This is a genomic window from Paenibacillus sp. FSL R5-0407 (assembly GCF_038009185.1).
GTDB lineage: Bacteria > Bacillota > Bacilli > Paenibacillales > Paenibacillaceae > Fontibacillus > Fontibacillus vini.
In genome coordinates, this window is record NZ_JBBPAX010000001.1 from 2,220,717 (window position 1) to 2,278,387 (window position 57,671).

At 49.0% G+C, this 57,671-nt stretch carries 52 protein-coding genes (2 of these 52 cut by a window edge); 7 read left to right on the forward strand and 45 right to left on the reverse strand.

Annotated features, from left to right (window positions below):
* The 14 genes from NYE70_RS10545 to cymR all read right to left on the reverse strand — a co-directional run.
* Positions 1-944: the 5' portion of a methyl-accepting chemotaxis protein gene (locus tag NYE70_RS10545; RefSeq protein WP_213656469.1), read on the reverse strand. 1,231 nt of this gene lie to the left of the window's left edge; the window shows 944 of its 2,175 coding nt (coding positions 1-944); its start codon is at positions 942-944; the stop codon falls past the left edge of the window.
* A gap of 402 nt (positions 945-1,346) precedes the next feature.
* Positions 1,347-2,681: a peptidase U32 family protein gene (locus NYE70_RS10550; protein WP_213656468.1), complete on the reverse strand. Its 1,335-nt coding sequence runs from the start codon at positions 2,679-2,681 to the stop codon at positions 1,347-1,349.
* A gap of 175 nt (positions 2,682-2,856) precedes the next feature.
* A complete protein-coding gene (locus NYE70_RS10555; protein WP_341045936.1) occupies positions 2,857-3,789 on the reverse strand; it encodes a peptidase U32 family protein in 933 nt (310 codons plus the stop codon).
* Between the two features lie 14 nt (positions 3,790-3,803).
* A complete protein-coding gene (mltG, locus tag NYE70_RS10560; RefSeq protein ID WP_213656467.1) occupies positions 3,804-4,856 on the reverse strand; it encodes an endolytic transglycosylase MltG in 1,053 nt (350 codons plus the stop codon).
* Positions 4,857-5,024: 168 nt separating this feature from the next.
* On the reverse strand, positions 5,025-5,333 hold the full coding sequence (locus NYE70_RS10565) for a DUF1292 domain-containing protein (RefSeq protein WP_247681511.1): 309 nt from the start codon (positions 5,331-5,333) through the stop codon (positions 5,025-5,027).
* Complete coding sequence (locus NYE70_RS10570) at positions 5,320-5,637, reverse strand: DUF1292 domain-containing protein (protein WP_211020099.1); 318 nt, start codon at positions 5,635-5,637, stop codon at positions 5,320-5,322. The genes NYE70_RS10565 and NYE70_RS10570 overlap by 14 nt, the downstream gene beginning before the upstream one ends.
* 12 nt (positions 5,638-5,649) lie before the next feature.
* Positions 5,650-6,066, reverse strand: coding sequence for a Holliday junction resolvase RuvX (ruvX, locus tag NYE70_RS10575; protein ID WP_211020100.1), 417 nt, complete (start codon positions 6,064-6,066; stop codon positions 5,650-5,652).
* An 8-nt stretch (positions 6,067-6,074) separates the two neighbouring features.
* A complete protein-coding gene (locus NYE70_RS10580) occupies positions 6,075-6,335 on the reverse strand; it encodes an IreB family regulatory phosphoprotein (protein WP_211020266.1) in 261 nt (86 codons plus the stop codon).
* A 372-nt stretch (positions 6,336-6,707) separates the two neighbouring features.
* On the reverse strand, positions 6,708-9,332 hold the full coding sequence (gene alaS, locus NYE70_RS10585) for an alanine--tRNA ligase (protein WP_341045938.1): 2,625 nt from the start codon (positions 9,330-9,332) through the stop codon (positions 6,708-6,710).
* Positions 9,333-9,762: 430 nt separating this feature from the next.
* Positions 9,763-10,830, reverse strand: a complete 1,068-nt coding sequence (locus NYE70_RS10590; protein WP_211020102.1) for an AI-2E family transporter — start codon at positions 10,828-10,830, stop codon at positions 9,763-9,765.
* Positions 10,831-11,015: 185 nt separating this feature from the next.
* Positions 11,016-11,222, reverse strand: coding sequence for a hypothetical protein (locus tag NYE70_RS10595; protein WP_114495707.1), 207 nt, complete (start codon positions 11,220-11,222; stop codon positions 11,016-11,018).
* A gap of 14 nt (positions 11,223-11,236) precedes the next feature.
* On the reverse strand, positions 11,237-11,758 hold the full coding sequence (locus NYE70_RS10600; protein ID WP_211020103.1) for a PRC-barrel domain-containing protein: 522 nt from the start codon (positions 11,756-11,758) through the stop codon (positions 11,237-11,239).
* 85 nt (positions 11,759-11,843) lie between these two features.
* The gene (locus NYE70_RS10605; RefSeq protein ID WP_341045939.1) at positions 11,844-12,995 is read right to left on the reverse strand and encodes a cysteine desulfurase family protein; all 1,152 of its coding nucleotides are present in this window, start codon (positions 12,993-12,995) and stop codon (positions 11,844-11,846) included.
* Positions 12,996-13,280: 285 nt separating this feature from the next.
* Positions 13,281-13,700: a cysteine metabolism transcriptional regulator CymR gene (gene cymR / locus NYE70_RS10610; protein WP_213656463.1), complete on the reverse strand. Its 420-nt coding sequence runs from the start codon at positions 13,698-13,700 to the stop codon at positions 13,281-13,283.
* Between the two features lie 288 nt (positions 13,701-13,988).
* Here cymR and mnmA point away from each other — a divergent pair, with 288 nt between their 5' ends.
* The gene (gene mnmA / locus NYE70_RS10615) at positions 13,989-15,122 is read left to right on the forward strand and encodes a tRNA 2-thiouridine(34) synthase MnmA (protein WP_341045940.1); all 1,134 of its coding nucleotides are present in this window, start codon (positions 13,989-13,991) and stop codon (positions 15,120-15,122) included.
* Positions 15,123-16,025: 903 nt separating this feature from the next.
* On the opposite strand, the gene NYE70_RS10620 is transcribed toward mnmA, so the two are convergent.
* The 3 genes from NYE70_RS10620 to NYE70_RS10630 all read right to left on the reverse strand — a co-directional run bounded on the left by NYE70_RS10620 (position 16,026) and on the right by NYE70_RS10630 (position 18,911).
* Positions 16,026-16,883: an IS3 family transposase gene (locus tag NYE70_RS10620; protein WP_341047575.1), complete on the reverse strand. Its 858-nt coding sequence runs from the start codon at positions 16,881-16,883 to the stop codon at positions 16,026-16,028.
* 11 nt (positions 16,884-16,894) lie between these two features.
* Positions 16,895-17,191 (reverse strand): transposase, encoded by a 297-nt coding sequence (locus tag NYE70_RS10625; protein ID WP_211022752.1) that lies wholly within the window; start codon positions 17,189-17,191, stop codon positions 16,895-16,897.
* 409 nt (positions 17,192-17,600) lie between these two features.
* Positions 17,601-18,911, reverse strand: a complete 1,311-nt coding sequence (locus NYE70_RS10630; RefSeq protein WP_341045942.1) for a replication-associated recombination protein A — start codon at positions 18,909-18,911, stop codon at positions 17,601-17,603.
* A gap of 361 nt (positions 18,912-19,272) precedes the next feature.
* On the opposite strand from NYE70_RS10630, the gene NYE70_RS10635 reads away from it, so the two are divergent.
* Together NYE70_RS10635 and NYE70_RS10640 are read left to right on the forward strand one after the other, a co-directional pair.
* Positions 19,273-19,572 carry a CD3324 family protein gene (locus NYE70_RS10635; RefSeq protein ID WP_211020108.1) on the forward strand — a complete coding sequence of 100 codons (300 nt, stop codon included), beginning with the start codon at positions 19,273-19,275 and terminating at the stop codon, positions 19,570-19,572.
* A gap of 183 nt (positions 19,573-19,755) precedes the next feature.
* Complete coding sequence (locus NYE70_RS10640) at positions 19,756-20,460, forward strand: HNH endonuclease (RefSeq protein WP_341045944.1); 705 nt, start codon at positions 19,756-19,758, stop codon at positions 20,458-20,460.
* Positions 20,461-20,473: 13 nt separating this feature from the next.
* Here the strand turns inward: NYE70_RS10640 and NYE70_RS10645 are convergent, their stop codons facing one another.
* The 16 genes from NYE70_RS10645 to NYE70_RS10720 all read right to left on the reverse strand — a co-directional run bounded on the left by NYE70_RS10645 (position 20,474) and on the right by NYE70_RS10720 (position 41,198).
* Entirely contained in the window at positions 20,474-22,636 is a 2,163-nt protein-coding gene (locus NYE70_RS10645; RefSeq protein ID WP_341045946.1) for a HelD family protein, read from the reverse strand.
* A gap of 199 nt (positions 22,637-22,835) precedes the next feature.
* Positions 22,836-23,588, reverse strand: a complete 753-nt coding sequence (locus tag NYE70_RS10650) for a tRNA threonylcarbamoyladenosine dehydratase (protein ID WP_213656460.1) — start codon at positions 23,586-23,588, stop codon at positions 22,836-22,838.
* Positions 23,589-23,605: 17 nt separating this feature from the next.
* The gene (locus tag NYE70_RS10655) at positions 23,606-26,041 is read right to left on the reverse strand and encodes a glycoside hydrolase family 31 protein (protein WP_341045947.1); all 2,436 of its coding nucleotides are present in this window, start codon (positions 26,039-26,041) and stop codon (positions 23,606-23,608) included.
* 51 nt (positions 26,042-26,092) lie between these two features.
* Entirely contained in the window at positions 26,093-27,853 is a 1,761-nt protein-coding gene (locus NYE70_RS10660; RefSeq protein ID WP_290406060.1) for an alpha-glycosidase, read from the reverse strand.
* A 33-nt stretch (positions 27,854-27,886) separates the two neighbouring features.
* Positions 27,887-28,723: a sugar ABC transporter permease gene (locus NYE70_RS10665; RefSeq protein ID WP_290406061.1), complete on the reverse strand. Its 837-nt coding sequence runs from the start codon at positions 28,721-28,723 to the stop codon at positions 27,887-27,889.
* Positions 28,720-30,030 (reverse strand): carbohydrate ABC transporter permease, encoded by a 1,311-nt coding sequence (locus tag NYE70_RS10670; RefSeq protein WP_290406062.1) that lies wholly within the window; start codon positions 30,028-30,030, stop codon positions 28,720-28,722. The genes NYE70_RS10665 and NYE70_RS10670 overlap by 4 nt, the downstream gene beginning before the upstream one ends.
* Positions 30,031-30,132: 102 nt before the next feature.
* The gene (locus tag NYE70_RS10675) at positions 30,133-31,464 is read right to left on the reverse strand and encodes a sugar ABC transporter substrate-binding protein (RefSeq protein WP_290406063.1); all 1,332 of its coding nucleotides are present in this window, start codon (positions 31,462-31,464) and stop codon (positions 30,133-30,135) included.
* A 190-nt stretch (positions 31,465-31,654) separates the two neighbouring features.
* Entirely contained in the window at positions 31,655-32,683 is a 1,029-nt protein-coding gene (locus tag NYE70_RS10680; protein WP_211020120.1) for a LacI family DNA-binding transcriptional regulator, read from the reverse strand.
* Positions 32,684-32,829: 146 nt separating this feature from the next.
* A complete protein-coding gene (gene aspS, locus NYE70_RS10685; protein WP_213656454.1) occupies positions 32,830-34,608 on the reverse strand; it encodes an aspartate--tRNA ligase in 1,779 nt (592 codons plus the stop codon).
* Positions 34,609-34,662: 54 nt separating this feature from the next.
* Entirely contained in the window at positions 34,663-35,907 is a 1,245-nt protein-coding gene (gene hisS, locus NYE70_RS10690; protein ID WP_213656453.1) for a histidine--tRNA ligase, read from the reverse strand.
* A gap of 610 nt (positions 35,908-36,517) precedes the next feature.
* Positions 36,518-36,997: a hypothetical protein gene (locus NYE70_RS10695; RefSeq protein WP_341045948.1), complete on the reverse strand. Its 480-nt coding sequence runs from the start codon at positions 36,995-36,997 to the stop codon at positions 36,518-36,520.
* Positions 36,998-37,071: 74 nt separating this feature from the next.
* Positions 37,072-37,578, reverse strand: coding sequence for a type 1 glutamine amidotransferase domain-containing protein (locus NYE70_RS10700; protein WP_341045949.1), 507 nt, complete (start codon positions 37,576-37,578; stop codon positions 37,072-37,074).
* A gap of 154 nt (positions 37,579-37,732) precedes the next feature.
* Entirely contained in the window at positions 37,733-38,158 is a 426-nt protein-coding gene (locus NYE70_RS10705; RefSeq protein WP_341045950.1) for an SRPBCC family protein, read from the reverse strand.
* 143 nt (positions 38,159-38,301) lie between these two features.
* On the reverse strand, positions 38,302-38,466 hold the full coding sequence (locus tag NYE70_RS10710) for a hypothetical protein (protein WP_211020132.1): 165 nt from the start codon (positions 38,464-38,466) through the stop codon (positions 38,302-38,304).
* A 92-nt stretch (positions 38,467-38,558) separates the two neighbouring features.
* Entirely contained in the window at positions 38,559-39,005 is a 447-nt protein-coding gene (gene dtd, locus NYE70_RS10715; protein ID WP_211020133.1) for a D-aminoacyl-tRNA deacylase, read from the reverse strand.
* Between the two features lie 18 nt (positions 39,006-39,023).
* Positions 39,024-41,198, reverse strand: coding sequence for a RelA/SpoT family protein (locus tag NYE70_RS10720; RefSeq protein ID WP_211020135.1), 2,175 nt, complete (start codon positions 41,196-41,198; stop codon positions 39,024-39,026).
* A 470-nt stretch (positions 41,199-41,668) separates the two neighbouring features.
* Between NYE70_RS10720 and uraA the strand changes: the two genes are divergently transcribed.
* Positions 41,669-42,964: a uracil permease gene (uraA, locus tag NYE70_RS10725; protein WP_211020137.1), complete on the forward strand. Its 1,296-nt coding sequence runs from the start codon at positions 41,669-41,671 to the stop codon at positions 42,962-42,964.
* Between the two features lie 82 nt (positions 42,965-43,046).
* On the opposite strand, the gene NYE70_RS10730 is transcribed toward uraA, so the two are convergent.
* From NYE70_RS10730 to NYE70_RS10760, 7 genes are all read right to left on the reverse strand, one after another.
* Entirely contained in the window at positions 43,047-43,565 is a 519-nt protein-coding gene (locus NYE70_RS10730; protein WP_211020139.1) for an adenine phosphoribosyltransferase, read from the reverse strand.
* A gap of 47 nt (positions 43,566-43,612) precedes the next feature.
* Positions 43,613-46,018 (reverse strand): single-stranded-DNA-specific exonuclease RecJ, encoded by a 2,406-nt coding sequence (recJ, locus tag NYE70_RS10735; RefSeq protein WP_341045953.1) that lies wholly within the window; start codon positions 46,016-46,018, stop codon positions 43,613-43,615.
* A 33-nt stretch (positions 46,019-46,051) separates the two neighbouring features.
* A complete protein-coding gene (locus NYE70_RS10740) occupies positions 46,052-47,008 on the reverse strand; it encodes a cation diffusion facilitator family transporter (RefSeq protein ID WP_213656448.1) in 957 nt (318 codons plus the stop codon).
* A gap of 115 nt (positions 47,009-47,123) precedes the next feature.
* Positions 47,124-47,966: a protein translocase subunit SecF gene (gene secF / locus NYE70_RS10745; RefSeq protein ID WP_445323837.1), complete on the reverse strand. Its 843-nt coding sequence runs from the start codon at positions 47,964-47,966 to the stop codon at positions 47,124-47,126.
* Positions 47,967-48,015: 49 nt separating this feature from the next.
* Positions 48,016-49,269: a protein translocase subunit SecD gene (gene secD / locus NYE70_RS10750; RefSeq protein ID WP_341045955.1), complete on the reverse strand. Its 1,254-nt coding sequence runs from the start codon at positions 49,267-49,269 to the stop codon at positions 48,016-48,018.
* Between the two features lie 19 nt (positions 49,270-49,288).
* On the reverse strand, positions 49,289-49,987 hold the full coding sequence (locus NYE70_RS10755; protein ID WP_341045956.1) for a preprotein translocase subunit SecD: 699 nt from the start codon (positions 49,985-49,987) through the stop codon (positions 49,289-49,291).
* A 128-nt stretch (positions 49,988-50,115) separates the two neighbouring features.
* Positions 50,116-50,373 (reverse strand): post-transcriptional regulator, encoded by a 258-nt coding sequence (locus NYE70_RS10760; protein ID WP_211020158.1) that lies wholly within the window; start codon positions 50,371-50,373, stop codon positions 50,116-50,118.
* A gap of 171 nt (positions 50,374-50,544) precedes the next feature.
* On the opposite strand from NYE70_RS10760, the gene spoVB reads away from it, so the two are divergent.
* Positions 50,545-52,125, forward strand: coding sequence for a stage V sporulation protein B (spoVB, locus tag NYE70_RS10765; protein ID WP_341045958.1), 1,581 nt, complete (start codon positions 50,545-50,547; stop codon positions 52,123-52,125).
* 14 nt (positions 52,126-52,139) lie between these two features.
* On the opposite strand, the gene NYE70_RS10770 is transcribed toward spoVB, so the two are convergent.
* The gene (locus NYE70_RS10770) at positions 52,140-52,829 is read right to left on the reverse strand and encodes a YetF domain-containing protein (protein ID WP_435530062.1); all 690 of its coding nucleotides are present in this window, start codon (positions 52,827-52,829) and stop codon (positions 52,140-52,142) included.
* Positions 52,830-53,047: 218 nt separating this feature from the next.
* Here NYE70_RS10770 and NYE70_RS10775 point away from each other — a divergent pair, with 218 nt between their 5' ends.
* Both NYE70_RS10775 and NYE70_RS10780 read left to right on the forward strand, forming a co-directional pair.
* Positions 53,048-53,440: a TIGR04086 family membrane protein gene (locus NYE70_RS10775; protein ID WP_290406073.1), complete on the forward strand. Its 393-nt coding sequence runs from the start codon at positions 53,048-53,050 to the stop codon at positions 53,438-53,440.
* A 77-nt stretch (positions 53,441-53,517) separates the two neighbouring features.
* A complete protein-coding gene (locus NYE70_RS10780; RefSeq protein ID WP_213656443.1) occupies positions 53,518-54,339 on the forward strand; it encodes a phosphatase PAP2 family protein in 822 nt (273 codons plus the stop codon).
* 72 nt (positions 54,340-54,411) lie between these two features.
* On the opposite strand, the gene yajC is transcribed toward NYE70_RS10780, so the two are convergent.
* The 4 genes in view from yajC to NYE70_RS10800 are tightly spaced (at most 35 nt apart) and all read right to left on the reverse strand, a layout consistent with a single transcriptional unit that may run on beyond the window.
* Positions 54,412-54,714, reverse strand: coding sequence for a preprotein translocase subunit YajC (yajC, locus tag NYE70_RS10785; protein WP_290406074.1), 303 nt, complete (start codon positions 54,712-54,714; stop codon positions 54,412-54,414).
* Positions 54,715-54,749: 35 nt separating this feature from the next.
* The gene (tgt, locus tag NYE70_RS10790; protein WP_211020169.1) at positions 54,750-55,886 is read right to left on the reverse strand and encodes a tRNA guanosine(34) transglycosylase Tgt; all 1,137 of its coding nucleotides are present in this window, start codon (positions 55,884-55,886) and stop codon (positions 54,750-54,752) included.
* 24 nt (positions 55,887-55,910) lie between these two features.
* Positions 55,911-56,939, reverse strand: a complete 1,029-nt coding sequence (gene queA, locus NYE70_RS10795) for a tRNA preQ1(34) S-adenosylmethionine ribosyltransferase-isomerase QueA (RefSeq protein ID WP_211020171.1) — start codon at positions 56,937-56,939, stop codon at positions 55,911-55,913.
* A 10-nt stretch (positions 56,940-56,949) separates the two neighbouring features.
* Positions 56,950-57,671, reverse strand: partial view of a SpoIID/LytB domain-containing protein gene (locus NYE70_RS10800; RefSeq protein ID WP_341045960.1) — the final stretch only. The gene runs 1,378 nt beyond the window's last position; only the last 722 of its 2,100 coding nucleotides appear in the window; its start codon lies off the right edge, out of view; its stop codon occupies positions 56,950-56,952.

The following is a 57,671-nucleotide window of genomic DNA, read 5'->3' on the forward strand; positions in this document are numbered from 1 at the left end:
GCGAGTACCGATTTGCCTTGCGAGTTTTTTGTGAAAATGCTGTTGGTTGGGCCTTCGGCCTTACTCATGTCAATCCCCGTCGGTTTGCCCTCTTCGCCGTCTATCGAAGAACCGACTACCACATTATCCGGAGTCAACATTTGAATTTCGGAGCCCTTCCCGAGATTCAATTCTTTTAAGTATTCATTCAGCACTTCCAGATTAATATCCGCTATGAGAACAAATCGTTTCATGCTGCTTACGCTTTGAACGGATCTTACAAGCCGGAATACGGAGGATCCTGAATTTTTCTCTTCCGGAACGTTCATCCACATAACTTTCGAGGTTTTGGCGACCTCATCAAACCAAGGTTGCGTACGTACCGATTCCAAGAACGTCAAGTTCGTGTTTCCGGAAATTACGTCATCTACGATATTGTCCGGAGAGATCATATAGACCGAAAGGATCCCCTTCGTGGAAAAGGTCAGGCCATTCAGCCGCGTTCTCATTTTGTTGGTTACCGTAAAACGGTCATAATCCGAAATGTTGGATAGCGAAGCATCCATAATCGCCGATTGCATCTCGTCATCAAGAAACATCTGCTGAAGATTTTCTTCGTACTTTTTAAGCACGATATCCAATTTCTGTGAAGTTTGAACAATAGTTTGCAAGTTTGCGCTTTCAGCATTCTTCTGAATGGTTCCTTTAGCCATTTGGTATGAAATAATACCAATCGTTAAAACGAAAAACATAATAGCAATAAAAAAGATTAAAAATAATCGGACACCAACCGATTTGCTGGGATTCATTTGGTTGGGGAGCATATTACTTAAAGATGATGCAGTTTTGTCCTTTAATCCCATGACAAAGGATTTCTTCCCACCTTCTTTTGCTGCCCCCAAGCCTTTTTTCTTGGTTTCCTTGTTGTTGCTCTCTTGGTTCTCCCTCTTCGGAACCAGACCCATCTCAATCACCCACCGCTCATAATAGTCGTCGCACCCTCAAATTAGGTTTGAGGTCATGCCTTTAATACCTGAAATTTCTTTTCATATACCTTACATCATTCGACAGTAATTGACGACTTCCTCTTTAATATCGGCAGATTGCAGGGATGAATTTAATTTTTAGGTTAAAAAATCTAGCGAAACTCAAAAAAGGGTCTTTCGTCCTAAGTGAACTTTTTGTGCAAACGTTTCTCCTAGTAAAGCCCCAAGAAAGCTGGGAAATTCAACCACTATCGCAGAACATCCCTTCTGGCTGAATCCTCTCGAATGGATGATTTTTCAAACTGAATTTATACATTTGCATATCAAAACAAAAACCCCTGCCAAGTTTTTGACTTGGTCAGGGGTGCTACAAACGGAGTTCTATTTCTTTTTGCGCATCATATCGAAGTAGGAAACAGGCTGGTCAACTTTGATTTTTACTTTTTGCAGCGGATGACGCGCCGCGTCCAGTTCATTGCCTTCTTCGTCCCAAATCTGTTCAACGACCTGTTTGAAGAACGTGCCGCCCGGTCCGAAGAACTCCACTTCCTGTCCCGGTTTGAAATGGTTGCGTTGCTGGATAACCGCCATGCCGGTAGCCTCGTCATATTCCATGACCAGACCGGCAAAATCATAAGGAGCCGCTTTTTCCTCGGGCTCGTAAATGTGATCCTCATGATCCGGGGTATCATAGAAAAATCCAGTGTTCAACGGCCGGTTTGCCGCCTTGTTGATCTCCTCGATCCATTCGGGCTTCAAGACATAGTTATCCGGGTCGGCCATATAGGAGTCAATCGCTTGCCGGTACACATTGACCACAGTTGCGACATAGTGAATCGATTTCATCCGGCCTTCTATTTTGAAACTGTCCACGCCTACATCAATCAAATCGGGAACATGTTCGATCATGCAAAGATCTTTGGATCCCATAGTAAAAGCATTATCCTGTTCCTCAAACAACGGCAGTTGGGTCACGCCGAGCTGGAATTGTTGCAGCACCGGATCTCCCATAGCTTCCTCTTCCGAAATCCAGGCTGTCTCAGGACGGCTGTCCTCGAACAAATCGTACTTCCAGCGGCAAGACTGGCAGCAGCCGCCCCGGTTGGAGTCGCGGTCCGTAAAATGGTTGGACAGCACGCAGCGTCCGGAATAAGAGGAACACATCGCGCCATGGATGAATGCTTCGATTTCAACGTCGACATGTTTTTTGATCTCTTCGATTTCTTCAAGACTCGTCTCCCGGCCCAGAACTACCCGCGGCAAGCCTTCCTCTTTCCAAAACTTCACGGCCTGCCAATTTACCGTCGATTGCTGGGTGCTGAGATGGACTTCCAGTCCCGGTACCGCCCGGCGGGCAGTGTCGACGATGATCGGGTCCGCAACGATGACGGCGGAAATTCCCGCCTCATATAAATTGCGCAGGTATTCCTCGATCCCGTCCAGGTCCTCATTATGAGCATAGATATTGGTTGCTACGAATACTTTGGCGCCGTACTTTTTGGCAAACTCGACCCCTTCGCGCATTTCCTCAAAACTGAAGTTGTCGGCATTGGAACGAAGGCCGTATTTTTGTCCTCCGATATATACGGCATCCGCCCCGTAATGAATCGCAAATTTCAGTTTTTCGAGGTTCCCCGCTGGAGCGAGCAGCTCCGGTTTCTCTAACCGGTGCCGCTTCCCCGTATATTTCGGGCTGTGTTTCTCCGCTGTTTGCATCTTCGTTCACCTCTTAATGTTTATAAAAAGCATGCTACGCACGCCGTTTGATCTTCCGATCGCTGTTGCTGCCCGAATTATTTGATTTTATTAAATCAGACAAGGTAATAATTCGGCAGCAAAGGCGAACACTATTGTTTCTCCAGATTCAAACGTCCCGCTCCGCACAGATCAATTAATATACCTGTTCCTTGTAGAAGAAGCCGAAAGAGAGCTCACGCTCGGGATCCTGAACCCGGCGGATGCTTTCCATCCATTCCTCGTCAAACTCGTAATTTTCCGGGTCCTGAAAATAGGTATCGATCGCTTGGCGATAGATCCGGATCACCGTTTCGTTGTATGCGGACGGCTTGAACAAGGTTTCGATTTTAAAACTGTCTACCCCCGAAGCCATCAGCAGATGGAGGTCTTCCAAAATGCAAATATCATCGGAACTCATAATATGAGTCCCGTTTTCATCTTCGTAAATCGGGAACTTCTCATCAGGGCGTTCCGCTTCGACCAGGAATAAGCCGCGATCTTTGTCCAGGCTTCCGCCATCAACCGGCCGACCCTGATGCGTCATATAACTGTGAACCAGGCGCCGCTTGGAATGATAAATATTGGTCATCCCGTGAACTTGTACTTCCGAGTCAATGTTCAGCTTAGGCTGCATCTCTGTAATCTCGTCCATATTCAATTCGCGGGCGAGTACGACACGGCTCGCTCCTTTGGTACCCCAATAATTCGCTGTGGAATAATTCGTCGAAGTCATCTCGGCGTTCCAGTGAAGCGAAATTTGCGGGGCGATTTCCCGGACAGTCTGAAGTACGGCCGGATCGCCGAATTGAATTCCGTCGATGCCCGCCTTCGAGAGCTCGGTTACATAATGCCGAAGTTCTTCCAATTGTTCATTATGAAGCAGCTTATTGATACTAACGTAGACCTTGGCCTCACGCTCATGCGCGTATGCGACAGCCTCAGCAATGTCCGTCAATGCAAAATCGCCCGGCAAACGCATACCGTATTTCGCTTCTCCGATCAATACCGCATCTGCTCCCGCCGCGAGATAAGTCTCCAGTTCCTTCAAGGATCCGGCGGGAACGAGCAGTTCCGGTTTGTTACCCATGTTATCCACCTCAGTTATTCGGCCGCAGCCTTGCTTTTCTTGATGTTCTTCAAATGTTCATTATACGTTTTGGCAAACAGGTGCTCTCCGCTGCCATCTTTTTTTGTCACATAAAAAAGATATTCCGAAGATTCCGGCTCAAGCGCCGCCTCAATCGATTTCAAACTAGGCGCCGCAATGGGACCCGGCGGAAGTCCTTCATAAAGATAAGTGTTGTACGGGCTGTCAACGCTTCGCAAATCGGAATTCATCAACCTCTCTTTAGGCTTACCCAATAGGTACTGTACCGTAGCGTCAATTTCCAGCTTCATTCCTTCAGCCAGACGATTGTAGATAACACCGGCCACAAGCGCGCGTTCGTTATCCGCAACCACCTCGCGTTCAACCAGCGAAGCCACGGTCATAAGTTCATTCAAGCTCATTCCCCGCTGGGCCAGCTTCTCGCGGAAATCCGGAATTTCATCCAGCCGCTTGCTTGTTTCTTCAAACATCCGCTGCACGATGTCCGTCTCCGTGCTTCCTTTTTTCAGTTCATACGTTTCAGGGAACAAATAGCCCTCCAGCTTGAAAGTGAGCTGGTCACTATCCGAAAGATCCGCAAGCAATGCATTGCTTAATCCTGTTGCCTGTTTTGCCAGATCCAAAAATACTTCCTTATTCGCGATCCCTTGCTCAGCCAATTTATCCGCCATCTGAGTCACGGTGAATCCCTCCGGAATCGTAAAGCGGATCATTTCAGCTTTCACTACGTCGCCGCTATTAAGCTTGGCGATAATCTCTTCATAAGTCGCGCCTGGGTTGAGCTCGTACACACCGGCTTGAAAACGGCTCCCCTCGGATTTCCATTTCAAATAGGAAAGGAATAAAAAGGAATTTTTAATCAGTCCTTGATCCTCTAAAATTTCGGCAATGCCGTTCGTTCCAGTTCCAGGCTCTATCGTAAATTTCACAGGCTGCTCCGATGCCTTTACGGGCTGCATTCCGTTATATACATACAACCCGCCGGCGGCACCGGCGATAACGATGATTAGAATGATCGAAATAAGCCATTTCAGCGCCCTCTTCAACCGCTCAACTCCTTTATAATCTTCGAATTAGTGTGTTGCCTTATTGTCTAATTCGATGGTTTGTACCTCGGGAATTCCCGGAAAATATAGATTCTAAACAATCCAAAAAGAGCGGTTGTCCCGCTCTTCTCAGTCCGGTCTATATTACCATAGGTATGCCTTCCCGGTCTATTCCGGGAAGGTTAATTCATCATACAATTCAGACACATTTTCCCATTCATCGTCATCATCAATGGTAACGAGTTCCAGGGAACCGTCCGCAGCCGTCAAAATTTTGAAAATCTCCGGCTCATCATCTTCATTGCCGTTCTCCGAACGAAGAACAGCATAGGAAGCGCCGGCTACATCGAATTCTTTCTCGACGTTGTAATAAGATACCTTGCCCTGGTCATCCTGCAATTCAACTACAGGACCAAAAGCGTCGGTGACACGGGAAGTCCAGATCACCTGATCCGCTGAATAATCAGTCACGGTCATCCTCCCCGTCGAACTCGTCGATCAGCGTATTAAACGTCTCTTCAACGATTTCCCACTCTTCGTCGCTCTCAATAGTGTATAGCTTCAGGTCATCTCCGTCTTCTTCGTAACGGAATGCGTATACTTCTTCGCTCTCTTCATCTTCACTCTCAGCGGAATCCAGAGGAACGACCATCATATACTTGGCGTCCGAACCGTCGACTTCGAATTTCATAATGACTTCGAATTCTTCTTCGTTGCCCTCTTCGTCGGGAATATAAATAATTTCCGGTTCTTCTTCATTGCCGATACGATCTTTAGACATGTGCGATCACCCTCACCTTTGACTCTTAGAGTCCAAATAATTTTGCAAAATCAAGCTTGCGGCCATCTTATCAACGACCCCTTTGCGCTTTTTCCGACTGACATCCGCTTCGATCAGAGTCCGATGTGCGGATACCGTGGTCAAACGCTCATCCCATAAATGAACGGGAATCTGAAGAATCGTCTTCAGTTCCTCGGCAAAGGCAATACAAATCTCACCGCGGGGTCCGATGGTACCGTTCATGTTCTTCGGCAGCCCTACAACGACTTCCTCCACACCATGCTCCGATACCAATTCCGAGATGCGGTCAAGATCGCCGCCTTCATGACGACGTTCGATCACCGTCAAACCCTGGGCGGTCCAGCCGAAAGCATCGCTAACGGCCACACCGATCCGCCGGTCCCCATAATCCAAACCCAATATTTTCATCCTATCTCCTAACGGTGGCCGGCAAGATAATATCTGACCAGCTCTTCAATCAGTTCGTCGCGCTCTTTCTTGCGAACCATGCTTCTCGCATTATTGTGGCGCGGAATATATGCCGGGTCCCCGGACAACAAGTAACCTACAATCTGGTTAATCGGGTTGTAGTCCTTCTCCTGGAGCGCCTCGTAAACCGCAAGTAGAATTTCCTGCGCAGACGCTTCCCGCTCATCGCCCGTGACGTTGAACTTGACGGTTTTATCCATGGAGTCCATGATGACACCTCGCTTCTTCAGACCTGCGGAAATCCCGCAGCTGATTTCGTCTTTATCTATCATTACTATATCATACCATGGGCCCCATAAGGAAATTTTCAACAACGACTTTTGATCACGAAGTGAATTCACAGGTGTTATTCGACATCGAATCTTGAATTCTGTCCGGCCCTTCCGTTGCTCACGTAGGACTTTCCTACGCTCCGCTACTCAGTGCCTGCCTTCATCCAACCTTCTCGGTGCTGAAAAGTCGTCGACTTTTGATCACGAAGTGAATTCCGGATGCTCTCGGTGCTGAAAAGCCGTTGACTTTTGATCACGAAGTGAAATCCAGGTGCATATTCGACTTCGAATCTTGAATTCGGCCTGGGCCTAAGCCTGCGAAGCGATCCATTGCTCCGGCAGCTTGAGCGCCTCTTCCAGCTTGGTGACATCCTTGCCTCCGGCCTGAGCCATATCCGGGCGTCCGCCTCCGCCGCCGCCGCAAACCGCAGCGACTTCTTTGACGAGCTTGCCGGCATGAAGGCCTCGTTTCACTTCATCCTGCGGTACAACCACGACGAAGTTTACTTTGTCATCCATGGCAGCTCCAAGCACAAGCACGGTATCCGGCAGCTTCACCTTCAATTCGTCGGCAAGTCCGCGCAACGCATCCATACTGCCTGCTTGCACGTTTGCGGACAGGAGCTTGGTTTGACCCACAACGACAACTTTATCTGTCAGTTCTCCAGCTTCAATGGAGCTAAGTTTACTTTGCAGCGATTCATTCTCGCGGCCCAAATCTTTAAGCTGCTGATACAAAGCCTCGATCCGCTTAGGGACATCGTTCAAATTAGACTTCAGCAATCCTGCCGATTGCTTCAGAAGATCCAATTGTCCGTCCATGAACATATACGCTCCGCGGCCGGTTACCGCTTCGATCCGTCGTACGCCCGAGCCGATCCCGCTTTCGCTCACCAGCTTGAACAGACCGATTTCCGACGTATTGTTTACATGGCAGCCGCCGCACAGCTCAAGGCTGTAACCGCCGACTTGAACGACCCGGACGACATCGCCGTATTTTTCGCCAAAGAGCGCCATAGCCCCCATAGCCTTTGCTTCATCAATCGGCTTCAATTCAATCAGGACATTCAGAGAATTCCAGATTTGCTCGTTGACCCGGCGCTCGATCTCCACCAGCTCCTCCGGCGAAATGCTGCCCAGATGGGAGAAGTCGAAACGAAGACGCTGAGGTTCAACCAGGGAACCCGCTTGATTGACATGCTCGCCCAGCGTTTCTTTTAACGCCTTATGAAGCAAATGGGTTGCTGTATGGTTCTTCACGATGTCCCGGCGCATTTCCCCGTTGACCTCTGCGGTTGCTTCCGAACCGGTACGCAGTTCGCCGGAAGTCACCGTAACCTGATGAACATGCTGGCCGTGCGGAGCTTTGAACAAGCCCTGTACCGACGCCGTGCCGGAGCCGCTGCGGATGGTCCCTTGGTCGCTGACCTGGCCGCCGCTTTCGGCATAGAATGGCGTCTTCGCCAAAATGATCTGCCCCGACTGGCCGGATGCGAGCGAATCGACAAATTGGTCGTCCGAAATAATCGCTACGATTTCAGTCACCGCATCAAGCTCATTATATCCAATGAATTCCGTTTTAGTCGTGAAATCCGAAAGGACGCCGCCCTGAACCTTCATGCTTCCGCTATCGTGACGGGCAGCCCGTGCGCGCTCGCGTTGTTCTTCCATCGCCGCTTCGAACCCTTCGCGGTCAACGCCAAGTCCTTGTTCGGCTGCGAAGTCTTCCGTCAAATCCAGCGGGAAGCCGTACGTATCGTACAATTTAAACGCATCCGCGCCGCTGATCAGGTTGCGTCCGGCCGCTTTAGCTTCGGCGCTTACGTCGGCCAGGATAGCCAGACCGTCGCTGAGCGTTTCATGGAAACGTTCTTCCTCCGAGCGGATAACCTTCTCGATGAATTCGCGTTTCGTAACGACATCCGTATAGTAGCTACCCATGATTTCGCCAACCGTGTCCACCAGGTTGTACATAAAAGGTTTGTCCAGCCCGATCATTTTTCCGTAACGTACCGCACGGCGGAGCAATCTGCGGATAACATAACCGCGACCTTCGTTGGAAGGAAGCACGCCGTCCGCTACCGCAAAGGCGACCGTACGAATATGGTCGGCGATGACTTTGAACGCTACGTCCGTTTCCTCTTTAACTCCATAAGTCACGCCTGCCAGCGAAGCCGTCTTGGCAATGATCGGCTGGAACAAGTCGGTGTCAAAGTTGGAATTGACGTTCTGCAGAATGGAAGCAAACCGTTCCAGACCGGCGCCGGTATCGATATTTTTGTTGGGAAGCGGAGTATAGCTGCCGTCTTTGTTGTGATTAAATTGGGAGAAAACAAGATTCCAGACTTCCAGGAAGCGCTCGTTCTCCCCGCCAGGGAAGCATTCGGGATCGGACAGATCGCCGTAAGCGTCTCCGCGGTCATAGAAAATTTCCGTGCACGGTCCGCATGGACCTTCGCCGATGTCCCAGAAGTTATCTTCCAGTTTAATGATGCGTTCGGCCGGAAGGCCGACTTTTTCATTCCACAGTTTGAAGGCCTCTTCATCCTCCGGATAAACGGTGACCGACAAGCGTTCCGGATCAAATCCGATCCAGTCTTTTCCGGTCAAGAATTCCCAAGCCCAGGTAATCGCTTCTTCTTTGAAGTAATCACCGATCGAGAAATTGCCCAGCATTTCAAAAAACGTATGGTGCCGGCGCGTCTTGCCGACATTCTCGATGTCGTTGGTGCGGATACACTTCTGAGAATTGGTCAAACGCGGGTTTTCCGGTTTCACACGGCCGTCAAAATAGGCTTTGAGCGGAGCCATACCGGCATTGATCCACAACAGGGACGGATCGTTATGAGGAACGAGCGAGGCGCTTGGCTCGACCTTATGTCCTTTACCGGCAAAAAACTGCAGCCATTTGGAGCGAATTTCACTTGCTTTCATCTATTTTCCTCCTAAAGTTTATGATCTATAGTTCATGTTTGCGGTTAGGCAAACAAAGAAAAAACGCCCCTGAAAATCAGGGACGATTGTCTCGCGGTACCACCCTGGTTATCGTCTCCCCGTGAATTCTGTCCTAATAAGGAGGCGATCGCCTTGTACGGTCCTGTAACGGGGACCATCCGGTGAGTTTTTGGCTCACACTCGGAAAACAGCGCTTCTGTCCGGCGATATTTCGGGTTCTTTCAGCCATCGTCAGGGAAACGGCCTTAAGGCCGCATCACCAGCGAAGGAACGCCTTCTCTGGGAAAATCAACATCGGACATACTTCTTTTCGTCAACGATTTCGTTTATGAATGTCAAATTCGTTCAAATAAATCATTCTAAGTATATAAGGCGGCACCACTGATGTCAATGCGCTACATCCCTGTGGTTACACCGTTTTTCTCCTTACATAATACGCGTAAAAATGCTGGATGACGACCTTGCCCACGGCAAAGAGCGGAACGGCAAGTACGAGACCCGGAATTCCGCCGATCTCGCCGCCGACCAGAAGCGCAAAAATGATCAGCATCGGGTGCAAATGAAGGGTCTTTCCGACGACCTGCGGAGAAATGACGTTGCTCTCAATGAGCTGGCAGATCATGTTGACGAGGAAAACCATCAGCACCATTTTCCACGAGATTGTCGTCGCCATAATCATTGCGGGAGCCGCCCCTAGAAAAGGCCCGAGATAAGGGATAATATTGCACACGGCAACAACCCCGGCAAGCAGCAAGGCAAAGGGCATCCCGATGATCATATATCCGATATAAGCGAGCACGCCGATGATCACGCACACCAGGAGCTGACCGCGCACATAATTACCGAGCGCCTCATCGATTTCCTTAAGCAGCGTTACGATGGATTTGCGGCGGGATCTCGGTAAATATCTCAATATAAGCCGTTCGAAGGCTTCGAAATCCTTTAGCATATAGAAAATGAGAAACGGGACGATAAAAGCATTGAATACGACGCCGATCGTTGTTCCGATATTGTTCAAAAAAGTTGAGATGGAAGCGGCCATCCGCTGCTCAAATTGAAAGAACCAATTGTTCATCCCCATCCGGATGCTCCCCGGGAGGATGCTGTTATCCCAGCGGGTCATCAGTTGCTGAGTATGTAAAGTGAGTTCCGGCAAATGCTCCCCGAGCTCCTCCAGCTGTTCCACAAACATCGGGATGACATTCATCAAAATAACCGACAGGCTTGTTAAGAATACCGCGTATATGAGAAGCACGGCCACCGTGCGCGGGACTTTCCGTCCGCCCAGCATCTTGACGATAGGATTAAGCACATAAGAGATGATGATCGCGATGATAAAAGGGGAAAGAATGGCTTTCAAGAAACCGTAAACTACGGCAAACATCGGCCGGAGCAGCCATACGAAATAAAGAATGACGAGTCCCAGCAGCATCCAAACCCCATAGCGGAACAATTTGCTTTTATTGAACGGCTCCACTTCAATTACCCCCTCCCGTAGCTCGGAGTCGGACCAGCTATGAAGAAAGTATATGCCCGGGAGGACAAAAATAATCGTGAGCAACAGAGAAAACCGCCGGATAAACCAACAAGAGGCTGTGCACAAAGCAAAATCGCTCCGGCACAACCTCTTATCATCCTCATATTCAATCAAATCAAAAACTGCTAGGACAGATGCATTTGGGGAAATTCCTGAGGAACCTCTTCACCAAAAAACAAATCATCCAAAGAGCTGAGTGTTCCATCTTCTTCTACTTGATAGACCGACATCTTCTCTCCGTTTACCGTCAATTCGATAAAGCAGCCCCAGCAATAAAATTGGTGGGAGCCGATTTTGCCGATATCCTTGGAACTGCAGTTTGGACATTTCATCATCACATTATCACCTATCCGTTAACAGAATTCACAGTGTTCTCCAGCCGCTGCTCACTGTTTGGAGGCACCATGATCGCATTTTCGCCTTTGGTCATTCCGGGTGCAAAAGGCAGCACTTTTCGCCCTTCCATCAGATCGGAGAAAAACCCGTCACTGACTTCTATTCCTGTAATTGTGTTTCCCAATTCATGGTCAAAATAAACATCGGTTACATGCCCTATCAAAATTCCGTCCTCGGTAAGGATCGGAAGTTCCTTCAATTTGCCGCTACCCGAGTTAAAGGTAAGCTGTATATTCTCGGCTTCCTCTTTTTGGATCGCCTGTTGATTGCGAATCATCACGGCATCTTCACCGTATGCAACGATATCTTCCCAGAGCACGACCTTAATTGTGGAGGAAAACATAGCTTTACCCTCCAATTGAATGCCCGTAATACTCCAGGTCTCATCGAGCAGGAAATCGAAAACCTTCCCGATTTGTTTGCCGTCTTCCACGTCGAACACGGCCAAGCCTACCATCTCCTGAAGTTTCATGCTCATGGGTCCTCCTACTGTAACAATCTCCTGATCCCTAAAAAACGAAACAACCTCCTCCCGAAAAAACTGCAAAAGACGCCCATTATCTTCTTTTACGAAGACGCTCTAATATGGTTCCAATTTTTTCGGCGGTATGTTCCATTTCTTCACTAGTATTACCCAAACCAAAGCTGAAACGAATCGCAGAACGTAAAAAATTTTGCGGCAAATTCATGGCTTCAAGCACATGCGACGGTTCTATTGAACCGGAAGAGCACGCCGAACCGCTGGCAACGGCAATTCCCTCCATATCGAGATTCATTAACATCGTCTCCGTATCGCATTCAGGGAAGCTGATATTGAGGATATGCGGAAGTCGCTGCGAAGGGTGGCCGTTGACATGAAAACGGTCCTCGCCGATCTCTCTCTTCAGCCCGGAGATCAGTACTTCACGAAGCTCTTCATCGTGAGCAGCCCGCTGCGGAAGCTGAGCAGCGGCCAATTCCGCCGCTTTCGCGAACCCTGCAATGCCCGCCATATTCTCGGTTCCGGCACGACGTTTGCGCTCCTGCAGTCCTCCATAAAGGATGGGCTCAATGGACAATTCCCTGCGGATATATAATGCGCCCACTCCTTGAGGACCATTGATTTTATGCGAGGAGAAGCTCATTAAATCGACCGGAAGCTCGTTGCAGTTGATCGGTACAGCACCAAGCGCCTGAACGGCATCCACATGAAAAACGATATCCCTTGCCGAAGTGAGCTCGCCGATTTCGGCGATAGGCTGAATCGTACCGATCTCGTTGTTCCCGTACATCACGCTAACCAGAATCGTATCCGGCCGGATGGCTGCTTCGACCTGCTCGGAATGAACTTGTCCATACCGGTCGACAGGTAAATATGTAACTTCAAACCCTTGTTTTTCCAGTCGATGGCAAGCATGAAGAACGGCATGATGCTCGATTGCCGTCGTAATGATATGACGTCCGCGATCCCGCCGGGCCTCTGCCGTCCCGAACAACGCAAGGTTATCGCTCTCCGTTCCGCCGCCCGTAAACACCACTTCATCAGAACGGCATCCGATAAACCGGGCCAGGCTGTCCCGTGAACCGTTTACCAGTCTTTTAGCAGCCCGTCCGAAAGAATGAACACTCGACGCATTGCCGTACTGCCGCCGCATAACGTCCAGCATGGTTTCCGCAACATCCGGGTGCACCGGCGTTGAAGCTGCATGGTCCAAGTATATGTTTTTCATTAGGCATCACCTTAACTTATTTTGAGGTTATTTAAACAAAATCACCGTCCCGAAAGCGACGGTACTCGTGTTGGCTCATCTATGTTATGCGTATTATGGTAAAATGTAAAGAAATTTTGCAATTTCAACGCTTTTTCATATTAATCGTATTCCCTTTTTTTGTACAGCTTAATACTGTGGACTCTCATCCCCCAAGCGGATCGCATTCGGTTTGCAAATAAATAATAGAGGCTCCTCCCGGAACCTCTATCTTGGTAGTAAGATTATATGTTAGACGCTGTGGATTTAAATGTAAAACATGTAATTTTCCTTTGCGCCCTGTTCCTCGAAGGAAATCATATTCTCGAGGGTTGTCGAATCCAGCACTTCGGCAATGCTATCGCGAATCCGCAGCCATAAATCGCGTTTGGCCGGATCATCTTCTTCCGTAAAATCGACCGGTGAAATCGGCCCCTCCAATACGCGGATAATATCACCGGCAGTGATTTCGCTTGCCTCTCGGGACAAAATGTAACCGCCATATGCCCCGCGGACGCTTTTAACCAGCCCGGCATTGCGCAGCGGCGCGATCAATTGCTCAAGATAATGCTCGGACAATTGGTTCTTTTCGGCAATGCTTTTTAGGGAAGTCGGACCTTCGCCAAATTTAGCGGCCAACTCCATCATAATGGTCAGGCCATAGCGTCCTTTTGTGGAAATCTTCAAAGAAGCCACCTCTTTCAATTTTCAAATAATCTTTATATAATTGAACTTTGATCAATTAGAATAGTATTACTACCTATTCCTATCTCTAACCTTTGTTTATCGTAACATATCCGCCTCGGTTTGGAAAACAGCCCACAGCACGAAAACTGAATTTTGTTTACACAAAATTTACACATGCTTAACTGTGCCGGATCGATGGTAATGCACTTTCAAGCACGGGATCGAACGAATCCCTTCCTATTATGCTAAAATAACGTTGGGCCCATGATTGGCCGAAGGAGTGATCATATGAACAAACCCGTTAATGAAACACGCGTCGTCGTCGGTATGTCCGGCGGAGTCGATTCCTCCGTCACCGCTCTCCTGCTGAAGCAGCAGGGATACGACGTGATCGGCATTTTTATGAAAAACTGGGACGATACCGATGAATTCGGCTACTGCACGGCGGAAGCGGATGCCGAGGATGTGCGCCGCGTATGCGAGCAAATCGATATCCCGTACTATACCGTCAATTTTGAAAAAGAATACTTCGATAAAGTATTTGCCTATTTCCTGGAGGAATATAAGCGGGGCCGTACGCCAAATCCGGATGTCATGTGCAACCGGGAAATTAAATTCGGCGAATTTTTGAACAAGGCTCTGGATCTTGGTGCCGATTATGTAGCCACCGGGCATTATGCCCGCGTCGTCGAGGAAGCCGGAACTTACAAGCTGCTCCGGGGCGTTGATAACAATAAAGACCAAACCTATTTTTTGAATGCCTTGAACCAGGATCAGCTGTCCAAAGCCATGTTTCCGATCGGACATCTTCCCAAGCCGGAGGTTCGCCGGATTGCTGAAGAAGCGGGCCTGTATACGGCCAAGAAAAAAGACAGCACCGGCGTTTGCTTCATCGGGGAACGCAACTTCCGCGAATTCCTCAGCCACTATTTGCCCGCCAAATCGGGAAATATGGTCGATATCGTCACCGGCGAAGTCAAGGGCCAGCATGACGGCCTGATGTACTACACGCTCGGTCAACGGCAAGGCCTTGGCATCGGTGGATCGGGCAACGGCGAACCGTGGTTCGTAGCCGAAAAAGACCTGGAACAAAACATCCTGTACGTCGTCCAAGGCGATAAGCATCCAAGCATGTATTCCACCGGCTTGACCGCTTCGGACGTCAACTGGATCGCCGGCGCAGACAAGCTGCCGCAAGGCCCGTTCAAATGCACCGCCAAATTCCGTTATCGCCAGCCGGATCAGGGCGTAACCGTGACGGCGCAGGAAGACGGCACTCTATCCGTGCAATTTGACGGACCACAAAAGGCGATCACGCCTGGACAAGCCGTTGTCTTCTATGACGGCGAAGTCTGCCTCGGCGGCGGAATCATCGAAGCGCCGGAGAAACTTCCGGTTCCGGAGCTTGGCCGACATCGGTAAGTTTAAGAATAAGCAATAAGAAAAAGCACCCACGCTTTCCGGCGTTATATTGCCGGAAAGCGCGGGTGCTTCTTTTTTGATGAGATAAAAAGCTTAGTTTAACTGGATGACCTCCAGTTAATTATCGGGGGTCGGCGATTGGCGCTGCAGCGCGCGGTGCTCGGCGTCACATGATGGTGACTAGCTGTAAAACCTGCTGTTAATTATCGGAGTCGGCGATTACGCTACATTAGCTGGATAACATCCAGTTAATTACCGGGAAACCGGCGATTGCTTCTGCTTTAGCTGTAAAAACTACAGCTAATTATCGAGAAATCCGTGAATGCGCCACATTAGGTGTAAAACCTGCAGTTAATTCGGCCAATTACGTTGCACTCTTCGGAAAACCTCCGAAATAGATGTAGTTTTTGCTGTTAAATACTGCGAATCAGGTTATAACGGCAAATTAGCTGTAGAAAATGCAGTTAATTATCGGAGTCGGCGATTACGCTGCATTAGCTGGATAACCTCCAGTTAATTACCGGGAAATCGGCGATTGCTTCTGCATTAGCTGTAAAAACTACAGCTAATTATCGAGAAATCCGTGAATGCGCCACATTAGCTGTAAAACCTACAGTTAATTCGGCCAATTACACTGCACTCTTCAGAAAACCATCAAAATAGATGTAGTTTTTCCAGTTAAATGCTGCAAATCAGGTTATAACGGCTAATTAGTTGTAGAAAATGCAGTTAATTATCGGAGTCGGCGATTACGCTGCATTAGCTGGATAACCTCCAGTTAATTACCGGGAAATCGGCGATTGCTTCTGCATTAGCTGTAAAAACTACAGCTAATTATCGAGAAATCCGTGAATGCGCCACATTAACTGTAAAACTGCTCTTCTGTCAACAAAGTGGACACCCTTAAGCTGTAAATTGGTAGTACATCTGTTCAAAGCGCACCGGTGACATGTAACCAATTGTGCTATTTGAGCGCTTGCGGTTGTAAAAGAACTCAATGTAACGATACAGCTTCTGTTGAGCCTCTTCCTTGGTCCTGAATTTTGGCCTGCTGTAGATGAATTCACGTTTTAAGATGCTGTGAAACGCCTCGATGCAGGCATTGTCATAGCAGTTACCTTTACGACTCATGCTTGGCTGTATGCCTAAGCGTGCCAGTTGTTCACGGTACTCCTTGGAGGCATACTGGGAGCCGCGATCGGAATGGTGAATTACACTCTTTGGCTTCTTAGCCTCGTACGCCTGATTTAGTGCTTCAAGGACGAGGTCCGTCGTCATTTTATCGCTGAGCCTCCATCCAACGATCTGTTTTGTATATAGATCCAAAATGCTGGCAAGGTACAGCTTTCCCTGGTAGCAAGGGATGTAGGTAATGTCAGCCACCCATTTTTCATTAGGCCTGGTGGCAGAGAAATCCTGATCCAGTACATTCGGTGCGATGGGCATATCGTGATTGGAGTCTGTGGTGGTGACTCTGAATTTTCGAGCCATGCACGAGCGCCACCCATTTTCGCGCATGATGAGGCCGACGGTTCGTTCCGATACCGTCCATCCTTCTTTTACCAATTCATTGTGTATCCTTGGGCTGCCGTAGATTTCATCGGAATCGTAAAAATGCCATTTAATACGTGCTACGAGTTTCTCTCGACGCTTCTCTGTCTCGGAGGCTTCGGATGCCTGCCACTTGTAGTATCCACTCCGGGAAACTTGCAGCACTTTGCACATCTTCTCCAATCGAAACTCGGAGCGATGATCTTCGATGAACTGGAACCTTAGTTCTTTTCTTTCCCGAAGATGTGCACGGCCTTTTTTAAAATTTCGATCTCTTCTTTCAGGTCCGCGATCTCACGTTTTTGGTCTTCAATGAGCTGGGATTGCTGTCGAAGTGATTCTCCTTGGTTTACCGGTTCATTTTCAAACTCACGGTACTTACCCACCCAGTTTCTCAACGTACCGGGATTGATGTTCAGTTCGTCGGCCACCTGCTCCAACGTCTTCGTCTGCTCTTGCACATACTTTACGGCTTCACGCTTAAATGTTTCATTGTATCGTTGCCTAGACTCACTCATTCTCGACACCCTTTCTGCCTCAATAGATTTATTATCTGTGTGACATTAAGAGGTGTCTACTTTTTATTCTAGCTGCAAACCTGCAGTTAATTCGGCCAATTACACTGCACTCTTCAGAAAACCATCAAAATAGATGTAGTTTTTCCAGTTAAATACTGCGAATCAGGTTATAACGGCAAATTAGCTGTAGAAAATGCAGTTAATTATCGGAGTCGGCGATTGCGCTACATTAGCTGGATAACCTCTAGTTAATTACCGGAAAATCGGCGATTGCGCTGCTTTAGCTGGATAACCTCTAATTATTACCGGGAAATCGTGATTGACAATTAATTAGCTGCAGAAAACCCAGTTATTTTGCATCCATTCAAATCAACCGCACCATTCCCTGCTCTGGTTGCCACATATCGGGCTAATCCCCTCTACGCCGCAGCTCCTGATTGTGACGGATTTTGCTCTCATTGCCCTGCTCGGTCGCTTGGTAGAACGTCCGGCCGGCCAAATTCGGCGGCAGGTAGTCCTGCTTCACGTAATGGCCGGGGAAATTATGCGGGTATTTATAGCCGGTGTGCCCGAGCTTGACCGCCCCTTTATAATGGGCGTCCCGCAAATGCAGCGGCACTTCGGCGGATTTGACCTCGTCCATCGCCGACATCGCATTCGAAATCGCCGCGACCACGGCGTTCGATTTGGGGCTCTCGACGGCGAACAGAATCGCCTGGGCGATGTTCAGCTTCGCTTCAGGCCAGCCGTTGTTGCGGTAAGCTTCCAAGGCGCTTACCGCCTGTACCATGGCCTGCGGGTTTGCAAGCCCGATGTCCTCGCTCGCGGCGGCGATCAGCCGCCGAAGGAACGTCATCGGGTCCATGCCCAGTTTCTCTACCGCGTAGAGAAACCAGAACAACGCGGCATCGCTGGAGCCGCGGATGCTCTTGTGAAATGCGGAGAGGACGTCGTACTGCGTCGACTCATCCGCTTTGACCAGCGGGCGGCGGATCGACTCTTCCGCCACCTCCAGCGTAATGCGGACGGTGCCGTCCGTTTCCGGCGGCGTCGTCATCGCGGCCAGCTCCAGCGCGTTCAGGGCCCGGCGGATATCGCCGTTGGCCATCTCGCCGATGTGCTGGAGCGCCTCGTCCGAGGCCTCGAGCTTCATGAAGCCGAGGCCTTTGTCCCGATCGCTCAGCGCACGGCGCATCGCGATCAGCGAATGCTCCTTCGTCAGCGGCTCCAGCTGGAAGAGCGTCGAACGGCTCAGCAAGGCCCCGTTGACATAGTGGAACGGATTTTCCGTCGTCGCGCCGATAAAGATGATCGTTCCCTTCTCCACCGCCGGAAGCAGGGCGTCCTGCCGCGAACTGTTGAAACGGTGTACTTCATCGAGGAACAGGATCGTTTTCGTGCCGTAAAACGATTTATCGTTCTGCGCTTTTTCGATAACCTCGCGAACATCCTTTACGGAAGCGTCCACCGCATTGAGGCGTACGAATTCCGCCTGGGTATGATTCGATATAATATGCGCGAGCGTCGTTTTTCCACAGCCCGGAGGTCCATACAGCAGAATCGAAGAAATCTGGTCCGCTTCAATCGCCCGCCGCAGCAATTTTCCGGGCCCGATGATGCTTTCCTGCCCTATATATTCGTCCAGGGTTGTCGGCCGCATCCGGTCCGCCAGCAGCCGTCCGGAGGGATCGTTTTCCCGGGTATAAGAGAATAAGTCCATCATTTCACTTCCTTGAATCTTTGATTAACCACTGTTTACTATTCTAGCACATGCCTGGTAAAAAACATTTATAAACGTTCTTTAGCTTCCTTCCTTTATGGATATATGAGTTAATATAGATGTCGGGCCGACGAATCACTGGAAAGGGGGCTGATCGAAGTGATTACAGTGAATGAGGTGGTTTCCGCGTAACGCGGAAGCCGTACAACGAGGGGCTTTTAGCCCCTCTTATTTCCGTTTGGAATACTCTGTGTTAAAATATACGCAAATACAATGCCGAAAGGGGGATTTACGACCATGTACACTCAATTATTCCAACTAACACCGTTAACAACAGAACGGATCAAGGAGGATCATGATCGTGAACTACAAAAATGGGAAGGATGTGCTTCCCCCTAGGCTGCTGAAGGAGCTTCAAGATTACATTCAAGGCGAACTGCTCTATATCCCCAAACCGGACTGCTCGAGAGCACTCTGGGGGGAACTCAGTGGAACCCGCACATCAATGGCAAAAAGAAACGAAGAAATCTTCCGGCTATACCGTACCGGACATTCAGTCAGCGATCTGGCGGAAAGGTTTTTTCTGTCCGATGAAAGCATCCGCAAAATCGTATGTAAAATGCGCTCTTCTCTCAGAGAAGCGGCGGCAGTTACCGAATAAGCCAATTCAACTGTATAAACCTAGAGGCCGACCCGTTTTCAGTATACGGGCGGCCTCTATTGATTTGGGAAGCGATAAGGATAAGAGTTTTTAGCGTCCTGTAGGAGAAGTGACCCACGATAGGTATAATATACATAAAGACCTAAAAGGACTAAGGAACTTTCACTAAACCGAGGTGACCGGATGATGCCGACTAATCACAATGAACCAAGCCAGCAACACAGCGCCGGGGATATAACCACCGGCTTTAAACGCTGTGCGCGCTGCGGCGACAACAAACCGCTATCCGATTTCCTCAGAAGAACAGGCAAACGCTCCTCCCAAGGATCGCGGCGCGGCACTTGCCGCAGTTGCCGGGCCCAACTCAAAAACCTGGAACAAACCGCAGTACTAACGGCTGATCCGCGGCTGGTTACTGATCACTCTGTCCGAAATTCGCGGAGCTCGGTCCATCCGGTCGCCGCTTCCCCGCAACCTCCGACACGCACGCTGCCCGCACCGCCTCCGGTAGAAGGCCCGGACGCATCCGTTCTGCGTCCGAACCGCCAGGGCAAAATCCGTATGCGCGGGCGCACGGATAAGGGTAGCCGCTGGCATCAGGAGATCGACCTGGAACTGGCCGTCACCCTGGTGCAAGAGCATGCCGCAGTCGTCGTGAACCGGAATACGATCCGGCGGCTCTACAGCAACAAGGCCTTTCGCCGCTACATTCTGGCACGAGACCGCCATACTTGCTTTTTCTGCGGCAACTACGGCGATACAATCGATCATCTGCTACCTAGAGCGAAGGGCGGTCATACCACCCCGGTGAACTGTGTCTGTGCCTGCAATGAATGCAACCAGAGCAAAGCCGATCGCAACCTGGAGGATTTTATCGGGGACAGTTAAAACGACCCTTGTATTACTCCCCTGTCACCGACAAATCTACGGGATCCGGAACGTAGTCTGGTAACTCGTTTCCATGCATCAACCATAACTCATGCAATGCCCGGGTGCAGCCTACGTATAGAAGGCGCGCATCCTTCGGCCCATAGTGCTCCCGATCCACATCCGTCACGATGACGGCATCGAATTCCAGTCCCTTGGACAGGTATACTGGCAGAACGGAAATACCGCCCGCATACTGCCTCTGATCCCCGCCGATCAAATTGGCGGTAGTGCCTGCTTCATTCAAATAAGCATGCAAATGCTCCGCTTCCTCCATCGTCCGGGTCAGTAAGGCTACCGTGCGATGGCTGCCCGTCATGACTTGCCTCAAAGCGTCCGATATGGCGGTTAAACGTCCGTCTCCCGCGGCCGGTCTTAACCGGACCGGTTCCCCGCTGCGGAACACCGGTACCGCCAGCAAATCCGTTTCAACGCCCCGCTTCAAAATTTCATTCGCAAAATCAATGATCTCCATTGTCGACCGGTAACTTCTCGTTAAAGCAAAATAAGCCGTTTCCTCCGGCGCGAACAGCGCCTGCATTTCTTCCCAGCTCCGGACTCCTTTATAGTAATGGATCCCTTGTGACAAATCGCCCAGGATGGTGAAAGAATGACCCTTTACGAACCTGTCGAGCACAGCCACCTGCAAAGGGCTGAAATCCTGCGCTTCGTCGATCACCACATGGTCGAAGGTCAGCTTGCTGTCAAGCTCATGGACTCGTGAGTGCAAGTAAAGTAAGGCCGCGAGATCTTCTTCCTTAAGGATTCCTTTTTTTAAATAGGCATTAGTTTCAATAAGAATGGGCTTCGGAATGCTCAAAATCTCGGCATCAGCATCATTTTCACCGGAAGGCTGACCCTTCGCGGCGAACGCCGATTGGAACATACTTTTGTACAAAGCCACGGCCTCCAGCTCCGGCCACTTCTTGGCGTAGGCCTTTTCCCGTTGCTGCGCCTTCTTCTTCCGCTCTTTTAATGCCGCCGCGGAGGGAGATTTCTTCAATTCCATCTCCACCCACCGGTGAATCCGGGCCAGCACACGTTCTTTGCGCCGCGCAACCGGGTAATGCTTGTATTCTCCTTCGAACCAATCGATGATCGTGTTCCGGGACAGCTTCGCGCCGTCCCACGGCTCAAAATCCGTATCCGGTACGCAGCCCGACTCCACACGGGTCAAATAACTTTCCAGAATCGACTTAAAAGCGACGGCTCCCTTATATCGGCCTGGCAGGTCACTGTCGTTCCATGCGCCTTCGCGCAAATCACCGGCATCAAACCAGCGGGCCAGCGTTTCCGAGCCATCCGCCGGAGCCTGATCCAGTCCCAGTACTCTGGCCGCCCAGTCGCCGAAAGTGCTTTGCTGAATATCGCCGACACCGAGTTCCGGAAGAACTTCCGAAATATAATCGATAAACATATGGTTGGGAGCAAAGATAACCATCCGCTCCGCTTTAATTTGTTCCTTGTACTGGTACAGCAAAAAGGCAAGCCTATGCAGCGCAACCGTTGTTTTTCCGCTGCCGGCCACGCCTTGAATGATCAACGCGGTATTGCGGGCGGCACGGATGATCAGGTCCTGCTCCGCCTGAATCGTGGAAACAATGTCACGGAGGCGGTTGTCTTTGTTCTCGCCGAGACGGTAGACCAGGAACTCATCGGACACGGCCGGCCCTTCGCTGTCTTTGTTATAGGTATCTACTACGCGCTCCAAAATTCCTTTGCGAATGACAATGTTCCGCTTTAAGTATACAAGCCCCTCGATCAGTCCTTCCGGAGCATCATATGAAGCCGAATCGCCGCCCGTAAAGGAATAAAACAAACTGGCGACCGGAGCGCGCCAATCGATGACGACCGGTTTTCCTCCGTCTTGATCCCCGACGCCCACTTTGCCGATATAAAGGGGCTGCGCTTCCTTGCCCTGTTCCTCGAAATCCAGCCGTCCAAAATACGGCTCGCGGATCGAGCGTTCTAGCTGCTGCCGGTGGGATTGCCTGCCCGCTTCCAGCACCTGCTCGGTGAAGTCATGCCCTGTATAGACGGGAATGCTCCTGAGCGCCTTCAACTGGCTGTCAATATCACGGAGAGTACGATCCAGCCGATCTTTCTCTTCTTGATAGGCACTTTGAAAATGTTCCACTTTCAGTTACCTCCTAAGGTTAGTATTCCGTCTGCTCTCCGGCATTCTGTTTCCGAAGTCAAAAGGAGTTATAGTATAGCATCCGTACCTAAAAAAAGCGAATAACAATAAGACGCAGATCCGATACATGATCGAGCCTGCGTCTTAAGTTAAATCGGATGTTTCCGGTACCTTCCCAGGGTTTAGAATTCGAGAGAAATCATCCCTTGGCTTCTCCCGCTTCAAGCAATTCTTTTACGGCCACGCTGACCATAATGAGCCCTACGACAGGCGGAACGAATGAATTGCTCGCCGGCGGCTGTTTGGCTTTGCGAATCTTGGCCCCTTCCGGTGCAATTTTCTCCGTTACGTCTGCCCGCGGTTTAACCGGCGGCTCCGTGGAGAACACGACCTTGACGCCTTTTTTGATGCCGTCTTCCCGCAGCTTGGTACGGATCACGCGAGCCATCGGGTCCATATGGGTCTTGGAAATGTCGGTGACCTGAAACTTGGTCGGGTCCATCTTATTGGCCGCTCCCATACTGGAGAGGATAGGAATACCGCGCTTGCGGCATTCCTTGATCAGATGGATTTTGTATATGATCGTATCCGAGGCATCCAGGACATAGTCGATGTCGTATTTGAACAATTCTTCATACGTTTCTTCCGTATAAAACATGTTCAAAGCGATGGTCTCGCATTCCGGATTGATCAGCTTCACCCGTTCGCACATCAGATCCGCCTTTTTCTGGCCGATCGTCGTCGTCAAAGCGTGAATCTGCCGGTTAATATTGGTGATATCAACCACGTCTTTATCGATCAGAATAATCCGTCCGATTCCGGTTCTGGCCAGTCCTTCGACCGCCATCGCGCCGACGCCCCCGATTCCAAGCACCGCCACAGTACTATTTTTCAAAATATCCAGGCCTTCAGCTCCGATAGCGAGCTCTGTCCGTGAAAATTGATGAAGCATTGTCTGCTAACCTCCCATTAACCCTCAACGATAAATTCAACCCCCTGTAAACCCGCCAATTGCTTCTTAATATACAGATGATTGTCCTGTTTGTCATAATACCATCCAGAACTCTGCTCCTCAAGATCCTTCATTTCATGAACCTCTGAAAGAAGACTTACAGACACCGGAAGAAAGGAGAGATGATGAATAGTAAACAGGACGGATTTATCGTCTTGCTGCAATCCGCAGACCTCAAAAGCAGCATGAATGCTAAAGCGTCGTTCATTTTCATTCTGATCCGTACGAATTTGAATCAAGTTATAGGCGCCTTGAAGATACCTGGTACTAATCCCATCATCCTCATACAGAGCAAAAGAATTGTTGGCCCCTTGAGCATAAAGATGAATATCTAGCCCTTGCCAATTAGCATGTCCCGTATACTGAACCGGTTGTGCTTGAGGAAGAATAGCTCCAGCCCGAACGAATAGCGGTAAAACATCCAGCGGTGCATGAGAGATGATATGCATGTTCCCCTCATATCGGGTTCCGGTCCAATAGTCAAACCAGATGCCTTCGGGCAAGTATACCACCCTATGTTGTTTGCCTGGCTCATAAATTGGCGCAACCAACAAATCTTTTCCGTATAAAAACTGATCGGACAGTTGATACGTATTGCGATCCGCAGGGTACTCCAACACTAATGGACGCATTATAGGAAGCCCCGTGCAGGTTGATTCATAAACAAGAGAATAGAGATAGGGAAGCATCCGGTATCTTAATTCAATATATTTCCGGCAAATCTCTTCGACCTCATCATTAAAGGTCCATGGCTCCTGGTTACGTGTATCGATAGCACTATGGTTTCTGCAGAACGGAGTGAATACACCCAACTGGGTCCATCTGGCTAACAGTTCTCCAGACGCGTGGTGCATAAACCCGCCTATGTCCGCTCCACAAAAAGCTATCCCGGAAAGCCCCAGATTTAATCCCATCGACATCGACATCCTCATATGCTCCCAATAGCTCCGATTATCTCCCGTCCATACTGTGGCATATCTCTGGATTCCGGCGTACCCTGCCCGTGTCAGCACGAACGGTCTTTCTCCTTGCAGCAGCTTCTCCATTCCTTCATAGGTTGCCTGACTCATGAGCAGGCTGTAAATGTTGTGCATCTCTCCATGTGTCTTTGGCTTGCCGTCATTGCGGTGAATAACTTGTTCATCCATCGTTTTCGTAGGAGAATTAAATACACTCGGTTCGTTCATATCATTCCATATTCCGCTGATTCCGTAATCCACATAAAACCGATGAAGCGCTCCCCACCATTCACGAGTGCCTTGATCTGTAAAATCGGGGAATACGCTTGGACCCGGCCATACGTCGCCGACATACTCTTTTCCATCAGGGGTTTGACAAAAACGTCCTGCTTCTAGCCCCTGCTCGTATACCTCGTATCCGTCCTGAACTTTAACGCCAGGGTCGACAATAGGCACAATACGGAATCCCAGGTTCTTCAGTTCCCTCATCATCCCTGCCGGATCCGGAAAACGATCCTTATCGAACGTGAACACTTTGTATTCATCCATATAATGAATATCGAGATAAATAACGTCGCACGGAATTTTCTTGACCCTGAAATTTTGCGCGAGCCGGATAACTTCCTCCTGATTCATATAGCTGAATCTCGATTGCTGATAACCTAGAGACCATAATGGGGGAAGCGGCATTTTTCCGGTTAGTGTCGAATAATTCGCAACGACATCCTTTAGCTCAGGACCCGCAATGAGATACAGATCCATTCCACCGTTGACTGTCTCAACCAAATAGCGGTCTGCCTCTTCGCGCAAATCTATAACCGTTTTTCCCGGATTATCGATAAACAATCCAAACGTATTGTAAGATGCATGGTGAATCAGAAGCGGAATCGATTGATATAAAGACTCCATATCCGGTACATGCGGATCGAACACATCGGAATTCCACATCGTGTACCTTTCTCCACGTTTATTTAAATATCCCGTAGTTTCACCAAGTCCATATATCATCGCTTCGTCATCCATACTCCCCTGACACCGCAACGTAGTCTCCGAGTAGGACATCATGTAGGACCCGCATGGCTTCCCACGGGCAGTCTTCACCTTGAAAGACAAGTCAGCTTTATCTACAACGAGGACAGCATTCCCTCCATGAAGTTCCAATTCATTTTCCAACTCAATCACACGCCAGCCTACAAGAGGTTCATAAGGTAACAATCCCTTTGACGGCTCCAGTTGAGCACTTTTTCCTTTTAATGAGTAAGATAGTTTAACAATATCGGGCGTCACCAGCATCACGGTAAGATTCCCATGCTTTCCATGGACCATGACATATTTGTCCTTCCATTCATACCCTTTGTATGGACCAATATCACGATAAATCGAGACTGATTCACTCTCTATTTGATCGGGGTGAATTTTCTCGCTCGTTTGCATGATTTTCACCACTCCTCTATTTCTATTTGGCAGTACAGTTCGAAATACATGTCAGTTATTGTATAAAATAAGAAAACCATAGGGTCCGAGCTCAGCTTTAAGTTCAACTTTATATGATTGATCACACAAGGAGCCGTCCCCGCTCTCCAACACTTCTGCTTCCTTCCACTCTCCATCAGGCAAAGCCACGGTCACCGCGCTTGGTGAAGAAGAGGCATTCATCGCAATGATAAGATGATCTTCTCCTTCCTGGCGTTCATAAACGAGCACCGACGAATCCTTCTCGGCCGATTGAATCCGAAAAGCCCCTGAAATCAGTGCAGGATGAGATTTACGCAGTTGAATGCACTTCTTGTAAAAGGCAAACAAAACCCGATCCTGATGTTCTTCCTCCCAGATCATACACTTGCGGTTATCCGGGTCAAATTCCCCGTCGAGGCCAATTTCATCACCGTAATAAATACTAGGGGCCCCGATAAAAGTAAACTGGAAAGCTACGGCCAATTTCATCTTCGCCTTGTCATCCCCGCACAAGGTCAGCAACCGTACCGTATCATGCGTATCCAAATGATTAAATGAAGCTTCATTCACTTGCTGGGGGTATCTTGCTAAATACCTCCCCAGTTTTGACGCAAAGGAGTGCGCGTCTCCATGATGAAAGACAAAGAAATCGAGAATCGCGTTGGAAACCGGGTAATTCATCACTGCGTGGAACTGGTCCCCTTGCAGGAACTTCATCCCGTCATGCCATACCTCACCCAAAATATAAGCATCCGGATTGACTTCTTTTACCGCTTTCGCGAATTCTCTCCAAAAGGCATGATCCGCCTCGTTAGCAACATCCAAGCGCCACCCGTCCATATTCGTCTCTTCGATCCAATAACGGCCTACCTGAAGGAAGTATTCACGCACTTCCGGATTTGCGGTATTCAGTTTTGGCATTGTCTTCTCAAAAGCAAATGTCTTGTATGTCGGAATACCATCTACCACTTGAAGCGGCCATTCTTGAATGTGGAACCAGTCGTAATACGCAGAGTCCGGTCCTTTTTTCACCACATCTTGAAATTGTGGCCACGTAACGCCGGAATGATTGAATACCCCGTCCAAAATGACTCGGATCCCCCGTTCATGACAGGAGCGTACCAGTTCTTTCAGCGTTTCTTTTGTTCCGAAATGAGGATCAATTCTCATATAGTCCTGTGTGTCGTATTTATGATTGGCCGGCGCCTCAAATATAGGATTAAAATAGATCGCCGTAATCCCTAAGTCGGCTAAATAATCCAGACGATCAATGACCCCTTTCAGATCGCCGCCGAAGAAATTGAAGTATTCCGGTTTGCCTCCCCACGGAAGCGTTCCTTCCGGATCATTGGACGTATCGCCATTTGCAAAACGTTCAGGAAAGATTTGATAAAATATTGCGTTTTTCACCCATTCGGGCGGACTTTGCAGATCGATCGGGTGCAAGTAAGGGAACTCAAAGCATCCTAAATGCTCTATCGGCATTTGGATATCGAAGCCTTTTTCAGAGAACCAAATCCGCTCCTCCCCCTTTGTTAAAAGAAAGCAGTAGGCCAGTCTGCCATATGGCGGAGCTACTTCAGCCTGCCAATAGTCGTAGAGTTCATCGGAAGCAAGCAGGCCCATTTGCTTATACTGCATATCTCCCCATGGCTTACACTTGTCTCCATAGAGCACATCCATTTTATCGATATCCGCTCTTTTCGTGCGGATCCGCACGTGAACCAAGCGTTCATTATATCCGTATGCCCAACAATCGTTCGACCGATGATAAACAGCCTCTAATAGCATACTGTTCTCTCAACTCCTTTTGATTTGTGCGAATTAACCTTTATCCGCCCCAGCCATAAGTCCTTCGACCAAATAGCGTTGCAGGAAAATAAACAATAAGGTCAGCGGTACGGCAACCAGCACGCAGCCTGCTGCAAACAACGTAAATTCCGTTGCGGATCTGCCTTGTACTATCCGGAACAAACCTACGGCCAGCGTCTGGTTTTCCGGTGTGCTGAGCACCATGTTGGCAAAAATAAAATCGACGAACCCGCCGCTGAAGGAAGTCAACGCAATATAGACCAGCATCGGCTTGGATAGCGGCAGAATGATGCGCCGAAATACGGTTAAATGCCCCGCCCCGTCTATTTTTGCCGCATCCACCAAGCTCTGCGGAATGGTATCGAAGTAGCTTTTAACGTACAGATATCCCATCGGAGCCCCGGCCGAATAGACCAGTATTAGCGATAAATGCGTATCCAGCAATTGCAGCTGCATTAACAAAATATAAACCGCGATCATGCTCATAAAGCCCGGAAACATTCCGATCACAAGCAAGCCTAACATCAGTTTCTTACGGCCTTTAAAACGAAACCGCGAGAATACATAGCCTGTAATCGTCACCAGGATCGTGCTGAAAATCATCGTAAAGAAAGCAACCTTAAAAGTATTCAGAAACCACTGTCCAAAAGGGTACTTATCAAACAATTCACGATAATGCTCCAGCGTGAACGAGGACGGAATCAATGTCTCGCTGTACAAGGCATTGCCCGGACGGACGGAGGACATAACGACCCATAATGCCGGGTATACGCATGCAATACCAAGAATAATCAGCCCCAGATAGCAGAATAGATTGCCCATGCTGAATTTGCGCTTTGACATTGTCATCTGTAGTCATCCTCCTCTTTGAAAGCTTTCGTTCGACGAACATTGGTGATGGCGAAGGACGCAACAATGATGAAAATAAAAATACCGATAATCGATGCGAAATTGTATTTGCCGCTGTCCATCGTCAATTTGTACAGCCAGGTTATCAAAATATCTGTACTGCCTGCAGATTGGTAATTCGGATTTGCAGGGTTACCGTTCGTCAGGAGGTAGATCAAATTGAAGTTGTTGATGTTGCCGGCAAACGACATGACGAGGAGCGGCCCGAAAGAAAGCATGACGGACGGAAAAGTAATGTTGCCGAATTGTTGCACGGGTGTGGCTCCGTCAATTTCAGCCGCTTCATATAAGTCCTTCGATATCGTCGATAAAATGCCGATAACCATCAGCATGGTAATAGGGAATCCGATCCAGATATTAACGATAATAACCGTAAACTTGGCCCAGAACGGATCGGTTAGCCACGGTAAGCCGCCAAGTCCAAAATAAGCTAGATATTGATTGATCGGCCCGAATTGTCCATTGAACATATTTCGCATGATCAACAAGGAAATGAACTGGGGGATCGCATAAGGAATAATAAAAAGCGTCCGCCAAAAACCCTTAAATCGTATACCTTTCTTCTGCACCATCAGAGCAGCAGCAAAACCGCCCGCAAATGTAGTCAAGGTCGCGCATATCGTCCAAACAAGCGTCCAGAACGCTACTCCAAAGAATGTCTGGTTCCATGCTTTAATCGTAAAAATATCCTTGAACCCTTCCAGTCCAATCCAGCTTACGAGCTTGGCGGGAGGCAAATAATTCGGTGCCGAATAATTCGTAAATGCGAGCAGGATCATGAAAAAAATGGGCATCACGGTAAAGAAAATAACGAGCAGGATGGGTAGGGTTATGATCATTTGCGGGAATTTAACCCCGCCTAGATATTGAAGCGTATCCGAAAAACGCGGGGCCGCTAATCCTTGTTCGCGCATATTCCCAACGTTGTATGCGTCCTTAACATTTGCTATATAAATTGCAAACCAAATGAGCAGGGCTAAAATGATGATAATTCCTTCGATCATTAGAAAGATCGAGTGATCTCCGCGAACATTGACGTAAAGCTTGCCTACTTTCTCGAGATGGTCCGCCTGCTCACCCAGCGTCACCAAACCCCAGATAGCTTTAGGTGCTGCCATAGCTACCGCTATTCCGGACAAATGAACGATAAAGAGCATCAGGCCTTTAATCATTTGCCGATTATATATTTGACCAAACCCCATACCGATGAGCGATAATACGGCCGCCCACTTTCGATGCTGGTTCATTGTCAATCATCTCCCGAAGATAAATATAAAATGGGCGACGTCATCCGTCAGAAAGAACGGACGACGTCAAGGTGCTCGAGCAAGAAACCTAAAGAATTAACATTACTTCTTCAGAGTTTCTATGCCTTGCTTTATGCTTTCCACCGCATTGTCTAGCGTGGTTTTCACATCCTCGCCTTTCCAAATCAGCTCAAGCGCATTAGCGATAGGAGGCCATACTTGCTGCATTTCAAAAATGGAAGGCATGGCAATGGAATGCTCAAACTGTTGAATTGCCCCGCTTACCATTTCGTTTTCTTTTATTGCCGGTTCATTCTCCATCCCTTTACGAGCAGGAATAAATCCAGTCATCTCAAAGTTTTTCAGAAGTGCTTCCTGCGATGTTACGTACCGGGCGAACAATTTTGCCGCATTAGGATATTTGCTGTAAGCACTCACGTAATAAGCCTTCACGCCAGCAAAAGTATCGGGCTGTTGTCCATTCGGAAACTTAGGCAAAGGAACCATGCCTACTTCAAAGGGAAGACTGGAGAAGTTGCCGATATTCCATACGCCATCCAGATTAATCGCCAGCTTGCCTTCCTGAAACAGTCCGGTTTTTACATCGGTCGTTGCATCAGCAGCCTCCATCGGTAAAATTTCACGCATAGCCTGAAAGTATTTCATCCCTTCCACGGATCCTTCGTTATTCAGACCGATATCGTCAGGGTTCGTGTTGTCGTTGCCAAAAATATAGCCGTTAAAGCCGGAGATGAACGGATAAGCAAAGTAGAAATTGTTGAGTTGCATCATGAAACCGTATTTCTTCTTGGCCGGATCGTTATACTTTTTGGAGAAGCTGATAATGTTGTCCCAACTGCTCAAATCATTTTCAGTGACCAGCTCTTTGTTATAGAACAAAGCATACGTCTCCATGTTCCTTGGATATCCGTATAAAATGCCGTCTTTCGTTACCGCATTCACCGCTGTTTCCTGAAACTCGGTCCGTGTCTCCTCCTCAAAGTAATCGTTAGGGAGCACAAAGCCACCTGCAACAGCTTCACTCAAATTGTCATGCGGCAGGACCAGAACGTCAGCAGCCAATCCCGCAGGTCCGTCCGTTTTCATCTTTTGCATTTGTTCCGGCGCCCCCTGCTCTTGAACCTCTACCGGAATGTTGTACTTCTCCGTAAATTCCTTAGCTATTTCTTTCAAAAAAGGAGTTCCGTCATTTCCATCCCAAATGATGAGCTTTGCGCCGGATTCCGGAGTCAGTTGATCATTTGCACCTGAACCATCGGTCCCGGTGTTAGTTCCAACGTTAGTACCGTTTGTTTGTTCAGCTTGTTGCGCCCCGTTAGACTTCGTATTTTGGGATGAACACGCCACTGTAGTCGTAAATACCAGCATCAACACACACCATAAAGTCATCATTTTTCTAAAATTCATATGCATTGCAAACCACCCTCCTAAATTATTAAGCGCTTACATCATGTAAACTAAAACATTTAACCTGATCCATTATTTATGTAGCTCTTCTCTGATAAAGAGTTTAGCTATTACATCACCTCCTTTATCGTATTTTTGATTAAACGTTTAATCATACTTTAAAAAAATATAGCATGATTGCTTTTCGTGCAAAAAGCTATATTTCTTTAAATGAGGTGCTGCTTTGTCTAACGGCCAAGCTAACCGGAATCTTTACGGACCTCTTATCTGTACTGAGCCCGGTACCATTAATTTGATCCAGTAACATAGTTACCGCGATCTGACCCTTAGCTACAATATCCTGCCTAATGGTAGTTAAAGAAGGAATCATATACTGAGAATAAAAAATATCATCGAATCCAACAACCGACAAATCCGCAGGTACTGATAAACCGATGTCATGCAATCCTCGGATCAAACCGATTGCCGATACGTCGGAAAAGGCAAACATAGCACTGATCTTACTCTTATAGCTGCCTATCCTCTGCGCTACATGATATCCTCCCTGAATGGAAGGAGCTTCCTCAAAGGTCAGTTCGGGATCTTCCGGAATCCCTGATTCCCTTAATGCTCTCAAGTAACCTTGATGGCGGAAATAGTTGACCCCTCCTTCCTCCAATTTCCCTGTCAGCACACCGATGACTTTATGTCCCAGCCCGATCAAATGCTTGGTCCCTAAATATCCTCCTGCTTCATCATCAAGATCTATCTGATGGAAGTCAGGATTCGACAGATGGCTGTCCAAAAACACGCACGGTATGTTAAGAGACAGCAGCTTCTGAAATGCTGCCGTGTGCTCGAATACACCAACTACGATAAGACCATCCAGATGCCGCTGCTTCACAAACGAGAAATCTTCATTCTCGTCAATCCCCAGAAGAATGACCTGTACCTCATGATGCCTCGCCCCGCCCTCTACCCCTCGGACAAGCTCCCAATAGAACGGATTATCCTGAAGCATCCCTTTCTCCAAGAAAGGAACAACGATGGCAATCAGATGAGATTTCATGTCCTTCAGACTTCGTGCTGATGCACTGGGTACAAATTGCAGCTCCTGAATAATTTTATTTACTTTACTTACCGTATTTGGCGAGACTCTGCCTTTACCGTTAATCACATTGGACACCGTCGCAATTGAAACGTTTGCAATACGTGCGATGTCTTTGATAGACACTTTGTTATTCATTAGAAATCCAACCTTAGTTTATTGGTTAAACGTTACATCAACTACAGTTTGATTAAAACATCATCTCGTTGCTTTTGTCAATCCTATTTATTCAAAGATAAAAAAGAAGCCCCCTGAATTGGGGAGCCTCTTTATTGATCATCCAGTTATTTTTTCTCTTCAACCGGCTTCTTGGCCACTTTGATATGCAGTTGCTCCAGCTGAGGCACGTCCACTTCGGACGGTGCGTTCATGAGCAGGTCGGTCGCGCTCGCCGTTTTAGGGAAAGCGATCGTCTCGCGCAAGTTAGAGCGTCCTGCCAGCAGCATAACCAGACGGTCGAAGCCGAATGCGATTCCGCCGTGCGGAGGTGTCCCGTACTCGAAAGCATCCATCAGATAGCCGAACTTGTCCTGAGCTTCTTCCTGAGAAAGGCCGATGGCCTTGAACATTTTTTCTTGAATATCGCGTTTGTAGATCCGCATGGAGCCGCCGCCCACTTCATAACCGTTCAACACAAGGTCATAAGCTTGGGCAAGAATTTGTCCAGGATCGGTATCGAACAATTCCAGGTCTTCTTCGCGTGGACGGGTGAACGGATGATGTTCGGCCACATAGCGTTTTTGTTCTTCATCCCAGCCCAAGAGCGGGAAGTCGACAACCCAGGCGAATTTGTACACGTTATCGTCGATAAGCCCCAGTTGACGGCCGATCTTCAAGCGAAGCGCGCCGAGAACGTCGGCTACCACTTTTTTGTTATCCGCGGAGAAGAGCAGCAGGTCGCCTTCTTCGGCGCCGGTACGTTCTTTAATGGCTTCGATTTCTTGCTCAGTAAAGAACTTGACGATAGGACCCTTGAATTCGCCTTCTTTCACTTGAATCCAGGCCAATCCTTTCGCTCCGTAACGGGCCGCATACGGGCCGAGATCGTCGATTTCTTTACGGCTCCATGTTCCGCAGCCTTTAGCGTTCAATACTTTAACTTCTCCGCCCTTTTCAACCACCGAGGCAAATACTTTCACTCCGCTGGAAGCTACCAGATCGCTCACGTTTACGAGCTCCAGGCCGAAGCGCAGGTCCGGTTTGTCGGAGCCGTATTTCCCGATGGCATCCGCATAGCTTAGACGTTGGAACGGCGTAGGAATATCGACGCCTTTCGTTTCCTTGAACAGACGAACGACCAGTTGTTCCATCATGTCCAATAGCTCGTCCCGGCTAAGGAATGACGTCTCAATGTCGACTTGCGTGAACTCAGGCTGACGATCCGCACGCAGATCCTCGTCCCGGAAGCAGCGGGCGATTTGATAATAGCGCTCGACACCGCTCACCATCAGAAGCTGCTTGTACAGCTGAGGGGATTGCGGCAATGCGAAAAATTCGCCGGCATGTACGCGGCTAGGCACGAGATAATCGCGTGCGCCTTCCGGAGAGCTCTTCGTCAGGATCGGAGTTTCTACTTCAATAAATCCTTCGCCGTCCAGGAAATCGCGGAATACTTTAGCCGCTTTGGAGCGAAGCCACAGCGTTTTTTGCATTTCCGGACGACGCAGGTCCAGGTAACGGTATTTCAAGCGAAGCGACTCGTCCACTTCAACGCCGTCTTCGATAAAGAACGGAGGCGTTTTGGCTGCATTCAGCACTTCGATTTCCGTAATTTGCACTTCGATTTCGCCTGTCGGCAAGTTCGGGTTGACGGTTTCGGCATCTCTTTTGACTACTTTTCCGCTGACGGCAAGCACGTATTCGCTGCGCACTTTATCGGCGATTTGCAGCGCTTCTCCAGAATAAGCGGGATTGAAAACGATCTGTACGATGCCGCTGCGATCGCGCAGGTCGATGAACAGGACGCCTCCCAGGTCGCGGCGGGTTTGAACCCAGCCGTTAAGCGTTACGGTTTCTCCGATGTTCGCGGTGCTTAATGTGCCGCATTGATGAGTACGTTTCATGTCAGTGCAAAACTCCTTCAAAAATATATTTTTTATAAAGTTTTTAAACTTTGATTACTTCAATTCATTGACCAGCTCTGAGAGCTTCACAGTGCGCTGTTCACCGGTCTCCATCGATTTCAGCGCAATCTCCCCGCGCTCCAGTTCATCATCGCCCAGAATGGCCGTGTAGCGCGCCTGCATGCGGTCTGCCGATTTCATCTGTGCTTTCATTTTGCGACCGAGATAATCCCGCTCCGCCGAGAAGCCGGCCTGACGCAATTTGAACAGCTGCGTCGTAATCTCTTTATCCGCCGCTTCCCCAAGGGCTACGAGATATACGTCAAGCGGCTTGACGCCGCTGAGCCCGATCTCCTGCTTCTCAAGAATAAGCGCGATCCGCTCCATACCGAGCGCCATACCGATCCCGGGCTGATCGGGTCCTCCGACTTCAGCCACCAGACCGTTATAGCGGCCGCCTCCGCCGATTGTATCGATAGCGCCGATGCCCTGGGCTTTATATTCAAACGCGGTATGCGTGTAATAATCCAGGCCGCGCACCAGCCGATGGTTGATCACATAATCCACTTCCATGGCGCTTAGCAGTTCCTGAACCTTGGCAAAGTGCGAAGTGCACTCCTCATCAAGACTGTCCAGGATCGACGGAGCATCGCCGAACTTATCCTGATCAACCTTGCAATCGAGCACCCGCAGCGGATTGCGTTCCATCCGTGACTGGCAATCCTTGCACAGGCTTTCCTTCATCGGAGTCAGGAAGGCCAGGAGCTTCTCGCGGTATGCCTCGCGGCTGGCCGGGTTGCCTACCGAGTTAATCTCCACTTTTACGTCCTGCAGGCCAAGCTCTCGGCAGTACTGAAATCCTAAAGCTACGACTTCAGCATCAATAGCCGGATCCGTGGCTCCGAACGCCTCCACCCCGAACTGGTGAAACTGGCGTTGGCGCCCGGCTTGAGGACGCTCATACCGGAACATCGGTCCAATGTAATAAAGCTTGGTCACATCAGGTTCGCCGTAAAGTTTATTCTCCACATAAGAACGAACGACGCCGGCTGTTCCTTCGGGACGAAGTGTCATCCACCGCTCCCCTTTATCCTGGAAGCTATACATTTCTTTTTCTACAATATCCGTCGTTTCGCCCACACCGCGCTCAAACAGCGAAGTCTGTTCAAAAATCGGTGTCCGGATTTCCCGGTAATTAAAGCGCCGGCACAGATCGCGGGCCTTTTCCTCGATCAGCTGCCACTTCTCGACAGTGCCCGGCAGCAGATCCTGCGTACCCGTAGGTTTCTGAAACGCCATTATCCATTCCTCCATCTTCTGCTAAAAAAATAAAAAACTCCCGTTCCTGTTTAATTACAACAGGGACGAGAGATTGGTTTTCCAATTTACCCGTGGTGCCACCCACATTCCGAATACTCCGTACTTACATCACAGGGCTCAATCTTCCGATCACATTCGCCTGGTATGAAGTATTCGCTTTAAAGCGGTGTAACGCCCGCATGCGCCGTACGTCTACTTTGCCTTGAAAGAATGATCCATGTCATTATTTCACGCATTTCGCCGCCGGTTCTCGGGGAAGTCTTTCGTTCAATCATCACCGGAATCCTTCCAGCCGGCCTTATCGGGTGCAATTCAGAATGAATGGCCAATCCGTCAAGGCAGGGATTCCTCTCTGCGGGTGTGGGGCTGAAGTACTTTGTCCCGTCGTCGAATCAGTATGAAACTGTATATTTCCTGATTTTAAGGAATTACAGTAACAAAGTCAAGTACGGACAAAGAAAAAAACCTGCACCAACGGGGCACAGGTCCAAAGGTATTATATTAAAAAGGGGGTCATGCTGTTATTATAAACAGGCTATGTTAAAGGAACATGAAACGAATATTACAGTTGTATTACAAACTCAACTTTTTAATCCAAATGTTCGACAAACGCGCCCCGGCTGCGCAGCTTATGGACGATGTCATCATAATCGGTTTCTTTAACCTTTGCGGTTAATACATATTTCAAATTGCTGAAATCATCGTCACTGAAGTTGTTCGCATCAATTACAGGATCTAACTCCGAATCAAAATCGGGCCGATCTCTTTCGGTATCGACGCGCTCTCCGTTAATCCGGCCGTCGTCGGAATCATCGTCACCCATAGCAACTACAGGAATGACTCCCTGAGCGCTTACCGTCCCAGGAATTCCTACGGCTCCGTAGGTTCCCCCTGTATTGGTAGTAGTACTGTTAAGGGGAAGCAACGGAACGAGAATATTGTGGCTTCTGCCGATCGAATGATCCAGCGAGCTGACTTCAACCTGCTCCATTTCAAATGGAAGCAGGCTGGTCCTTGCGCCCTCCGCCTGATCCTCACTCATAAAATACGCTTGAATATGCTTGGCCATTTCGATCTCTCCTTTTCAACCGCATAATGGTTTGCCGTCCCGGACTTGTCATCTATAGGATCCGGTTAGACCGGTTACAGCTTCTTCAACAGTTCCCGCACAAAGGCTGGTTCGTCCTTCGGCGTTCGTGAGGTAACATAATTGCCGTCAACAATAACTTCCTCGTCGCGGAATTCCGCGCCGGCGTTCACGATATCATCTTGCAGAGGGGGATAAACGGTTACGGTTCTTCCCTTCAGCAGGTCCGCGCTGATCAGGATCTGCGGCCCGTGGCAAATCGCGGCAATCGGTTTGCCCGCGGCATTGGCCTGAGTCACGAAATCAAGAATTCCTTGATCAAGCCGCAAATTTTCCGGCGAAGATCCGCCCGGAATAACAACCGCGTCGTACTCTTCGGCCTTCACCTCGGAAATGCCCTTGTCCGCTGTATATTCAGCTTTTCCCTGTTTGCCTTTTAAAGTTTCTCCGGCCTTAAGCCCGATAATATCGGCCTGATGTCCGGCTTTTTTCACCTCGTCATAGGGTACCTGCATTTCCGAGTCTTCAAATTGGTTCGCTAGCAAAAAAGCAACTTTACTCATAAGTAACATTCTCCTCTCGGATGTGTCCTTCGCTTGTTATTACCCGAATGGCTTCGCTTTATAACAAACCGGATTGCTGTGGCAGTAAACCTTAACATTGATATTTCGATCAAAAAAACCGCCCCAATGTAAGGGCGGTAATTGAACTATCGAATCACTGTTCTGCTAATTGCTTTATTTTATCTAAAGTCTCTTCCCAGTTTTTGTCCGAGTGCTCATACATCGTAGGTGTCGAAAAGTTACGGTGCGTTAAATGAATTGTTGTACTATCGTGATTATCAATTAATTGGAACGCAATAATCGAGTAATTTTCCGGAGTGTCCGGAGTTCCCGAGAACCCGCTCCAATAATCATAAGAAAAAGTGTCAGCTTCCTTGAATTTCAATACATGCCCCTTATCGGTAAAGTCTTGTCCGTCCCATGAAAATGAAAATGTGATCGGACTGCCTTCTCTCCAATCCGTTTCAATATGTACACCTAACCAGTCTTTAATGTAATCAGGATCAGTTAATACGTTCCACACAACCTTATTACTTGCATTAATATCTCTGGTTTTTTCAATAATGAAGTCCAAGTCCAACTTACTCCTCCTCTCCGAAATTTCATTGTTACCCAAACTATAGAACAAACGTTCGTAATTGTCAAATATAAACAACGAAGTTTAATTCAGCCATAAAAAAAGAACCGGGCATAACTCGCCCGATCCTTTCCTATTCCAGAGACTTAGCTTCCTGGCCGCGGAATATACTCGCCGGAAGGTTTGATCTCCCGGACGGTCTGTAATTCCTCACCCTGCGCAGAGCGTACCAGAGCGAGCGCTTCGCTGCGCTCCCCGGCGGCCATGAGCGGAAGCCCTTGCCAAACCCTTGGCTTTATAGATTGACGCATTGAGATCGGTAACCCCTTTTACGGACAATTTCACTGTACATTCACAGGTTGTCCCATAAAAGAATCCTTTATCCCAACCATCTTCTTCAAAATCATTGAAAAGGGTGGTCCAAAATAAGGGTAACCGGTCCCCAGTTCGTGAAGTCCACATCCATATCGGCCCCGAACTGTCCGGTCTCGACGACCAATCCCTTCTGACGGAGCAAATCGTTAAACTTCTCGTACAGCGGTTCCGCGATTTCCGGTTTCGCCGCCGTCGTAAAGCTCGGTCGTTTGCCTTTCCGGCAATCCCCGTAGAGCGTAAATTGCGATACCGATAAAATGGCCCCGCCAATGTCCGTCACACTGAGATTCATTTTGCCATCCTCATCCTCAAAAATGCGGAGCCCGGCGATTTTATCTGCGAGATAAGCCGCATCCTTCTCACAATCCTCATGAGTGATGCCCACCAGCAGGAGAAGGCCTTGCCCGATGGATCCGATCGTCTCACCCGAAACATCCACCTTTGCCCGCTTGCAGCGTTGAACTACGATTTTCATGTTGCGTACTCCTGTTCCTTATTGCATAATCCGGTGGACGGTGTAAACATCTTTCACCCGTTTGATTTTCTCGACGACGGATTGCAGATGGTCCGTATTCCGGATCAGAATCGTCATATGGACGAGCGCCATTTTGTTTTTGTCCGACCGTCCGGAAACGGCCGAAATATTCGTCTTGCTCTCCGATACGGCCTGCAGCACTTCGTTAAGGAAATTCCGGCGATCATGTCCCGTAATTTCAATATCGACGCTGTAATTTGCCTCGATGGCGTTCTCCCATTCCACGTCGATAACGCGTGCAGCTTCTTCATCGTCATTTCCGTTAGGAATGTTCGGGCAATCGCTGCGATGCACGGAGACGCCACGTCCGCGTGTAATATAGCCTACGATATCGTCGCCGGGAACCGGGTTGCAGCATCTGGCAAAACGGACGAGCAGGTTATCGATCCCCTTGACCACGACTCCGTTTGTCGGCCGAGGTCTACGCTCTTCCGGTGCTTTTACTTCCTTCACTTCCGAGGTAAGCTCGATCGAGCTGCTCTCTTCCTGCTCTTTGCGAAGCTTCTCTGTCAGCTTAGTGGTGATCTGGGCGGCGGTGATGCCGCCGAATCCTACGGCCGACAACATATCGTCGATATCGTTGAAGGCAAATTTCTTACAGGCCTCCATTAGCTTGTCGTCCGACATCCAGGCGGAAGGCTCAATGCCGGCCCGCTTCAATTCGCGTTCGATCGCTTCGCGGCCTTTTTCGACGTTCTCCTCGCGTTTCTCCTTTTTGAACCACTGCTTGATTTTGCTTCGCGCATGGGAAGATTGCGCAATTTTGAGCCAATCCTGGCTCGGTCCGTAGGAATGCTTGGATGTGAGGATTTCTACGATATCCCCGGTCTTTAACCGATGGTCCAGCGGTACGATCCGGCCGTTGACCTTGGCGCCGATCGTGCGGTTGCCGACCTCGGTATGAATCCGGTAAGCAAAGTCCAGCGGAACTGATCCCGAAGGTAATTCGATCACTTCGCCGGAAGGCGTAAATACAAATACCAAATCGGTAAAAAAGTCCATTTTGAGCGATTCAACAAATTCCGAAGCATCCTTCGCTTCGTGCTGAAGCTCCAGAATCTCGTTGAAAAACGTCATCTTCTTCTCAGGGCCGCCGGTTTCCGGACCTTCCTTATAAGCCCAGTGCGCGGCGATCCCGTATTCCGCCGTCCGGTGCATCTCCCAGGTACGGATCTGCACTTCAGTCGGCTCACCGTTGGGCCCTACGACCGTCGTATGCAGCGACTGGTACATGTTCGCCTTCGGCATTGCGATATAATCCTTAAATCTCCCCGGCATCGGTTTCCATAATGTATGGATGATGCCCAAGGTTGCGTAACAATCTTTGATATTGTCGACGATGATCCGAATTGCAAGCAGGTCATAAATTTCATTGAACTGCTTGTTTTTGGTGGTCATCTTTTTATAGACGCTATAAATATGCTTGGGACGTCCCGACAAGTCGGCCTCAACGCTCATCTCATCCAGCTTCTCGGATATGCGTGAGATTACGCTTTCGATGTACTCCTCGCGTTCCGCCCTTTTTTTCCGCATCAAATTGGCGATCCGGTAATATTGCTGAGGATTCAAATACCTTAGCGCAATATCTTCCATTTCCCATTTGATCGCCGAAATCCCGAGCCGGTTCGCAATCGGACAAAATATCTCCAGCGTTTCATACGCGATGCGCCGCTGGCTCTCTTCGGATTGATATTTCAACGTGCGCATGTTGTGCAGACGGTCTGCAAGCTTAATGACAATCACTCGGATGTCCTGCGCCATGGCGATGAACATTTTCCGGTAGTTCTCATTTTGCTGCTCTTCCTTGGATCGGAATTTGATCCGCTCCAGCTTCGTCAGCCCGTCGACAAGCATGGCGCAATCATGGCCGAAATGCTCCTCGATCTCCTTCAGGGATACGGTAGTGTCCTCAACAACATCATGAAGCAGAGCTGCAATAATGGACAAACTGTCCATCTGCATATTGACGACAATTTCCGCCACCGCCAAAGGATGAAGAATATATGGTTCTCCGGATTTGCGCACTTGTCCGTGATGAGCCTGCTCCGCAAAATCGTATGCCTCACGGATGCGCTCCAAATCCGGTTCTTTTATATAGGCCGACGCCTTTTCAAGTAATCGCTCTATGCCCATTGAATCCTGCTCGATTCCTTTCTATATCCCCAATTTTGATTTCCTATAATTATGACTCTTGCGTTCTCTTCCGTCAACTCTCGGACACTTCGCCGCCAAAAAATAGTCAGAGACCGTGTAATCCTTACTTTTTCTCAACTCCTCGCCGGCGTATGCTAAAGAATCATTTAGGAGAATCTGTAGAATAACCTTCAAGAGGTTGTTCAAAAAGTCATCTTTCCATGACGAAGCAGATCACGAAACGGATTCGACGTCGAATCTTGAATTCAGCCGGGCCTTCCGTTGCTCACGTACCCCATGTACGCTCCGCTACTCAGTCCCTAGCTTCATCCAACCTTCTTGGTCCTGAAAACCTGACTTTTTGAGCTCGCACTTAGGCAAAATAAATTTTGTGTTGAAAAATGTCGCCATTCTCATTAATCTATTAAGGATAGTTTTCATTATGTACGAAAAATAGAGGAGTGACCCTGTTGCAACGTGAAATTCAAGTTAATGAAAAAGTTCCTTTCGGACCTGGTGTTCTGCTGAGTGTGCAACACCTGTTCGCCATGTTCGGCAGCACCGTGCTTGTACCGAACCTGTTCGGCGTCGATCCCGGCATGATTTTGCTGATGAACGGCATCGGAACCCTGCTTTACATCTTCATCTGTAAAGGAAAGATCCCAGCTTATCTTGGTTCCAGCTTTGCCTTCATCTCTCCGGTGTCTCTGGTCTTGGCGTCTTATCCGGGCAACGGCTACTCGCTGGCACTGGGTGCCTTCATTGTGACCGGCGTGATCTTCATGCTCGTCGGATTGCTCGTCAAATATGCAGGAACTTCCTGGATCGACGTCGTCTTTCCTCCAGCTGCGATGGGTGCCATCGTTGCCCTGATCGGTCTGGAACTCATTCCGGTGGCCGCAGGCATGGCAGGCTGGATTTCGAAAAATCCAGGCGAAGCATGGTCTCCGAACTCTACTTACATCACGCTCTCGCTGGTTACCTTGGGTGTCACGGTTCTAGGCGCGGTCCTATTCCGTGGCTTTCCAAAAATCATCCACATTCTGATCGGAATCGTCGTTGGTTATGTTCTCGCTTATTTTATGGGCGAAGTGAATACTGCTGCGATTGCCCAAGCCAAGTGGTTCTCGCTTCCGACTGTAACTACGCCGCAATGGAACATTTCCGCCATCATCACGATCATCCCCGTGGCTCTGGTCGTCATCGTGGAACATATCGGGCATTTGCTCGTTACGAGCAATATCGTAGGCAAAGATTTGTCCAAAGACCCCGGTCTTCACCGCTCACTGCTTGGTAACGGTATTTCAACCATCTTGTCCGGCTTCGTAGGTTCGACACCAAATACAACCTATGGTGAAAATATCGGTGTCATGGCCCTGACGAAAGTGTATTCCATCTTCGTTATCGGCGGCGCAGCCATCTTCGCGATCCTGCTCTCTTTCTCGGGTAAATTTTCTGCGATCATCGCCTTCATCCCCGAGCCTGTTATGGGCGGCGTCTCCCTGCTGCTGTTCGGCGTAATCGCAGCTTCCGGTCTGCGGATCTTCGTAGAGCAAAAAGTCGATTTCTCCAAGCCGACGAACATGCTGCTTGCAACCGTCGTTCTCGTCATCGGCCTTAGCGGTACGAAGCTGACAATGGGCACTGTGGAGCTGAAGGGAATGGCTTTAGCCACAATCGTCGGAATTCTGCTTAGCTTGTTCTTCAAACTGATTCAGGTGCTTGGCTGGTCCAACGACAAGGATGAGGAAAAAGCGGCTCATTAAGCCTAAGGCTCAATGCGTAAAAGCCTCCATATCACCAAGGTGATATGGAGGCTTTTTTATTACATTTATTGAGGCTTCCTTTTTAGTAATCGTAATGAACGAGGGAAAAGACTTCAATATCCGGCAGCTTCGCGCGTCCGTTCAATTCGCCGAGCTCGATCAGGAAGGCCGTTCCGACTACATTTCCCCCAAGCTGGCGGACAAGATCGACGGAAGTAGAGATCGTACCGCCCGTGGCGAGAAGATCGTCGGCAATGAGGACGTTTTGCCCCGGTTTGATGGCATCGCTGTGCATGGCGAGCCGATCTTTACCGTACTCAAGGTCGTAGCCGACCTCGATAGTCTCATAAGGAAGCTTGCCGCTCTTGCGGATCGGGACGAATCCTACACCGAGTGCATAAGCAAGCGGTGCTCCTACTACGAAGCCGCGGGCCTCGGGTCCTGCGATCAGATCAATCTTCAGATTAGAAACAAGTTGTTTCAATTCATCGATCGCCAGCCGGTATTTCTCACCGTCGTTCAGCAAAGTTGTAATATCCTTGAAGCTGATGCCCGGTTGCGGGAAATCCGGAATGACCCGGATATAGTCTTTGAAATCCAATAAAATCTCCTCCTAGAAAATATGCGAATTGCTATGAATGTATAGATTTATGAAGCCCCTTGTATATGGGTTTGCATCCATTCGGTAATCTGCGGAACCGGTGCATGCAGCAAAATATGCTCCATTTCCGCCAGCAGTCCCAGTTCCCGGTACCTCGTCGAAGACTCGAGCGGTCGCTTGGGCGGTGACGCGGCTACAGTTACTATGCCCGAAGTCCGCTCAATAAAGCCAAGTTCCTCAAAAACGTCCAAGGTTAGGCCAAGCATTCGTCCGGATAACTTCGTACGTGCCTTCAAAGCGGCAACCAGTTCGTCTTCCCGGTGTCCCTCCGGCGCAAGCTTTCTCAGAAGGGCATATACCCCTTTGAACTGCTCGCGAGAAGGCGGCTCAAGCATTTCTCGAACCGGAGTTTTCGGATGAAGCAGAAACACTCTCTCCAAATTTCCGAACAAGGCCAGCATGCTGTTCCATTCCACAGGCATCTCCGGCAGCTCCAAAATAAACAGCGTGCCTATTCCCTCCGCTCCCGCCTTTTCTGATTCAGAGTTAGCCGGACTTGCACCGACTACCCTATCATATACCCAAAGCGAGCATCCGTTCAAATCATTTCCGTTCAGTTGCGGCGAACTTGAATTCACCATGACAGCAGCGCTTCCCGGTCCGAAAGAAGTCCATTTGGCCAAGGTCTCTTTCAATTCATCCAATTTGGCTACCGGGTTACGGAAGCCCCTGTAATCGTAAACTTGCAAATGGGTAACCGCGAGATCCTGGATCATCAGCTGCGGTTTTCGCGAGCCGTTCCATTCATTGATCCCCGCTTCCGCCACAATATCAATTTCCGATTCCTCCGAAAGCAGGAAGGCAAGCTCTCCCTTTCCAAAAGCAACCGCTTCTACTGTCTTGCCGTTCTGGCCGAGCGTCAAACGTAAATGCTTGCCATCCTTGCCCATCTGCCGGCATTCCAGCAATTTTGCCCCGCGGATCAGTAACCGCGGACACGGATTTGCCATGCCAAACGGAGCCAGCAGCTCCAACTGCTCGATGATCGGGAGGGTGATTTCCTGAAGGGAACATTCAAGATCATTTTGCATAACCGGGATAAAATGCTCGGGACGGAGAGCCCCGGAAGCAAAGTCGTTCAGCCGCTTGTCGAACTCGGCCAGCCGCTCCCGCGGCAGGGACATGCCGGCTGCAGCGGTATGACCGCCGAAATGATCCAGCAAATCGGCGCAATGCGTCAATGCCTCATATATGTCCAGACCAGGAATAGAGCGTGCCGAGCCTTTGCATTCACCGGTCTCGGGGTTGATACCGAGTACCAGCGTCGGTCGATAGTAACGCTCGAGGATTTTGGAGGCCACGATACCGACAACGCCGACATTCCACCCTTCTCCGGCTACAACGATCACATCGGGAAGGCGTCCTTCGGCTGCTTTGGTCTCCAGATCAACCAGCGCCTCCTGGACGATGTCCTCCACCAGCCCCTGCCGCTGTTTGTTCAAGATGTCCAGGTCCAGAGCCGCCAGTTCTGCCTCCTCCCGATCGTGGGTTGTCAGCAATTCAACCGCCCGGCCGGCATGGTTCATTCTGCCGCTGGCATTAATGCGCGGTGCGAGACCGAACGCCACGTTCGTCGCCGTCACCTCGCCCGATTTCCAACCGGCGGTTTTAAGCAAAGCCGTCATGCCGGGAAATGCGGAAGTCGCCATGGATTGCAGCCCATAGCGAACAAGCACTCTATTCTCACCGACTAGGGGCATTAAATCCGCTATTGTACCGAGAGCGGCAAGCTCTGTCCATTCGGGTGGAATCTCCTTCCCCAGCAGCGCTACGGCCAATTTGTAAGCAACCCCCACTCCAGCCAAACCTTTAAACGGATAAGGACAATGGGCAAGCTTTGGATTAATGAGTGCATAAGCGTCAGGAAGTACAGGCGGAGGCTCATGATGGTCGGTCACGATGACATCCATTCCGACGCTTGTGGCGTAGGCTATTTGCTCAACAGCGCTGATCCCCGTATCGACCGTGACGACCAGCGTAACTCCGCGCTCCTTGGCTTGCTCCAGAGCGTGAATATGTAGTCCGTAACCCTCTTTGGACCGATGGGGAATGTAATATTCGTAGTCGGCGTTCAAATGCCGCATAAGATGGATCATCAACGCCGTAGAGGAGACTCCGTCAGCGTCATAATCTCCGTAAATCAAAATTCGTTCATTACGATCAAGCGCTTGCCTGATCCGTGGAACCGCCTCATTCATACCACTGAGGAGAAACGGATCATGCAGGTTTTCCATGGTCCCCTTTAAGAAACGCAAGGCCTCCTGCGGGTTATCCAGACCGCGTGAAGCCATCAGAGAGGCTACCAGCGGCGGGATGTCCAGTTGCCGTGCAAGCAGATCGGCAGCTTCCCTGTCGCAAGAGAGCGTATTCCATTGATACTTCGGTTGAAGCAAAATTTCACCTTCTTTCTCAGCCGTCCCTGCAGGCTATTGAATTAAAGTCGGCAGGTCATCGCCGGGCCCTTCATTATTGCTCTTATAAGGATAACCGGGATCATAGGGCAGAACCTGAATACTGACATCGCTAACATGAGAAAACCGGTTCATCAGCAGCACCTTGGCCCGGTTCGCAATATCATTCGCTTCCATCACAGTAATCCGCGGATTTACGCTTATTCGCGCGGTAATAGTTACATAATGGCCGTTCTCCTGAGCTTTCAGCTCCTCTACAGTGATGACGCCATGCACCCGTTGAACGGTTTCAATAAATCGTGTGGCGTCTTCCTCCTGCATCTCTGAAATCAATGAGCCGTAAACGGAGCCGCGCACCATAAGATAAACCCGCCAAAGGACCATGCACGCTACGAATAGCGCTGCAGCCGGATCCAGATAGAGCAATGCCGGCAACTCCATTGCCTGCCCGGTCATGGTTCCGAATACGCCGATCAGCACGGCAACGGAGGAATACCAGGAGTAACGATGGGCTTCGATGAGAAATTGGGTATGCTCACCCGGCTGTTTCCGGGACTGACGATACTGGAATTGGAACAGGGCCTCTTTCAAGGCAATAGAGATCACAATGGCAACACCGGCCAAATACCCCGGAGGTACGAGGTCCCCTTTTGACACGGCAGCGATTGATGAAATCCCCATCTGAAAACTTCCCATCAACAAAAAAACAGACAGAATAATAACCAGCAGCGGTTCCCCTGCCCTGCTTGGTGCATTGACAGACTGCACTATTCTTTTTTTTGGCCGTCTGTGGAGTTTAAATTTATCCGAGACCATGGCAGCGGCATCCGAAGCCGAATAAAGAGCATCGGCCAGCAATGCCCGGCTGTCGAACAGCAGGCCTACCACTCCTTTGAAAGCGGCTAAGACAATATGATTGGCAATCCCGAGCCATGCTGCAGAATCAGCTGGAGCGGCTTGTTCGCGTCGCATATGAATCCTCCTGAAGCACTCAATAGATAGAACAGAACGGTAAAGCCGCGTCAATTTCGACGCGGCTCTATCATACCAAATTTAAGGCAAAATGGTCCTTTTTTAATATTGATTATTAGGACGCTTTGGCCGGCTTATTTTTTTGTTTGCTCTTAAGAACGAACCACAACGGGCTGGCGATAAAGATGGTCGAATATGCGCCGAACAGAAGCCCGATAACCATAGCCAGCGAGAACATCCGAATGGATTCCCCACCTAGCAAGAACAAGAAGAACGCTGCGATAAAGACCGTCAATGCGGTGTAAATAGACCGCATAATCGTCTGGGAAATACTTTTGTTCACCAGCTCGGCCAAATCGTGATTTGTTTTCAACTTACTGAACCGCAGGTTCTCACGGATCCGGTCAAAGATAACGATCGTGTCATTAATGGAATAACCGATGATGGTCAAAACGGCAATAATGAAGGTCAGATCGACTTCGAAGCGGAATATGGAGAAGACCGCGACAACCAGGAAAGCGTCATGTAACAGAGAAACGATCGCAGCCACTGCGAAGCGCCACTCAAACCGGATGCTGACATAAATGATAATGCCAAGGCAGGAAATCAGTACGGCATAAATTGCATTTCTCGCCAATTCCTTAGCCATTTCCGGATCTACTGTATTGACCTCGAAAGATGCCTTCTCGTCAAGCTTCGTAATTTCCGCTTTCAACTGGGATTCCTCATCCTCGTTAAGCACGTTCGTGAAACGGATGGTCATGCGGTCATCGCCGGGATTAATCGTTGTTCCTTCACCAATGCCGAGCTTATCCAGAATCGGATTCACCTGAGCTTCAGTCAGCTTTTGGGAAGTCGTAATATCGACGTTGGAACCCGCCCGGAAATCGACGCTGTAATTCAGTCCAAACAAGGACAGGCAGATAATCCCGACGATCGTCAACGCGATCGAGACCATGTAGCAGTATTTGCTTATATGCACAAAGTTAAAGTTTTTCAAGTTTTTATTAAAGCTCACTGATTTCACTCTCCTTTACACCGAAGTATTTCGGCTTCGACAATTTGCCTGCCTTAACCAGCAGGTTCAGAAGCCAACGGGAGAGGTAAACGTTCGTAGCGATACTGAGCACGATTTCCACGATCAGGACGAGCGCAAAGCCTTTGACGGCACCGGTCCCGAACCAGTACATGACAGCAGCAACGATAATGGTCGTAATATTCGAATCCAGTACGGTACGTAAAGAGTGCTTGTCCCCTGCTCTAACGGCGGACATGATACTTTTGCCGGTTCGCATTTCTTCGTGAATCCGTTCGTTGGTAATGATATTGGCATCGACGGCCATCCCGATCCCGAGAATGAACGCCGCAACCCCTGGCAAGGTCAAGGTGAAATCAGCCCACACAAACACCAGGATGAGCAGCCAAGTATGAACGATCAGAGTAAATGCGGCAACCAGACCGGGAACACGGTACATGCCGACCATAAACAGCAAAATGAATACCGAAGCAATCAAACCTGCTTCAATAGTCTGGTCGAGCGACTGCTTCCCGAGCGTAGCGCCGACGCTTTGGGAATATTTCTCCGTCAATTTGAGCGGCAGAGCGCCGAGATTGATTTGATCGCGCAATTCTTTAGCTTCGTTCAGATCGCCGCCGACGCTGATCGAGGCGGTTCCGTCCGTCAGGACGGCCTGTACCACAGGAGCGGAGATCAATTGATCATTCATGTAGATCGCCAGCGGTTGACCGAGCAAGCGCTTGGTAACCTCCGCAAACTTATCTTTACTCTTTACCTTAATGCTTACAAGGGGTTCATTCATCTGGTTAAATTCCAGCTTGGCCCCATTTTCGGCAAAGTCGGTACCGATCATTTCAATTTTCTTGTATTCGTCGGCCGCTGTTTCCGTTCCATCTTTACTGCGGAACGTAAGTGAAGCCGGCTCCTTCATTTGCTTGCGGACTTCAGCTTCGTCCGTCACTCCCGCCAGTTTCAGACGGATACGGTTCGTTCCTTCGGTCGTAACCTCCGGTTCGCTGGTCCCCAATTTATTCGCCCGTTCTTCAAGGCTTTGGGCTGTCTTAAGCAATGATTCCCTGGATACTTTTGCTCCGCCTTCCATCGGCGTTGCTTCATACAAAATCTCAAATCCGCCTTTTAAATCAAGGCCGAGATGCACATTGTTCAGCAGGCCGGGGGTAGACCAAACCATAATGCCGGTTGTGACTACCACGACGGTTATGAATGCTATAATTCTTTTCATCCCGTACTTACTTCCCCTTTCAGTTTTCAATCTCTGTAAGTTTAAGAGGCAAGGCCCCCAGACTGATCAAATCGCATATTTGTTTCGCATCTTCTAAATCTCCTCCTACGGAGATGGAGGCGCGACCATCCGTAAGAACACCCTGGATGATTGGCGCGGAAATCAATCTATCGTCCATAAAGATCGCCAGCGGTTGACCGAGCAATCGCTCCGTCACCTCCGCCAGTTTGTCCTTGCTCTTAAATTCGATGTTTACCATAGGCTCATTTACTTGGTTATAAACCAATTCGGTTTCTTCTTTAACGAGATCCGATCCGGTCATTTCAATAGCATTGTATTCGTCGTCCGCCGTTTCACTCCCGTCTTTACTTCGAAAAGTAAGAAACGCCGGTTCTTCCAGACTCCTTCGGACCTCGTCCTCGTCCGTTACATCCGCCAGTCTGACGCGAATCCGCTTGTTACCGTCAACTCTGATTTCAGGCTTGCTTATTCCCAGAGCTTCGGCTCGTGCCTCAAGACTTTGAACCGTCGAGATCAGTGCGTCTTTGGTTACCGGAGCTCCGCCATCCATCGGCGTTGCTTCATACATAATCACGAAAGCCTCTTTGTGATCAAGCCCCGAATAATCCTTGTTTTGCGGTCCAGGGGTTGAGCAGGCTGTAATTGTTATGCTCATGATGACAACCAGGACGGTTATGGATGCGAAGATCCTTTTCATCCGATACTCGTTCCCCTTTCAATACTCAATATTCCTATTATAGCTACGCATGAAAAGACCGTCAATTTATCAAATATTGTCGTTTTGATTAACGGTACTGCATGAATACATCACAAAAAAGACCCCTTTCAATCGAAACGGGATCCACGGTATGCGGAAATCGTCATATAATTCATGAATTGGGTAGCTTTCAAAGAAAGGATGTCATTCACAAGCTGATATAAAGGCGGAAAACCGTTCTTCTCGTACTTCTGATTCACACACTCCCAAATGTCCGGTCCGGTTACCTGTTCGTAACCGATCAGCCGGAATTCCTCCGCTTTGCTTCGGCATAAACTTTCGATCGCCTCATTCAATTCCTTCTCGCCCATTACGTCCTCAGCCATCATGATGCCTCCTTCCCTCTCCCCGTCTATTTAACATTCTACCTTATTTTCTGTAATCCTGCATTGGGATCAAAAAGACAAGTCATGAATCGGGACAGGTCCGGCATATTCTTAGTAACAACTGTTGTTATTGTTGCCATTTCGCTTCTAATCGGGAGAGAGGGAACCACTTTGAATAAACAAACCTTTATCCAGGGCACCATGATTTTGCTGGCTGCGGGCATTGTCAATCGTATTCTAGGCTTTATCCCCCGGATTCTTCTGCCCCGAATCATCGGAGCGGAAGGCGTCGGGCTGTATCAGCTCGGTTATCCGTTTTTCCTGGTTCTCGTAACCATCATAGCCGGAGGCATTCCCTTGGCAGTAGCCAAGCTTGTTGCCGAAGCGGAATCGGCCGGAAACCCGGAACGCTCAAAAACCGTATTGCGGACGAGCCTGATATTTGCCATGGCAGCCGGCTTGCTGTTTACAGTCTTATGTATCCTGGGAGCGCCGTTGGCAAGCCGCTATATTCTTACTGATGCGCGCGTATATCAAACCTTTGTCGCGATGAGTCCCATGATCGCCATCGTGGCAGTATCCTCTGTTTATCGCGGTTATTTTCAGGGGAAACAGGACATGATTCCATCCGCGGCCTCTTCAATTATTGAGACGATAGCCAGAATCATCTGTGTACTATGGTTCTCCTATCTGCTGCTTCCGATGGGTATCGAATATGCAGCTGCCGGAGCCATGCTGGGCGTTGTAGCCGGAGAAATTGCCGGAATGGCAGTTCTGCTGCTTCAGTACCGGCGCCTGAAATCACGGGAAAAATCACTTGCCGCCAAAGACCAACCATCCGAAGGGTCTATGCCGAGGAAGGAAGCATTCGTGCCTATGCTTCGCAGAATCATGAGGATTGCAATTCCCGTAACCGGGGGGCGCTTGGTCGGTTCCATGTCCTATCTTCTGGAATCGATCACAACGGCCCAAAGTCTTGCCCTCGCGGGGATCGCAACCGCCATTGCGACCGCTCAGTACGGAGCGCTGCAGGGAATGATCATCCCGCTTCTATTACTGCCGGGTGCGCTGACTTCCTCCTTGGCCGTCTCACTCGTTCCTTCGCTTGCGGAAGCTCAGGCAAGGGGCGATATGAGGACCATTCACCTCCGTCTCCACCAGTCGATTCGGCTTGCGCTTGTGACCGGCGCACCATTTGCGGTAATTATGTATGTTTTGGCTGAACCTCTCTGCATGTTGATCTATAATAACAGCGAAATTGCCGGAATGCTGAAAATAATGGCCCCGTTCGCTCTTTTCCTGTATGTTCAGGCACCGCTTCAAGCCGCCTTGCAGGCACTGGATAAACCCGGCCGGGCTTTGATCAATACCTTAATCGGAGCCATCGTAAAAATCGTTCTGATCCTATACTTAGCCTCCAATCCTTCTTTCGGGATATATGGAGCCATTCTGGCCATCATCGTCAACTTCGTCATCGTCACTTTACTTCATGGGTATAGCGTCGCCAGGACATTAAATTATCGCCTTCCGTTGCTGGATGTCATCAAGGTTTGCTGTGGAATGGTCATTATGGCAGGAGCAACAACCTATCTCAACAATCATTTTCAATTCAGCGACAGCCAGGGAATTCAGTTTTTGTGTGCCGCTTTTTTCTCTACTCTGCTGTATCTTGCTTTAGCCAGAATCACGGGTTTAATCGATCTGCATGACATCAAGCGTATGCCATTGATCCGCAATTGGTTTCGAGGATGATCAGCCGCTTGGAGTCATTTCTTGTCTTTTAGATTGACATATAGCCTTCCTTTATGATCAATAGAGCAAAAAAAGACATCTTTAAAATCATAAACTCCTTTGGATTGAATTTGATTTTTCAGCCAAAATCTGGTTTTTCCCATCTGTTTTAAATTATCGTCATCCACCTTGCCATCCAAAATCAGCGGTAAAGGAAGCGCCTCGTATTTTACTTTGGACACCAAAGAAGATAGGGCCGCTTCTCTTTTTCTGTTCATTTTGTTTTTGTCGCCGGAAGCGTTATCACTAGACTTATCCTTTGGCAAAACGCTCAGTTGACCGCTCGTTTCCAGAACTGCGAATTCAACATCCGCAATGTTGTCGATGTTTTGGGAACGAAGCTGCATAAGAAGGTCATCCAGATTATAACGCTGTTTTTTCATTTCCTTTTCGTTAATATCGCCATTACGTATAATTACGCTGGGCTTACCGTCAAACCATAGGCGTATCTTGCGAAAACGAAGCGAAAGGACGGCGATGCCGATTTGAATCAGCAGCAGAGTTAACATCGGTACCCAGCCTTCATATAGCGGGCGGTTCTGATCCTCCAAGGCAAAAACGGCTATTTCAGCGATCATGATGGATATGACGAGATCGAAAATGGATAATTGTCCGATTTCCCTTTTTCCCATAATCCTCATAACGGCGAATACCATCACATACATAATCACAGTACGAAAAACAACAGCTGATACGTGTGCCGCCACCTCAAATCCCCCCCTTGTGTCATTGCTCTTTAAAGTCAAGGATGTACCTGGTAGTCTGACCCCGGTCATTCGATTCCATGCCAAACAATATATTCCTAAAGATCTTCAGTTCCTGTCATATCGACCGATGCTTGACCATAAAATGGGGATAACAAGACATGATTGGGGGATCTTATATGCATTTCATTCGCCGTATGGTTTCTTTTAGACTATCCCACCCTACTTTGTCCGGCTTATGGTACGCTTTTTTCTGGATGATGATGGGCGCCTTGGTCCTATCTTTGCTTTTGCAATCCAGCGTATTGGAGGAAGACGAGCTCAAGTTGTACACCTATATGGTACATGGCGTATCACTGCTCGCCGGAGGTCTGGTCTCAGGTAAACGTGCCGGACAGAAAGGGTTGTATCAAGGTTCGATCACGGGTTTAATCTACGGAATCCTGCTGCTGTTAATCAGTTTTTTGGCCCTGGACCATTCGCTTGGATTAGGTGAGCTTGCCCTGATATTTCCCGCGCTGCTTCTCGGAGCAATTGGAGGGGTATTCGGGGTAAATTTGAACAAGAAGTAAAAGAACTGCAAACTTCTCCTTTCTCCTATATGTTAATCTGATGGAAGATTTCAGGTTGGGTAAAGGAGGTTTCCATTTTGCTATTCCATTCCATGCAGACCATTACTTGGTTCACCCTGCTGGTTCTTATCCTGTTTGTCTTGATCTGCTTCTTCCAAAATCCTTGGCATGCGGTCGTTGGCTTGGCCGGTGAATTGTTGAGATCGAGAAGATTCATGTGGACGTTCTTGCTGATGCTTGGGGTTTTGCTGCTAAACGGATACGAATTGGCATTGGAAAATAAGTTGTCTTACTCGGCGGACTTTACGCCGTGGATTTTCCGACTGGAAGGACATTTCGTGCAACAGGTTCAAAACTTGACTCACGCACCATGGCTTACGGGGATTACTTCCTTTTTTTATCTTATCGTTTTTCAGTCTTTGATTCTGGCTTCGCTCTTTATTTACGCTGGAGAAAAGAAAACCGTGTTCCTGCATGCGACCTGTTGTGCGGTAATTCTGAATTATCTGATCGCGATTCCATTCTATTTGCTGTTTCCGGTTAATGAAGTTTGGTCTTACCCGGTTTCAGGCGTTTCGTTTTATATGCTGGAGGCCTTTCCGGAGTTTGAAACCGTTTATCGTCCCCTTTCCGGGATTAATAACTGCTTTCCTAGCCTGCATACCTCCATCTCAGTCACCATGGCTATCCTTGCCGTACGCTCTGGTAACCGCCGATGGGGATTTTTCGCATCGATCAGCGCCGTTATTATCGTGTTCTCGATCTTTTATTTGGGAATTCACTGGCTCACGGATATGCTGGCCGGGTTGCTACTTGCGGGCGTATCTTCCACAATCGGCATCAACTGGGCCCAGCGCTGGAAAAGCAACTATAATCCCCGTTTCAATATTTCTGCATAATGGCAAAAAAGCCGCGAAAACCTCCGTGGAGGCTTTCGCGGCTTTCTTATTGCTAATTCGTATTCGTTTCTCTTAGCTTTCGGAAACTTTGTGGCTGATTGCACTGCGATCAAACGTCAGTTTCGTTACATCGTTGACGCGCAAGACTACGATATCATCGGTAAGCTCCATAATCGTGCCGTGGAGGCCACCAATCGTAATGATCTTGTCGCCTTTCTGAAGCGCATTGAGCATATTATTGCGGGTAGTCTGCTTTTTCTTCTGCGGACGGATCAGCAAGAAGTAAAACACGGCAAACATGATCACAAGGGGTACGATGAACGAAATCAGCGAACCGGTTCCGCCCGCCCCTGGATTAGCTGCTAATGGAAACATTCCTTCTTCCTCCTTTCATTTTATAGCCTGGTTCATTAAAATCCTTTTTCGTTGCCAAACAGACCATACTGCTCAAAAAACTCATCCCGGAAGTCCAGCAGCCTGTCATCCATAATCGCCTGACGGACCTTGCCCATCAAATTGATCAGGAAGTGAAGGTTGTGGTATGTAGTCAACCGAAGACCGAACGTTTCGTCCGCCTTAATGAGATGGCGAAGATAAGCACGGGAATAGTTCCGGCAGGTATAGCAATCGCATTCCGGATCCAATGGCCCGAAATCCTTGGCATACTGAGCGTTTCGGACAACTAGTCTACCCTGACTCGTCATCGTGGTTCCATTACGGGCAATCCTTGTTGGCAAGACGCAATCAAACATATCGACTCCCCGAATCGCCCCTTCAATCAGAGCATCAGGAGAACCTACCCCCATCAGATAACGGGGTTTGTTTGTCGGCAACAGAGGAACCGTACATTCCAACATCTCATACATCAGATGTTTAGGCTCGCCCACACTCAGTCCACCAATAGCATACCCCGGAAAATCCAGGGAAGTCAAATCTCTGGCGCTCTGCTTGCGCAAATCTTCAAACATGCCGCCCTGAACGATTCCAAACAGGCCTTGATCATGCGGTCGGGCATGGCTTTTCAGGCAACGTTCCGCCCAGCGTGTGGTCCGTTCCATCGATTTTTTTACATAATCGTAATCGGCAGGATAAGGAGCGCATTCGTCAAAGGCCATCATAATATCCGGACCTAGGGCATTTTCGATTTCCATTACCACTTCCGGTGACAGAAACAGCTTGTCCCCGTTCAAGTGAGAGCGGAAGTGAACGCCTTCCTCCGTAATTTTGCGCATTTCGCTAAGCGAAAACACCTGAAACCCGCCGCTGTCGGTCAGAATGGCCCGGTCCCAGTTCATGAATTTATGGAGTCCGCCGGCTTCCTTGATAAGTTCATGCCCCGGACGCAGGAATAAGTGATACGTGTTGCTAAGAATGATCCGTGCACCCATGTCCTTCAATTCTTCCGGACTCATCGTTTTGACGGTGGCTTGTGTTCCGACCGGCATAAAGACAGGCGTCTCGATCGTACCGTGCGGAGTGTGAACCCGGCCTAATCTGGCACCGGACTGTTTGCAGGTTTTGATGTGTTCGTAGGTAATCGCTGCCATTGTTATCATCCATCCTCTGTAGCCTTAATAAATAAACATAGCGTCGCCAAAACTGAAGAAACGGTATCTTTGTTCAATCGCTTCACGGTACGCCTTCAATATATTCTCCCGCCCCGCCAGCGCACTGACCAGCATTACGAGTGTTGATTTCGGGAGGTGGAAATTCGTGATTAGAGCATCCACCAATCCAAACTCATATCCCGGATAAATGAAGATCCCCGTCCATCCGCTGCTTTTGGCCACAGGACCGCCAGCGCATTTCTGTGCTACCGTCTCCAGTGTCCGCGCAGACGTTGTTCCCACCGCGATGACACGGCCGCCTCTGGCTTTGGTCTCATTCAGGATATCCGCCGTCTCTTGAGGAAGCACATAATACTCCTCGTGCATAACATGGTCTTCAACGCGATCAACGGACATCGGGCGAAAAGTACCCAATCCGACATGAAGTGTGACGAAGGCAATGTCAATCCCTTTCGCCTTGATCTCCTCCAGCAAAGACTCGGTAAAATGCAGACCGGCCGTTGGTGCCGCAGCTGAGCCTTCGTGTTTGGAATAGACCGTCTGGTAACGTTCGCGATCATCCAGTTTCTCCTTAATGTAAGGAGGAAGCGGCATTTGACCCAAGCGATCTAGAATTTCATTAAAAATACCCTGATAGGAAAAACGCAAAACTCGTCCGCCCATTTCCCCTTCCGATTCAACCGTTGCTTTTAATTCCTCGCTGAAGACTATGACTGAGCCGGTTTTCAACTTTTTCCCGGGTTTGACCAGCGCTTCCCAAAGATCTCCACCCAAATTTTTGAGCAGAAGCACCTCGGCTTTTGCGCCAGTGTCTTCTTTGATGCCGAACAACCGCGCGGGGATAACCCGGGTGTCATTCAACACCAGGGTATCACCGGGTTTCAGATATTCTACAATATCCGAAAAAATACGATGCTGTGTGCTTCCGTCTCTTTTATTTAACGTCAACAGCCGGGAAGCGCTCCGATCCGCAAGCGGAGTCTGGGCGATCAACTCTTCCGGCAGTTCAAAATCGTACAAATCAACATTCATATTTACGCCTTCATTCCTTGACAATTGTCACATTTTGATAGTAGTGTTGCAAGATTTGCCGATAATCATACCCGGCATCCGCCATACCTTTTGCCCCCCATTGGGACATTCCGATTCCATGGCCGTAGCCCTTGCCGACAAACAGAAACTCGTTGGTTTGGTCAATTACGCGTGCAGTGCCGTTACCGTCCATAACCACCATATTTCCTCCATCCCAGCTTTTCACACCGGATGAAGTCAGCAGCGGAGTACCCGAAGCGGCCGTGCCGCTTGACGTCGTGCCCCCTGCACTCTGTACAGTATACCTTCCGGTAGCGGCAATATCAAACAGCGTGCTGGGCAGTCCGTTCAAAGCCGAACGGAAGGCGTCCGGATATTTAACATCCAGGATTTGTCCATTCGCCTTGATCTGGGTAACGCGTCCGGATGGCCCTCTTTGGGTGATTTCCAGATTCAATATCGGTGACGGTGCCTCTGTTGTCGTTTTGCCTTTTAGGGATTTCAACAATTCCGCGGAACTGAATGGCCCTCGAATCCAGGCATACGCACTCGATTCATCCACTTTATCAAGTACAATGGCTTGGTCTCCAGGATTCAACTTGGCTACAGGATCTACGTCCGACTGAATCATCGGAAGGGGCCGAACCATGACGGAAGTCGTTACCGTTAATTTCTGTAATCCGGCAGCGGTCGTGCTTCCCAACGATGCCGTATTATCTTCGCGTACATAAC

Bases quoted from the DNA above. Each gene is read 5' to 3' on its own strand.
- NYE70_RS10550 (WP_213656468.1), bottom strand. From the start codon at position 2,681: ATGCAAACAGCGGAGAAACACAGCCCGAAATATACGGGGAAGCGGCAC.
- NYE70_RS10555 (WP_341045936.1), bottom strand. From the start codon at position 3,789: ATGGGTAACAAACCGGAACTGCTCGTTCCCGCCGGATCCTTGAAGGAA.
- NYE70_RS10565 (WP_247681511.1), bottom strand. From the start codon at position 5,333: ATGACCGTGACTGATTATTCAGCGGATCAGGTGATCTGGACTTCCCGT.
- NYE70_RS10570 (WP_211020099.1), bottom strand. From the start codon at position 5,637: ATGTCTAAAGATCGTATCGGCAATGAAGAAGAACCGGAAATTATTTAT.
- ruvX (WP_211020100.1), bottom strand. From the start codon at position 6,066: ATGAAAATATTGGGTTTGGATTATGGGGACCGGCGGATCGGTGTGGCC.
- NYE70_RS10580 (WP_211020266.1), bottom strand. From the start codon at position 6,335: ATGGACTCCATGGATAAAACCGTCAAGTTCAACGTCACGGGCGATGAG.
- alaS (WP_341045938.1), bottom strand. From the start codon at position 9,332: ATGAAAGCAAGTGAAATTCGCTCCAAATGGCTGCAGTTTTTTGCCGGT.
- NYE70_RS10595 (WP_114495707.1), bottom strand. From the start codon at position 11,222: ATGAAATGTCCAAACTGCAGTTCCAAGGATATCGGCAAAATCGGCTCC.
- NYE70_RS10600 (WP_211020103.1), bottom strand. From the start codon at position 11,758: ATGAAACTTCAGGAGATGGTAGGCTTGGCCGTGTTCGACGTGGAAGAC.
- NYE70_RS10605 (WP_341045939.1), bottom strand. From the start codon at position 12,995: ATGAAAAACATATACTTGGACCATGCAGCTTCAACGCCGGTGCACCCG.
- mnmA (WP_341045940.1), top strand. From the start codon at position 13,989: ATGAACAAACCCGTTAATGAAACACGCGTCGTCGTCGGTATGTCCGGC.
- NYE70_RS10625 (WP_211022752.1), bottom strand. From the start codon at position 17,191: ATGAGTGAGTCTAGGCAACGATACAATGAAACATTTAAGCGTGAAGCC.
- NYE70_RS10630 (WP_341045942.1), bottom strand. From the start codon at position 18,911: ATGGACTTATTCTCTTATACCCGGGAAAACGATCCCTCCGGACGGCTG.
- NYE70_RS10640 (WP_341045944.1), top strand. From the start codon at position 19,756: ATGATGCCGACTAATCACAATGAACCAAGCCAGCAACACAGCGCCGGG.
- NYE70_RS10650 (WP_213656460.1), bottom strand. From the start codon at position 23,588: ATGCTTCATCAATTTTCACGGACAGAGCTCGCTATCGGAGCTGAAGGC.
- NYE70_RS10655 (WP_341045947.1), bottom strand. From the start codon at position 26,041: ATGCAAACGAGCGAGAAAATTCACCCCGATCAAATAGAGAGTGAATCA.
- NYE70_RS10660 (WP_290406060.1), bottom strand. From the start codon at position 27,853: ATGCTATTAGAGGCTGTTTATCATCGGTCGAACGATTGTTGGGCATAC.
- NYE70_RS10665 (WP_290406061.1), bottom strand. From the start codon at position 28,723: ATGACAATGTCAAAGCGCAAATTCAGCATGGGCAATCTATTCTGCTAT.
- NYE70_RS10670 (WP_290406062.1), bottom strand. From the start codon at position 30,030: ATGAACCAGCATCGAAAGTGGGCGGCCGTATTATCGCTCATCGGTATG.
- NYE70_RS10675 (WP_290406063.1), bottom strand. From the start codon at position 31,464: ATGCATATGAATTTTAGAAAAATGATGACTTTATGGTGTGTGTTGATG.
- NYE70_RS10680 (WP_211020120.1), bottom strand. From the start codon at position 32,683: ATGAATAACAAAGTGTCTATCAAAGACATCGCACGTATTGCAAACGTT.
- aspS (WP_213656454.1), bottom strand. From the start codon at position 34,608: ATGAAACGTACTCATCAATGCGGCACATTAAGCACCGCGAACATCGGA.
- hisS (WP_213656453.1), bottom strand. From the start codon at position 35,907: ATGGCGTTTCAGAAACCTACGGGTACGCAGGATCTGCTGCCGGGCACT.
- NYE70_RS10695 (WP_341045948.1), bottom strand. From the start codon at position 36,997: ATGGCCAAGCATATTCAAGCGTATTTTATGAGTGAGGATCAGGCGGAG.
- NYE70_RS10700 (WP_341045949.1), bottom strand. From the start codon at position 37,578: ATGAGTAAAGTTGCTTTTTTGCTAGCGAACCAATTTGAAGACTCGGAA.
- NYE70_RS10710 (WP_211020132.1), bottom strand. From the start codon at position 38,466: ATGCGTCAATCTATAAAGCCAAGGGTTTGGCAAGGGCTTCCGCTCATG.
- dtd (WP_211020133.1), bottom strand. From the start codon at position 39,005: ATGAAAATCGTAGTTCAACGCTGCAAGCGGGCAAAGGTGGATGTTTCG.
- NYE70_RS10720 (WP_211020135.1), bottom strand. From the start codon at position 41,198: ATGGGCATAGAGCGATTACTTGAAAAGGCGTCGGCCTATATAAAAGAA.
- NYE70_RS10740 (WP_213656448.1), bottom strand. From the start codon at position 47,008: ATGCGACGCGAACAAGCCGCTCCAGCTGATTCTGCAGCATGGCTCGGG.
- secF (WP_445323837.1), bottom strand. From the start codon at position 47,966: ATGGTCTCGATCGCGTTGACGATCGTCGGGATTATCTGCCTGTCCTTG.
- secD (WP_341045955.1), bottom strand. From the start codon at position 49,269: ATGAAAAGAATTATAGCATTCATAACCGTCGTGGTAGTCACAACCGGC.
- NYE70_RS10755 (WP_341045956.1), bottom strand. From the start codon at position 49,987: ATGAAAAGGATCTTCGCATCCATAACCGTCCTGGTTGTCATCATGAGC.
- NYE70_RS10760 (WP_211020158.1), bottom strand. From the start codon at position 50,373: ATGGCTGAGGACGTAATGGGCGAGAAGGAATTGAATGAGGCGATCGAA.
- NYE70_RS10770 (WP_435530062.1), bottom strand. From the start codon at position 52,829: ATGTATGTGATGGTATTCGCCGTTATGAGGATTATGGGAAAAAGGGAA.
- NYE70_RS10775 (WP_290406073.1), top strand. From the start codon at position 53,048: ATGCATTTCATTCGCCGTATGGTTTCTTTTAGACTATCCCACCCTACT.
- yajC (WP_290406074.1), bottom strand. From the start codon at position 54,714: ATGTTTCCATTAGCAGCTAATCCAGGGGCGGGCGGAACCGGTTCGCTG.
- tgt (WP_211020169.1), bottom strand. From the start codon at position 55,886: ATGGCAGCGATTACCTACGAACACATCAAAACCTGCAAACAGTCCGGT.
- queA (WP_211020171.1), bottom strand. From the start codon at position 56,939: ATGAATGTTGATTTGTACGATTTTGAACTGCCGGAAGAGTTGATCGCC.